The sequence below is a fragment of the Acinetobacter sp. ANC 4910 genome, assembly GCF_004331035.1.
Lineage (GTDB): Bacteria > Pseudomonadota > Gammaproteobacteria > Pseudomonadales > Moraxellaceae > Acinetobacter.
This window is the reverse complement of the sequence record NZ_SJNT01000010.1, coordinates 1-57,671: the sequence shown is the minus strand read 5'-3', so window position 1 is coordinate 57,671 and position 57,671 is coordinate 1. Positions and strand designations below refer to the sequence as shown.

At 41.3% G+C, this 57,671-nt stretch carries 40 protein-coding genes, 1 tRNA gene and 1 pseudogene; 27 read left to right on the top strand and 15 right to left on the bottom strand.

The annotated features are described in order from the left end of the window. Window positions 1-5: 5 nt before the first annotated feature. From secF to tgt, 4 genes are all read right to left on the bottom strand, one after another. The gene (gene secF, locus E0H82_RS11925; protein WP_131265002.1) at window positions 6-974 is read right to left on the bottom strand and encodes a protein translocase subunit SecF; all 969 of its coding nucleotides are present in this window, start codon (window positions 972-974) and stop codon (window positions 6-8) included. 8 nt (window positions 975-982) lie between these two features. Further along, the gene (gene secD / locus E0H82_RS11920) at window positions 983-2,884 is read right to left on the bottom strand and encodes a protein translocase subunit SecD (protein WP_131265001.1); all 1,902 of its coding nucleotides are present in this window, start codon (window positions 2,882-2,884) and stop codon (window positions 983-985) included. Between the two features lie 51 nt (window positions 2,885-2,935). Continuing rightward, window positions 2,936-3,265 carry a preprotein translocase subunit YajC gene (gene yajC / locus E0H82_RS11915; RefSeq protein WP_016166200.1) on the bottom strand — a complete coding sequence of 110 codons (330 nt, stop codon included), beginning with the start codon at window positions 3,263-3,265 and terminating at the stop codon, window positions 2,936-2,938. Window positions 3,266-3,363: 98 nt separating this feature from the next. Then, window positions 3,364-4,494, bottom strand: coding sequence for a tRNA guanosine(34) transglycosylase Tgt (gene tgt, locus E0H82_RS11910; protein WP_131265000.1), 1,131 nt, complete (start codon window positions 4,492-4,494; stop codon window positions 3,364-3,366). Window positions 4,495-4,783: 289 nt separating this feature from the next. On the opposite strand from tgt, the gene E0H82_RS11905 reads away from it, so the two are divergent. Further along, complete coding sequence (locus tag E0H82_RS11905) at window positions 4,784-5,710, top strand: sensor domain-containing diguanylate cyclase (RefSeq protein ID WP_131264999.1); 927 nt, start codon at window positions 4,784-4,786, stop codon at window positions 5,708-5,710. Between the two features lie 73 nt (window positions 5,711-5,783). On the opposite strand, the gene E0H82_RS11900 is transcribed toward E0H82_RS11905, so the two are convergent. Genes E0H82_RS11900 through queA form a run of 3 tightly spaced genes read right to left on the bottom strand, consistent with a single transcriptional unit; the run spans window position 5,784 to window position 8,479 of the window. Continuing rightward, window positions 5,784-6,350 (bottom strand): LemA family protein, encoded by a 567-nt coding sequence (locus E0H82_RS11900; protein WP_131264998.1) that lies wholly within the window; start codon window positions 6,348-6,350, stop codon window positions 5,784-5,786. 38 nt (window positions 6,351-6,388) lie between these two features. Continuing rightward, window positions 6,389-7,417, bottom strand: coding sequence for a hypothetical protein (locus tag E0H82_RS11895; protein ID WP_131264997.1), 1,029 nt, complete (start codon window positions 7,415-7,417; stop codon window positions 6,389-6,391). A gap of 24 nt (window positions 7,418-7,441) precedes the next feature. Beyond that, window positions 7,442-8,479, bottom strand: a complete 1,038-nt coding sequence (gene queA / locus E0H82_RS11890; RefSeq protein ID WP_131264996.1) for a tRNA preQ1(34) S-adenosylmethionine ribosyltransferase-isomerase QueA — start codon at window positions 8,477-8,479, stop codon at window positions 7,442-7,444. Window positions 8,480-8,647: 168 nt separating this feature from the next. On the opposite strand from queA, the gene E0H82_RS11885 reads away from it, so the two are divergent. From E0H82_RS11885 to E0H82_RS11840, 10 genes are all read left to right on the top strand, one after another. Next, window positions 8,648-8,734 (top strand) — tRNA-Leu (locus E0H82_RS11885). 164 nt (window positions 8,735-8,898) lie between these two features. Further along, entirely contained in the window at window positions 8,899-9,426 is a 528-nt protein-coding gene (locus tag E0H82_RS11880) for a DUF2939 domain-containing protein (protein ID WP_131264995.1), read from the top strand. 930 nt (window positions 9,427-10,356) lie between these two features. Then, complete coding sequence (locus E0H82_RS11875; RefSeq protein WP_131264994.1) at window positions 10,357-10,761, top strand: WYL domain-containing protein; 405 nt, start codon at window positions 10,357-10,359, stop codon at window positions 10,759-10,761. Window positions 10,762-11,184: 423 nt separating this feature from the next. Next, window positions 11,185-13,839 carry an isopeptide-forming domain-containing fimbrial protein gene (locus E0H82_RS11870; RefSeq protein ID WP_165492948.1) on the top strand — a complete coding sequence of 885 codons (2,655 nt, stop codon included), beginning with the start codon at window positions 11,185-11,187 and terminating at the stop codon, window positions 13,837-13,839. Between the two features lie 15 nt (window positions 13,840-13,854). Beyond that, window positions 13,855-16,512, top strand: a complete 2,658-nt coding sequence (locus tag E0H82_RS11865) for a DUF11 domain-containing protein (protein ID WP_131264992.1) — start codon at window positions 13,855-13,857, stop codon at window positions 16,510-16,512. Beyond that, window positions 16,499-20,401 (top strand): DUF11 domain-containing protein, encoded by a 3,903-nt coding sequence (locus E0H82_RS11860; RefSeq protein ID WP_131264991.1) that lies wholly within the window; start codon window positions 16,499-16,501, stop codon window positions 20,399-20,401. The genes E0H82_RS11865 and E0H82_RS11860 overlap by 14 nt, the downstream gene beginning before the upstream one ends. Window positions 20,402-20,880: 479 nt before the next feature. Beyond that, entirely contained in the window at window positions 20,881-21,372 is a 492-nt protein-coding gene (locus E0H82_RS11855) for a hypothetical protein (protein ID WP_131264990.1), read from the top strand. A 46-nt stretch (window positions 21,373-21,418) separates the two neighbouring features. Further along, complete coding sequence (locus E0H82_RS11850) at window positions 21,419-24,142, top strand: DUF11 domain-containing protein (protein ID WP_131264989.1); 2,724 nt, start codon at window positions 21,419-21,421, stop codon at window positions 24,140-24,142. Window positions 24,143-24,234: 92 nt separating this feature from the next. Continuing rightward, on the top strand, window positions 24,235-30,252 hold the full coding sequence (locus tag E0H82_RS11845) for an SdrD B-like domain-containing protein (RefSeq protein WP_228258654.1): 6,018 nt from the start codon (window positions 24,235-24,237) through the stop codon (window positions 30,250-30,252). Next, the gene (locus tag E0H82_RS11840; RefSeq protein ID WP_131264988.1) at window positions 30,249-30,908 is read left to right on the top strand and encodes a hypothetical protein; all 660 of its coding nucleotides are present in this window, start codon (window positions 30,249-30,251) and stop codon (window positions 30,906-30,908) included. Before E0H82_RS11845 ends, E0H82_RS11840 begins: the two co-directional genes overlap by 4 nt. A gap of 87 nt (window positions 30,909-30,995) precedes the next feature. On the opposite strand, the gene ttdB is transcribed toward E0H82_RS11840, so the two are convergent. From ttdB to E0H82_RS11825, 3 genes are read right to left on the bottom strand one after another with little or no spacing between them, the layout of a single operon-like run. Continuing rightward, window positions 30,996-31,604, bottom strand: coding sequence for a L(+)-tartrate dehydratase subunit beta (gene ttdB / locus E0H82_RS11835; RefSeq protein ID WP_131264987.1), 609 nt, complete (start codon window positions 31,602-31,604; stop codon window positions 30,996-30,998). Further along, the gene (gene ttdA, locus E0H82_RS11830) at window positions 31,601-32,500 is read right to left on the bottom strand and encodes a L(+)-tartrate dehydratase subunit alpha (protein ID WP_131264986.1); all 900 of its coding nucleotides are present in this window, start codon (window positions 32,498-32,500) and stop codon (window positions 31,601-31,603) included. Before ttdA ends, ttdB begins: the two co-directional genes overlap by 4 nt. A 52-nt stretch (window positions 32,501-32,552) precedes the next feature. Further along, on the bottom strand, window positions 32,553-33,854 hold the full coding sequence (locus tag E0H82_RS11825) for an MFS transporter (protein ID WP_131264985.1): 1,302 nt from the start codon (window positions 33,852-33,854) through the stop codon (window positions 32,553-32,555). A 244-nt stretch (window positions 33,855-34,098) separates the two neighbouring features. Here E0H82_RS11825 and E0H82_RS11820 point away from each other — a divergent pair, with 244 nt between their 5' ends. Then, a complete protein-coding gene (locus E0H82_RS11820; RefSeq protein ID WP_131264984.1) occupies window positions 34,099-35,022 on the top strand; it encodes a LysR family transcriptional regulator in 924 nt (307 codons plus the stop codon). 113 nt (window positions 35,023-35,135) lie between these two features. Here the strand turns inward: E0H82_RS11820 and E0H82_RS11815 are convergent, their stop codons facing one another. Together E0H82_RS11815 and E0H82_RS11810 are read right to left on the bottom strand one after the other, a co-directional pair. Further along, entirely contained in the window at window positions 35,136-36,350 is a 1,215-nt protein-coding gene (locus E0H82_RS11815; RefSeq protein ID WP_131264983.1) for an aromatic amino acid transaminase, read from the bottom strand. Between the two features lie 166 nt (window positions 36,351-36,516). Continuing rightward, on the bottom strand, window positions 36,517-37,914 hold the full coding sequence (locus E0H82_RS11810) for an amino acid permease (protein WP_131264982.1): 1,398 nt from the start codon (window positions 37,912-37,914) through the stop codon (window positions 36,517-36,519). 494 nt (window positions 37,915-38,408) lie between these two features. Between E0H82_RS11810 and fahA the strand changes: the two genes are divergently transcribed. The 4 genes from fahA to E0H82_RS11790 all read left to right on the top strand — a co-directional run bounded on the left by fahA (window position 38,409) and on the right by E0H82_RS11790 (window position 41,918). Continuing rightward, window positions 38,409-39,716 carry a fumarylacetoacetase gene (gene fahA, locus E0H82_RS11805; protein ID WP_131264981.1) on the top strand — a complete coding sequence of 436 codons (1,308 nt, stop codon included), beginning with the start codon at window positions 38,409-38,411 and terminating at the stop codon, window positions 39,714-39,716. Continuing rightward, window positions 39,703-40,341: a maleylacetoacetate isomerase gene (maiA, locus tag E0H82_RS11800; protein WP_131264980.1), complete on the top strand. Its 639-nt coding sequence runs from the start codon at window positions 39,703-39,705 to the stop codon at window positions 40,339-40,341. Before fahA ends, maiA begins: the two co-directional genes overlap by 14 nt. A gap of 21 nt (window positions 40,342-40,362) precedes the next feature. After that, window positions 40,363-40,911: a VOC family protein gene (locus E0H82_RS11795; protein ID WP_044739012.1), complete on the top strand. Its 549-nt coding sequence runs from the start codon at window positions 40,363-40,365 to the stop codon at window positions 40,909-40,911. Between the two features lie 227 nt (window positions 40,912-41,138). After that, window positions 41,139-41,918 (top strand): IclR family transcriptional regulator, encoded by a 780-nt coding sequence (locus E0H82_RS11790; RefSeq protein ID WP_131264979.1) that lies wholly within the window; start codon window positions 41,139-41,141, stop codon window positions 41,916-41,918. 119 nt (window positions 41,919-42,037) lie between these two features. Here the strand turns inward: E0H82_RS11790 and hppD are convergent, their stop codons facing one another. Further along, a complete protein-coding gene (gene hppD, locus E0H82_RS11785; protein ID WP_116760403.1) occupies window positions 42,038-43,090 on the bottom strand; it encodes a 4-hydroxyphenylpyruvate dioxygenase in 1,053 nt (350 codons plus the stop codon). 946 nt (window positions 43,091-44,036) lie between these two features. Here hppD and E0H82_RS11780 point away from each other — a divergent pair. From E0H82_RS11780 to E0H82_RS11740, 9 genes are all read left to right on the top strand, one after another. Next, entirely contained in the window at window positions 44,037-44,624 is a 588-nt protein-coding gene (locus tag E0H82_RS11780) for a YitT family protein (protein ID WP_131265046.1), read from the top strand. Window positions 44,625-44,749: 125 nt separating this feature from the next. Then, a complete protein-coding gene (locus tag E0H82_RS11775; protein ID WP_116760399.1) occupies window positions 44,750-45,241 on the top strand; it encodes an Lrp/AsnC family transcriptional regulator in 492 nt (163 codons plus the stop codon). 168 nt (window positions 45,242-45,409) lie between these two features. Then, entirely contained in the window at window positions 45,410-46,999 is a 1,590-nt protein-coding gene (locus tag E0H82_RS11770; RefSeq protein WP_131265045.1) for a peptide chain release factor 3, read from the top strand. A 96-nt stretch (window positions 47,000-47,095) separates the two neighbouring features. Continuing rightward, the gene (locus tag E0H82_RS11765) at window positions 47,096-47,920 is read left to right on the top strand and encodes a hypothetical protein (RefSeq protein ID WP_131265044.1); all 825 of its coding nucleotides are present in this window, start codon (window positions 47,096-47,098) and stop codon (window positions 47,918-47,920) included. Between the two features lie 67 nt (window positions 47,921-47,987). Beyond that, complete coding sequence (locus E0H82_RS11760) at window positions 47,988-48,944, top strand: RsiV family protein (protein ID WP_131264978.1); 957 nt, start codon at window positions 47,988-47,990, stop codon at window positions 48,942-48,944. An 11-nt stretch (window positions 48,945-48,955) separates the two neighbouring features. Further along, entirely contained in the window at window positions 48,956-49,771 is an 816-nt protein-coding gene (locus E0H82_RS11755; RefSeq protein WP_131264977.1) for a TatD family hydrolase, read from the top strand. A 118-nt stretch (window positions 49,772-49,889) separates the two neighbouring features. Then, the gene (acnA, locus tag E0H82_RS11750) at window positions 49,890-52,646 is read left to right on the top strand and encodes an aconitate hydratase AcnA (RefSeq protein ID WP_131264976.1); all 2,757 of its coding nucleotides are present in this window, start codon (window positions 49,890-49,892) and stop codon (window positions 52,644-52,646) included. Between the two features lie 91 nt (window positions 52,647-52,737). Continuing rightward, window positions 52,738-53,541, top strand: a complete 804-nt coding sequence (locus tag E0H82_RS11745; RefSeq protein WP_131264975.1) for a hypothetical protein — start codon at window positions 52,738-52,740, stop codon at window positions 53,539-53,541. 64 nt (window positions 53,542-53,605) lie between these two features. After that, complete coding sequence (locus tag E0H82_RS11740) at window positions 53,606-54,376, top strand: ThiF family adenylyltransferase (protein WP_131264974.1); 771 nt, start codon at window positions 53,606-53,608, stop codon at window positions 54,374-54,376. Window positions 54,377-54,799: 423 nt separating this feature from the next. Here the strand turns inward: E0H82_RS11740 and E0H82_RS16550 are convergent, their stop codons facing one another. Then, window positions 54,800-54,937 carry a hypothetical protein gene (locus E0H82_RS16550; RefSeq protein WP_165492947.1) on the bottom strand — a complete coding sequence of 46 codons (138 nt, stop codon included), beginning with the start codon at window positions 54,935-54,937 and terminating at the stop codon, window positions 54,800-54,802. Window positions 54,938-55,038: 101 nt separating this feature from the next. Here E0H82_RS16550 and E0H82_RS11735 point away from each other — a divergent pair, with 101 nt between their 5' ends. Then, on the top strand, window positions 55,039-55,929 hold the full coding sequence (locus tag E0H82_RS11735) for a LysR substrate-binding domain-containing protein (RefSeq protein WP_131264973.1): 891 nt from the start codon (window positions 55,039-55,041) through the stop codon (window positions 55,927-55,929). A gap of 75 nt (window positions 55,930-56,004) precedes the next feature. Here E0H82_RS11735 and dusA read toward each other — a convergent pair whose 3' ends face one another. Further along, window positions 56,005-57,024: a tRNA dihydrouridine(20/20a) synthase DusA gene (dusA, locus tag E0H82_RS11730; protein WP_131264972.1), complete on the bottom strand. Its 1,020-nt coding sequence runs from the start codon at window positions 57,022-57,024 to the stop codon at window positions 56,005-56,007. A 461-nt stretch (window positions 57,025-57,485) separates the two neighbouring features. Here dusA and E0H82_RS11725 point away from each other — a divergent pair. Continuing rightward, window positions 57,486-57,671 (top strand): annotated as a pseudogene (locus E0H82_RS11725) (anaerobic sulfatase maturase); the annotation flags it as partial.

Genomic DNA, 57,671 nt, shown 5'->3' with positions numbered 1-57,671 from the left:
AGGGATTAAGGAATCTCTTCCTCATCAAACTCGGGTTTAATTTGAACAATAAAGTCTTGACGATTTAAACCACGCCATAGGGCATAAGCGGTTGCAATATAAATCGAAGAGTATGTTCCTGCAAACACACCGATAAACATTGCCACTGAGAACCAACGTAGACCTTCACCGCCCATAATTAACATAGCGACGACAACCAATAATAAAGTTGCGGAAGTATGTACAGTTCGGCGTAAAGTTTCAGTGAGGGCAATATCGATCACTTCACGAGGTGATGCACCTCGAATTTTACGGAAGTTCTCACGGATACGGTCCGATACCACGATGTTATCGTTGAGTGAGAAACCAATCACGGCAAGCACTGCAGCTAAAGTAGTCAGGTCAAATGGCCATTGCATGAATGCAAATACCCCTAGAATCACTAAAATATCGTGAAAGAGGGAGAGGATTGCACCTACAGCTAATTTGAACTCAAAGCGAATGGTCACGTAGATCAACATCAAGATCAATGCAAGTGCAACTGCACCCGCAGAGCGAACATAGAGTTCATTTCCGACTTGACCACCGACAGCATCAACTTTATGTAACGTAGCTGTGTTATTCGGTACTTGCACTGCTTGAGCCAAGGTGTTATTCAAATCTTCAACACTGGCTTTTTGCACAGGCATACGAATGAGTACGTCTGTGTTACTGCCTAGGGTCTGTACCACGGCATGTTCAAAGCCTGTGGCTTGAAGTGATTTAACAATTTGATCTTGGTCAACCGGTTTTGCGTAGGTGACTTCCGCAGAAATACCCCCAGTAAAGTCCAAACCTAAGTTAAGACCATTCACGGCAATGAAGAAGATACTGGCAATGGTAATTAAAATTGACGCGAAGGCAGCAGGTTTGCTGATCTTCATGAAGCCAATTACACGCTCATTGTCAGGGCGACCATATTGTTTTGATTTAGGTTGAGTCATGTCAGTCATCATCGATCTCCTTAAATGCTCAACTTTTTCAAGTCACGCTTTTTGCCATAAATCAATTGTACGACCGCACGAGTCACCGTAATCGAGGTAAACATCGAGCAGACAATACCAATCATGTGGGTGACTGCAAAGCTTTTGATTGGACCTGAACCGATGGCAAACAAAATGAAAGCGACAATAAAGGTAGTTAAGTTCGAGTCTAGAATGGTGTTATAGGCGCGATCATAACCCGCAATAATGGCTTGTTTGGGAGAGGCTCCCCATTTTATTTCTTCTCGTATTCGCTCACAGATGAGGACGTTGGCATCGACCGCCATACCAATGGTGATGATGATACCAGCAATACCTGGAAGCGATAATGAAGCGCCAATCCAAGACATTACGGTCAGGATCATGGCAATATTGATGACGAGAGCTAAATTGGCAATTAAACCAAATAGACGGAAGAACACCACCATCCAGATCGCTACCAGTAAGAAACCGATTTGGGTGGATAAGACACCTTTATCAATGTTTTCTTGACCAAGGCTCGGACCAACCACGCGTTCTTCAACAAAGTACATTGGCGCTGCTAATGCACCCGCACGTAACATGAGGGCAAGTTCTGACGCTTCTTGTGGCGAATCTAAGCCTGTGATACGGAACTGAGAACCCAACACAGCTTGAATGGTTGCCGCATTAATGACCACAGATTCTGTATATGGTGTACGGACTTCTGTTTGAGCACCAGTTTTCGGGTCTGCGACATAGCTGATCTTTTGTTTATTTTCAATAAACAATACCGCCATACGTTTGCCCACAGAATTACGCGTAGCGTCTGCCATGAGCTTACCACCCGCGCTGTCGAGGGTAATATTAACTTCTGCACCGCCAGTGTCCTGACTAAAGCCAGAAGAAGCATTTTGAACGCGTTCACCCGTCAAAATACGGTTGCGGTTAAGTAATAACTCACGACCACTATCGAGTGACTGATACGCAAAAACTTCTGTACCCGGAGGGAGTGGTTGACCATTGTATTTACCTGTATATGGGTCAATATATTGATCATTCTGGTCGGATACCAGACGGAACTCTAAGTTTGCAGTACGACCTAAAACACGTTTTGCTTCTGCCGTATCTTGTACACCCGGTAATTCCACCACAATACGGTTATTGCCTTGGGTTTGTACCAGAGCTTCTGCTACACCTAACTCATTAATACGGTTACGGAGTGTAGTTAAGTTTTGGTTGACCGCATAAGATTGAATTTCTTGCTTACGCGCATCGGTATAGGTCAAGCGCAAGCTAGAGCCTGTATCTGAAGCAACTGCTTGCTGAGTAAATTCGGTATTTTTGCTGCGCAAGAAATCCATGACTGCATCACGATCAGTATTGTTCGCAAATTGCAAAGTAATGGTATTGCTATTCAATGAAAGACTATTGAATTTCAACTTATTGTCACGCAATTGACGACGTAAATCGGTTGCGGAGGTTTCCATACGTTGGCTGATGGCTTTGTCCATATCCACTTCAAGTAGGAAGTGAACACCACCACGCAAGTCCAAACCAAGCTTCATTGGTTTCGCACCAATTTTTTGCAACCATTCTGGTGTGGTTGGTGCAAGGTTCAGCGCAACAACGTAGTTATCTCCAAGACCACGGCGTAATGCATCTTTGGCTTTTAACTGGGCTTCAGATGAATCTAGACGGAGCAATGCAGCGTTATTGGTAAAGCTATTGTCATGCGTTGCAATATTTTCGCTTTTTAAAATTTGCTCTGCTTTTTGTATGATGCTTTGGTCAATTTGAGTACCAGCTTTGGCACCTGAAATTTGAACAGCAGGTTCATCAGGATACAAACTTGGCAGGGCATATAATGTACTGACCACGAGAACCACGAGAATCAGTAGATATTTCCATGCTGGGTAACGCATTTGTTTTCTTCTTAAAATGAAAAAGTCGTGCGGGTGCACGACTATTTTTGATTAAAGGTTATTTAATGTGCCTTCAGGAAGAACTGAAATCACACTTGCGCGTTGAATTTTTACTTCTACACCACGGTTTAATTCAACCACTGCAAAATCACCTTCAATTTTAGTAATTTTACCCATCAAACCACCAGCAAAAACAACTTCACTTCCAACACCTAAGCTTTCAACTAAAGAACGGTGTTCTTTAGCACGCTTAGATTGCGGACGCCAAATCAAGAAATAGAAAATTGCGACAAAAACCGCAATCATAAGTAAGTTCGTTACGAGGCTTGGTTGCTGTGCAGCTTCACCTGCTGCGTGAGCAGTAGAAATAAAAAGGCTCATTTCAATTTCCTAAACAATAAACTGGTATCAATTTGATAATAAATAGACTTGCTCTGCAATTTACCTTGTCTTTTTCTTCAGCGCAAATGCTGAAAGAATTAATCTTGCGGACAAGGAGGTACTTCTAAACCACGACGTTGATAAAAGTCTTCAACAAAAGCATCAAACGTCCCGTTATCGAGTGCATCGCGGATGTCTTGGGTGAAGCGCTGGTAGTAACGTAAATTATGGATGGTCCCTAACATTGATCCCAACATTTCACCGCATTTTTCTAAATGGAATAAATACGCGCGGGTAAAGTTGGTACAGGTATAGCAATCACAGTGTGGGTCAAGCGGTTGTTGGTCATGACGGTATTTACTGTTACGAATACGGACCAAACCATCCGTCACAAAGTAATGACCATTTCGTGCATTTCGGGTTGGCATTACGCAGTCAAACATATCTACGCCACGACGAATACCTTCAACAATGTCTTCTGGCTTACCCACGCCCATTAAATAACGAGGTTTATCAGCAGGCATTTTGTTTGGAAGATAATCCAAAACCTTGATCATTTCCTCTTTCGGTTCTCCGACAGAAAGACCACCAATGGCATAACCATCAAAACCAATTTCGAGTAAACCCGTTAAAGATTCTTCACGAAGGTCTTCATACATTCCCCCTTGAATAATGCCAAATAAAGCATTGCTATTGTTTAACTCATCATGGTGATGGGTTTTACAACGCTTTGCCCAGCGCAATGAAAGCTGCAATGACTTTTGCGCTTCTTCATGCGTCGCAGGATAAGGTGTGCATTCATCAAAAATCATGACAATGTCAGAATTTAAAGTTTTTTGAATTTCCATCGAAACTTCAGGAGACAAGAAAACTTTAGAACCATCAATCGGAGAGCGGAAAGTCACGCCTTCTTCTTTGATTTTACGCATTGCACCAAGACTAAAGACTTGGAAGCCGCCTGAGTCGGTTAATATCGGTTTGTCCCATTTCATGAACTGGTGTAAGCCACCATGTGCTTCAATGACATCTAAGCCTGGACGTAAGTACAGGTGAAAAGTATTACCTAAAATAATTTGTGCTTGAATGTCTTCAATATCACGTGGCAACATACCTTTAACTGTGCCATAAGTACCAACAGGCATAAATACAGGTGTTTCAACAACACCATGTTCAAGCGTTAAGCGACCACGGCGGGCACGCCCCGATTGTGCAAGTTTTTCAAACTTCATACAAATTCCAAATCAAGGCGAAAAAACAGTTCGCTGATTGTTCGAGCTAAAAAGAGAGCTATTTTCCTCGATTCTGTACTTAAACGCCAGTTTTGTGATGTATTGAACTGTTAATTCTGATTCATGAATTACAAAAAATGAGAGAAAAGCGGGTTTGGTCAAAATTTTGCTTTATTTTTGTTTGTGTAATGTTTTGTTTCTCTTTTACCTGAAAATGGTGATTATATTGTAAAGAGAATTGGTATTTACTAATTGTTTACGCTGACTGTGTGTTCTTAGGGGGGAGGTAATGAGTGAGTTAAAAGAATGGGAATTTTATAAAACTTTATTGGAAACTACGAATGCCATTCCGTGGCAAATTAATTGGGATACCAAAGAATTTAGTTATATTGGGCCACAAATTGAAAGCTTATTGGGGTGGCCGCAAGACAGTTGGAAATCTGCACAAGACTGGATTGACCGTATGCATCCTGATGATCGAGATAAGACGGTTGGGATGTGTATTCAACTCTCCGATGATGGTACGGATCATGAGGCAGATTATCGCGCGTTAACCCAAGATGGCGGATACGTCTGGATACGCGATGTTGTGCATGTGATTCGTGAAAATGATAAAACCATTGCCATTATTGGCTTCATGTTTGATATTTCTGAACGCAAAAGTATGGAATTGGAACTTGAGGAGTTGAATAAAAAGAATCAAGCATTATTACTCCAAGATCCATTGACGCAGGTGGCAAATCGTAAAGCGCTGAATGAACGGATTGAACATGAGTTTAAGCGAGCAGAGCGCAACAAACGACCATTGTCGCTACTGTTTATTGATATTGATCATTTTAAAAAATACAACGACGATTTTGGACATTTGCAAGGTGATCAGTGTTTGATTGCAGTCGCGCAGTTATTAAAAAATCAGTTTAGTCGAGCCTACGATTTTGTGGCGCGCTTTGGTGGGGAAGAGTTTGTGGTCATTTTGCCTGAAACTACACTTGAAGATGCGGTTTCATCGGCTGAACGCTTCCGTAAGGCAGTGGCTCATTTAACCATCCCGAGTCTGACAGCAAGTCAGCATGCTGATATCACGGTGAGCATTGGGGTAAATACCCATGGTGCTGGGCAAAACTACTTGAATGTGTCTAACTTTTTGCAATCGGCAGATGAGTTGTTGTATCAGGCTAAAGCTGAAGGTCGCAATCAGATTTGTTATTACTCTTAAATTGAAAAAAACAGCATGGTTCGCCATGCTGTTTTTATTTATGCTTGTATTTAGAGTTACACAATAAAAAGTCTTAGAAATTCGGACGATAATCAAAATTTTGCATAGCTGCCGTATCACGAAATGGTCGAATGGCTTTTTTGCCAATGGTCATGGTATTGATGACGTTGTTGGGAAAAATCTGAATTTGGTTGTTAAACAATTCAACATTGCGATTAAAAATCGTAATCGCAGCTCCTACATTTTCGTTTTGTTCTTCAATTTCATTCATCATTTTTAGATAAATTTCATTGGCTTTAAGCTCAGGGTAGTTTTCAACCACGACATTTAGGCTGTGCATGAGTTCTTTGTTTAAGTTCTCAATCCGTTGTAACTGAGATACATCGGCAGTGTTTGCATTCAAACTTAAAATGTTCTGACGCAATTCGGTCACTTTTTCTAAAGTGCCTTTTTCAAAACTTGAATATTGCTCTACCAAGGGTGCAAGCGCATCTAAAATTTTAATTTTTTGACGTTCGTAGCTGGTAACATCTGACCAAGCACGAATAGTGGCATTATGATGGCGTACAATATTATTACGAATGAAAATAATGGCTACAATGGCGATAATAATTAGCAATAATAAAATAAAAAGTCCCATGTTGCCCCCTGTTTAATGGTTATACAATTTTGTCGCTGTTATTTTAAAAGTTTCAATAAATCAGACTTTAAATGTTCTAGATAAGGTAGTTTAAATGTACGTAAGTGTCCACGTAAACTGGAAATATCTTGGATATTCTGAGCCTTGCTAGAAATTTTAAACAAATCATGTGGTCCTAGATAACACAGGACATCACTCTCTGGATGAAACAACAAATCTCCTGAACGGTACTCAAAAAAGTCCGATAGGCGAAGCACCATGGCGGGTGTCAGCATTTTTGCCATCTGCATTTCATCGGTGCCATAGAATTTGAGTCGCTGATTGGTCTGAATATCACTGGTATGCCATGCAAAAGAATAAGGATGACCAAACGATTTGCTCGCAGTACTGATCGCTAAGCCAGGCATGTCAACACCAAAGACAAATACGCCCCACAGATCACGATGTATTTCCTGAACCTTGACCTGATTGCCATCTTTATCAGTCATGCGGACTTCATTCACAAAGTGATATTGAAATACCAGTACTTGATGGTCCTTGTTTTCTTCATCTGTCCAAACAGTGCTTGCATATAATGGAAAATCATTAGAGACAGAGCCTTGCTCAAACACTGGAAACAGGCGTTTTAAGTGGGCAATAAATAAAACAGGATTGAGTGGAACGGAAATATGTTGTGGTTGGCGGTGGTAAGCCAACTGATATTTTTGTGCAATGGTTTGTTGTTCGAGATAATCAATTACTTCTTCAACGGGGTCGTCATCTTCATAACAAATATAGGCCCAAAATACCATCAGCCCGCCACAGAACAGGCTAGCTTGCGCCCAAATACTACTGGGTTGAATCAAAATCGCAAGCATAAAAATACTGCCTGTAATTGCAAGCAACCACGGCAGAGTATTTTCAAACTTCAAGGTGACAGGAGCATTCCAAGGATGTAGGCCATCTAAAATTTGTTGATGGCTTTGCGCCTGACGCCCGATGTCCCAAAGCCGAGCAATATTGTGGAAGACCACCTGATTCTTTTTACGACGAATATGAATCGAATGTCGCACAGTATCAATCGGCATAAGAGCAGGAGGTCCTTGTTATTGTTATCTTGTAAAACGGTCAATCAGCATGGCATCGCCATAACTAAAGAAACGATATTCTGTAGCCACTGCATGTTGGTAGGCATTGAGAATATTGTCACGATTGGATAATGCAGAAACCAACATCAACAGCGTAGATTCAGGTAAGTGGAAATTGGTAATTAAACGATCTACCACTTTAAAATCATAGCCAGGGTAAATGAAAATTTGGGTATCACCGATCCAAGCATCGAGTACACCGCCATGTGCTTGAGCAGCACTTTCCACAGCACGTGTTGCTGTTGTGCCAACCGCAATGACTTTATTCCCTCGTGCTTTGGTTTCACGAATTAATTCAACAGTATGTGCTGGTACATCGCACCATTCGCTGTGCATGACATGATTGGCAATATCATCGGTACGAACAGGCAGAAATGTTCCAGCACCTACATGTAAGGTCACGAAAGCTTTGTGAATTCTTTTAGCTTCGAGTTTCTCTAGTAAAGCTTGATCGAAGTGTAAACTTGCGGTGGGTGCCGCAACACTGGCTAATTTGCTTGGATCATTGAATACAGTTTGGTAGCGTTCAGTATCAATCGCTTCTGCTTCACGGTTGAAGTAGGGTGGAATGGGTAACTGACCACAGCGGTCTAAAACCTCCAAAATCGGTTGCGAAAATTCGACAATAAATAAATTCTCATGGCGACCCTGTACCGTCACTTTAATCTCTTCTGCGCCCACAAACAGTTCTGCACCTGCTTTAGGTGAGTTACTGGCTTTGATATGGCAATGTGCGATGTACGCGTCCTGCAAACGTTCGACCAAAACTTCAACGGCACCACCTGTTGCACGTTTGCCTTTTAATCGGGCTTTCATGACTTTAGTGTCGTTTAAAATTAAGAGGTCACCTTCATGCAGTAAATCCAGAATATCGGTAAACTGATGATCGTGATATTGACCTTGTGCATCTAAATGGAGCAAGCGTGATGAACTGCGGGTGTCTAATGGATATCGAGCAATAAGCTCATCAGGGAGATCAAAATTGAAGTCAGAAAGTTGCATGACACATTTCGCTAAAAAAACTGACGGTAGTATATGCTTTTTTTCATTTCTTAGTCGAAATTGGTTAAATAAGAGTCTAAAAAATCCATTCTGTTTCAAAATTAACCAATTGCGCTAATCTAGCGTTGACAAGGTTTTTAAACAGGTTAATATACGCATCAACACCTTCCCGAGGTGGTGAAATTGGTAGACGCGGCGGACTCAAAATCCGCTGTCAGAGATGACGTGTCGGTTCGAGTCCGACCCTCGGGACCATATATTAAAAAGCCCTCAAGCATATTAAGACTTGGGGGTTTTTTATTGCCTGAAATTTAGTGTTCTTCGAAGGAAAGTGCTTTTTAGATACATGTCTTCTGCTTTTGATTCTTTCAAGAAGACGCTATTTTATGGTTATAGATAGCTTCATTTGGAAAAGAACAATGAATAAAAAAATCATTTGGACGGTTATTGGACTTATTTTTTGTGCGTTAGCCTATTTTTATGTTTCTCCTTATATTGTGTTGAACAATATAAAAAATGCAGCGCAAGCAGGAGACAGTGAAAAAGTCTCTCAATATATTGATTATCCAAGCGTACGACAAAGCCTGAAAGATCAAATGAATGCAGATATGCTTCAAGACAAGAGGGGTGAGCAGGATCATTTCTCTGGTTGGGGACAAATGCTAGCTTCGAGTTTGTTAAATAAAATCGTTGATGTCGTGGTGACACCAGAAGGAATGACGATGATCTTGCAAGGGCGGGGCTTGAAAGCAATTGATCAAGATAAAGTCGGTCAAGAAACTGCTGATGCTAAACAACAACATAAGCCTGAATATAAGGCCGGCTATACCTCTTGGCAGGATTTTGAAGTGAAAATTCAAGCCCCAGAGTCGTCTAAAGTGTTTAAAATGATGATGGTGCGAGATGGTTTAAGTTGGAAAGTACACAAGATTATTGTTCCATTGTAATGAGCGGGTTTAGAGTAAATCGGTCAATGTAAATACAGCAGAATTGTCATCATCTTGTAGACAGAGTCTTGGCATTATTGGTGGGTCTAAGTGTATTTATTATTTAATTTTTTGCGCCAAAACTTGATTTGGATTAACCCAAATTAAGTAAAGCTAAGCAGTGTTCAACCAAAAATAATAGCAGATAGAATAGCGAAAACAGCTTTATCAAAATGGTATTAATGATGCAAATGAAGTGTATGCCAATCAACGGCTCATTCTTGTCAGTAACGTATTGAACAGAATTGGAATAATATAGAAAATTGCTTGAATAATCCGCGTGTGAAACACCTGACATTTAGAAGCAAAGCCTGCTGTCTGAACGGGTTTACAGCGGCTGAATTTCATTAGATTGTCTTTTATCTATCGCGATTGCTAACCAGTTGGAATGAATTGGGACGCAAGCAAAACGGGTCTGTGTCAGTAAAATTCAAAATGTAATGTATGCATAAAAAGCATATATAAAAATAAGTACTTGAATTTACACTTTGTTCAAATTTAAGTGTTTTTTATTTAATGGAATTAATTTGGTGAATGAATCAAATGTTGGTTATGAGGTATTTATATTTTAAATCCAGTACTTTTTCCGAGAGTTAATTTAATTTTAATGTCTATGTTTAACAGAATAGTGATTTTTTTTAAGCTTTGTATTCGAAAAGTGAAATTTACTCTAATTATTAATAATAATTCGATGAACATAATATAAATAAGCACTTATATGTGTGGATTCTTTAATTTATCTTTATGTATAAATCTATTTTTTAAATTAACTAAAAATTAATGCGAAAATTGAATCAATAAAATGACATGGATTTGCTACAATCGCGCGGTCTTTGCGGTTGTTTAAAATAGATAAAGAATTTTAAAGAGATAACGAGGTGCGGTTTGAAGATGGAAATTGCGGGCGCTGTACTGGCGGCTATCTTCTTTGGTAGTTTCATGTTGATAAGTAAAAGAATACGGAAGCAACCTTGTGGTGCGAATGAAAAAGCATGCCCACTGAACGCATTAGAACAGGATAGGCTTTCTTTAGAGCCGGAATGTATTTGTACGCCGTGTAAAACGCTAGAAATTCTTTATCAAAATCAAAAAGGTCAAATGACCATTCGGGATATTGATGTTATTCGAGTATATCAAGAAAAACAGCATTGGTATGTTGACGCATTTTGCCATTTGTTAAATGAACAATGCATTTTTGAAGTCGAAAAAATTAAATGTCTAAAATGTCCTAAACATTGTTCACGTTTAATTAATTCAGTTGAAATTCTAGAATATTTAACCAAACACCTTGAATGATGATTGGAATATTTTCCTTATTTTTTATTCATCTCTTCGCTATGAGTGGTTTATTTCAAACAAGATTTTTTCTTTATTTTGGAAAGTGAAAATAACTTTGTGTAATTTTTGGAATTAATATTTAAGAGAATGCTTGTTTTTTGAGATAGGTTTTTAGTTAGCTATTGATAAATCTTGTTTATTTCTATTTTCTTTCGTTGTATTCAGCATTTGATATGCCCCTATCATGAATAATCGCTCAACGTATCATCTCAATTTTTTTTGAGTGCTATGCCTAGGCGACAGCAGTACAAGACTTAATCATCAACGAATAATGATAAAAATTATCTAAAAGCGTGTGCAAAATAATCAACAAATGATACATTTATGTATAATATTGTGACTTATTTATCATTTATTGTAAATTTTGTGAGTGTTTGCTTTATGCCGGGGATGACAACAAGAATACATCGCGCGTTATTGGGGAGTGCATCGCTATTATTGGTCGGTGTTTGTCATGCTTTTCCTCAGCCAGGAAGCTATATTTCCAACGTTGCATCTGGGGACTATACCGATGAGATGGGCAACCTCTTATTGGTTAATTCCAATCCTGTGGCATTGGAGGTGCAAAAGACATACTCCCTAACACTGCTACAAAATCAAAACCAATATGGTGCTATAGGCGGGGTGGTGAATCTTCCACACGTGCTGACCAATACAGGTAATAGTGCTGATCGATATACCTTGGCTTTAGTGCAAAGCAGTAGCGATAACTTTGATTTAAGTAATGTAAAGGTATATGCAGACCGTGATCAAAATGGTTTACCTGATAATACCGAAGACCTATTGCTAGGTTCAATTGAGCTGAATGCAGGACAATCTTTAGCTGTTGTGATTGTGGGCAGTATTCCTAGCAATGTATCTTTTAATCAGCTTAGTAGTTTAGACCTCAAGGCTGTGAGCCAGCAAAATGCGACGCTTTCTGCACAAGTCACAGATACGATTCGCGTTGTAGACGATGCCGTAATCGCTTTGGTTAAAGCGCAAAGTGCAAGTGAAGGAAATATAGGTGATCTGATTACCTATACTTTGACCTATCGAAATACAGGTACAGCAACGCGTCGTGTGCTGTTGCAAGATGTCTTGGATGATTCCTTGGAATATGTATCAGGCTCGGCAATTTGGAATCAAAATAGCACCGCACTCACCGATGCAAATGATACTGAAGCATCAGCCAATACAGGAATTGCTTATCAACTGAAAGCTGATGGGAAGAGTTTGGAAGCCAGTATTGCCACGGTTGCACCTCTAACATCAGGCACGCTGAGCTTTAAAGCCAAAGTGAAACAAGGTGCAGCGAATAAAATTCCAAATACGGCAGGTTTTGTACAATACGACACGGATAATACCACGGTAACACTGAGCAGCTTTTCCAATACCGTGATCTATAACTTGGCCGCTGTCTATGGGGTGGTTTTAAATAATAAATCCAGTTCAGCAACGAACGCCGGGAATCCCAACAGTAGTCCCGATAACTTGGTCATTCAAGCCAGTTTAAAACCAGGGCAAGAAGTTTTCTTTAATAACTATGTTTGGAATGTTGGCAATACCACAGATACTTATAATTTAAGTTACAGCTCAAGTAATTTACCGAGCTGTGCCAAAGTTAATTTTTACACGCAGGATGGAAAAACTTTACTCACAGATACCAATGGTGACGGTAAAGTGGATACCGGTTCAATTTCAAATGCGGCGGTAAAACAAATTCAGGTCGGAGTGTCGGCTTCTACAGGGTGTAGTAGCAGTGTCAGCCATATCAACATTGATGTGGTTGCAACTTCGATTGCTTCAAGTTCAGTCTCTGATCCGATTCGTAACCAAATTACAGTTTTAACTGCAGGATCGAGCAGTAGTGATTTATATAACGCAGACCAATCGGGTTTAGGTGTGGGGACCGTGGATAACTTAGGTCAACCTTTACGTACGGTTAAAGTGGTCTCGGGTAAAGCCATTTTTCCTTTGGTTGCAAAGAATACTTCAACCCAAGCCAATAACTATAATTTGTATGCATCCTTTAGCGCGATTGATGTGGCCAATATTGTGCCGACAAGCAAAACGGGCTTTAGCGTCAAATTTTATGAGGGGGATGCAAGCTGTCAAACAGTTGGTAAGCAAATCACCAATACGGGAACTTTGGCGGCAGGGGCAAGCAAAGCATATTGTGCGGTGATTGATGTTGATGCAAGCCAACAGAATTTTACAGCTCCAATTTGGTTTGCGATTCAATCACCCATCAATCAACAGGCGGACTCCATTAAGGATCAAATTGAAAGTAATGTTGTGCGCTTACTCACCCTAACCAATGATCAGCAGGGACAGGTGGGTGTCGGTGGGACGATTGTTTATGTGCACACTTTAAAGAATTTGGGCAATATGGCGGAAGGTGAAAATGCAGGTTCTCAAGTGAACCTTAAAGTGGTTCCGCTTAAAAATGATGGCTTTGTCTATAGCCTTTATTATGATGCGAATAAAAATGGTCAAATTGATAGTGCAGACCAAATGATCAGCGCCACCACCAGTCTAAATCAACTTTTGGGTGGTACAGGTTTAGTCGCTCAGGCAGACATTCAGCTTTTACTTAAAGTTCAGGCAGCACCTTCTGCAACAGAAGGGGTGATGAGTCAGGCGGATATTTTGGTTGAGATTTCTGATTTTAATGGAATTCATTTAGACAACTTAAAAAACACAGATGTGACTACGGTAGCCACTGGGCATTTACAGTTATTGAAAACACAAGCAGTGAATAGTGGCTGTATAACCACTGATCTAGCGGCTTTGAGCTATACCACCCAGTTGGTTTCGGTTAAACCAAATCAGTGTGTGGCCTATAAACTCACGCTCAAAAATGATGGTAGCTCTGTGGTGAAGAATGTGCAGTTTAATGACGTCGTTCCTGCCTACACCAGTCTTGTAGGAACGCCTGTGATTGTTCCGACAGGGACAAATTTATCTTCAGGTGAGAAAGTTTCAGCTTTGGTGAATAGTTTAGATCCAAATCAAGAAGCCAATTTCTACTTTGTTATTCGTGTTAACCCTTAAGCGTAGGCTCGGAAAATGTTTGCAGAAAAGAAAATGATTCGACACATGCGTATTGCCATGCTGAGCTTATTGGGGGCAACGGCATCAACTTGGGTTTTTGCTGATGCTTTGGTCATCAGTAACATGGCTGTGGGCGAATACAAAGAAGAAGGCTCTACTGTGGTTCAAGTGGCGCGTTCGAATTTGGTTCAGACCACCGTGATTCCTGTGTATAACCTGAGTTTGAAAGATAACCGAACGGAATATGTGCGTCCAGGTCAGGCGGTTTATTATCATCATGTTTTAACCAATACAGGGAATGAACGCGATCTTTATAATTTGTTGGGCAGTCAAATTGCTGGCGGGAGTTTTACCCACAGTAATATTGAAATTTATTTGGATGCCGATCGCAATGGTGTGGCAGACAATAATACGCCGATTAGCCAATATAGCTTAAATGCTGGAGAGGCGGTTGCACTGATTGTTAAAGCAATGATCCCTTCATCTGCTGCTGTGAATAGCACGAGTCAGATTCAACTCACAGCAACCTCTACACAACAACCCAGCCTGACACAAAATAATATTGATACATCCCGAATCACCGATCAGGCGGTGCTAAATTTAACCAAAAGTTTTGATAAAACAAGCGTCGTAAATGGTGATATTGCAACCGTCCGTTTAACTTATTTCAACAACGGCAATAACAGCGGTGTGGTCAATATCAGTGACTTGTTGGATACCACGCAGTTGACCTATGTTACGGGTAATGAAAACTGGAATGGGCAAGCACTGAATTCTGCGACAGGCAGTAATGATCCGACAGGAATTAATTATTATCTCGATACGGATGGTAAAACCATTCGTGCACAGATCAGCAATGTGCCTGGAAATGCACAAGGCTATATTGAGTTCCGAGTTCGTGTGGTACGTACAGCACCCGGTGACATTCCCAACTTGGCAAATATGGACTACGACCATGACGGTCTTTCCACCACTGCAAATTTAACCACACAGTCGAATACTGCGGTATTAAGCATTAAGCCAATGTATGGTGTGGTGATTAATGCTGATGCAAATAGTGTCAACGGTACAGATTTACTGACTAAATCGGCGGTAAGTAGTGGTGGCACCGTTATCTTCGAAAACTATGTTTGGAATGCTGGAACGGTGGCAGATCGGTTCAATTTAACGTTTAACAGCCATAATTTACCGACAGGTAGTGTACTGGAATTCTATCGTGCAGATGGCGTCACACCACTATTTGATAGTAATAATGACGGCATTGTTGATACAGGAATGCTCGAAGCGGGAGCTAAGCTTCCGATTATTGTGAAGGTCACATTCCCCGCAGACTATGTGGATACAGCCAATACCATGTATAACATTGTGCCTAAAGCACAGTCGATTTTAGACAGTACTAAAATAGATACGGTACAAGATCGTACCTCGCTGATTCAAAGTACAGCCTCTCGTTTGGTGGACTTGGTCAATAGCCCTGAAACCACAGCAAACGGTACAGGAAATGGCAATGTATCGAATGGCAGTTCGCCTTGGAAAACCTTAGCAGGGGTAAATAACCAAACAGTAGTGTTCCCACTTACAGTGCGTCATACAGGCCAGGCGACGACTTATAACTTTAGTGCAGATGCCGATAATAATTTTGCAACGGTCGCATTGCCTCCTGAAATTAGTTCAGTCCGCTATTTTTCGACATCGACGACAAACTGTTCGGTGCTTGGCGCAGAAATTTCTTCAACTCGTTTGTTGAATAATGATGAATCGCAGCTCTATTGCGCCGTGGTCGAAATTCGGGCAGAGGCTCAAAGTACAACTCAACCGATTCCGATTTATTTTAAAGTCGCTTCTTCAAATCTCATTGCATCAGCACCAAGTAATGCGTATGACGTGATTCAAAACGCCATCACGATTAATTCAAATGCGAGTCAAGGTGGGGTGAGTTTAGAACCTGATTTACGTGGGCAAATTGCACCAGGTGGCAGTATTGTTTATAGCCATAGCTTAAAGCCGTGGGGAACTTCGGTATTGTCTGCAACGGATACTTTCAGCGTTGCTAATGATCGAACAGGCTTTACCACGACGCTTTACTATGATGCCAATAATGATGGGCAGTTAGATGCTTCTGACCCGATGATTCAGAATTTATCTGTTGTGAATAGTTCTATTTTAAGCAGCAAAGTGCCTATTCGTATTTTTAATAAAGTTGAAAATACTGCGTATAACACGGTTGGTGTAGTGAACACTTCCATCATTAGTCTAAAAAATAGTACGGGTACTTTGCTAGATACGGCGACAGACATTACGACCATTACCAGTGCACCCGTGCGTTTAACTAAATTACAAGCCAAAGATAATAACTGTGATGGCGTGGCGGATAGTGCGTATACCTCAAATGTATTGCCGATTACACGCAATGCAGATGGTTCAGGACAATGTGTTTTGTATCAATTAACGGTGAAGAATTTGGGCGCTTCGGCAATTGGTCGATTTAATTTTTATGACTATACGCCTGAAGCGATGGTGATGAGTAAAGCACCAAGTTGTACAACCTGTGAAGTGGGTTCACTTAGTGCACCTGCACTGGGACAAACAGGTGCAATTAAAGGTTCGGTTGCAGCAGTGAATAGTAATGAAAGTCATAGCTTAGAGTTTGGGGTGCAATATGTGGGGAATTAATAAACAAGCAAGGAATTGTAGTGCTACGCATTCACAGATGCTCAACTTCATGCAAACACTTCGTACTTTGTCACTATTCATTACGAGCTTACTTTTTGTCACGCTTGTAAATGCTGCAACGCCTACCCTTGAGATTATGTCTAATTCTTATACTGGAACGCCTTATGTAGGAGGGACGGTATCAGCGCAAAGAAATACCTATGTATTTAATGCGAATAACCCGAATGATAATACTGGCACCTTAAATTATTTTCCAAAAATCAATGTTGATTACACATTAACAAATCAACTCTACGATTCAAATAATGCGCCAGCTTTGGTGTTTGGTGCAGATTCTACAGCGAGTAGTTCCGCATTAGCTGTATTTACTCGATTGGCTGATCAAGGTAGTCCTCTTAGTTCTCATTTTTCGTCTACTCGAACTTTGCCCAACCAAGGGATTGATATTAATTCAAACTATGGTTTACGTATGACTGTGGACACCAGTAGATTTATTGGCAGTGCAGCAAACACCTCAGCAGTAAACAATGGGTTGGGCTATCAAGCTGGAGAGGTGACTTTAACTTGGGATAGACCTGTTAGAAATCCAATCATTAATATCTCTGGACTGGGGGGGGTGAGAACGACTACAAGTAATGGTCAGGTTGTTGATCGTTTTGGTATTTCTGCACAGTTTAAATTAACAACAACTGCGAATATCAGTGATGTGTATGCTTTATCGGGCATCAACTTTTCTGTGACTAATAATGGTGAGATTCGTAATACCTCTACATCCCTTGGCCCAACTGCTAGTGATGGGGGAGCTTCAGGAAGTATTCAGGTTTTAACTTCGGCGCCGATTACCGTTTTGAAATTTAATGTTTATGTACGTACGGATAAAACATCGGGAAATATTACGAAAGGATCGAATGACAGTACTTTACGTGATGCTTTTGTCTTTAATAGTTCTAGTGTCGACTCTATGGTGGGGGATTTAGTGGTTTCAAAAACCAATGCCACAACCCAAGTCTATTCTGGCGCTACAACTACTTATACAGTACGTGTAACCAACAATGGTCCAGATACTTATACGGGAACATTACTCAAAGATGTGGTTGGGACAGGATTAACCGCGACAACAGTTGCTTGTAGTACAGCCACGAGTAATAAATGTACTACAGCCCCAGCTTTAAGTAGTTTGGGTTCGATTGATACTGGTTCTTTAGCAGTTGGCGAATTCTATGAAATTTTAGTCACAGCACGTGTAGATGCAGCAGCAGGCAGTACAGTAACAAATACAGCGACAGTTGAACTGCCAACACTTGGTTCATCAACAGGGGTAAGTTGTACAACCTTAAATGCAAATGGTATTACACGTTCATTTAACTCAACTACAGGTGCGTGTACCACAGCAGACCAAGATACTGTACTTGCTTCTGCCGATCTGGAAGTCTCAAAAAATTCAGATAAGGCTGCCTATAATGCTGGCGATGTTGTGAAATATACGATTAAGGCTTGGAATAATGGTGGCTTGGCTGTTACGGATGCAGTTTTAACAGATCCTGTTCCGACTAATCTTTCAGGCTTGAGTTGGACTTGTACCAAATATGGTACGGCCATTTGCCCAACATCTACAAACATGGTCACTTCAGAAAGTAGTAATAGTTTAACTGCGACAGGGCTGAATCTTCCCGCAAATGGAAAAGATGTTAATTATTTAGAGTTCACTATAACAGGGTTAGCTTATAAAGCAGGTTCAGTGGCGAATACAGCATCAATTACAACGAGTGTTTTTGATCGAAACTCTACGAATAACAGTGCAACAGCCAATATGACTATTGCACAAAATACGCCAAGCACCACAGGCAGCTCCCAAAATCAGTGTTTATCTGGTCAAGCAGTAAATTTGGTGTCTGATACTACTTTTAGAAAGTATGATGCAGATAATACCTTAGCTGCTTTTGATAATAATCTAAAAACTGCAGGTTCGAGTCCAACAGTTCTTCCGAATACGGTGATGTATGGCACAGGAGCAAATGGCGCTTTACAAGTAAAAGGTCGTTTGAGTTGGTCATATGGCTCGCCACGAAGTAATACAACAGCAGTGAACATGCGAATATTGGTAGATGGCGTTGTATATGCTGTATTAACTACACCGGGAAAAAGCGCTAATTCAACGGCCTCTTTTAATGCCTTAAATGGTGCACAGGTTTCGCAGGCAGATTATACTTTAACGTCTTACCAAACTGATCCAAGCTCAATTAATTTTACCATTACTTTGCCAACGGCTGTGACTAGTATCAATATGGTACGCACAGAGTTTCAGAGTTATGCAGGTTCTGGTATCGCAGGTGATGATATTGGTATTGGCTTAAATGAAGTCAATGCCTGTTTAAAGCCAACATTTGCAATGAACAAAGTGTCTGAAAATGGCACAGACAGCTTCAACTTTAGCGCTTTTACCAACTTGAGCAATGCTAATGCTGAAACCATTACCAGTGGTGAGGTCGTCACAACGGTAGTTGGAGCTGCACAATCAGTTCGTTTAAAGAAAAGTACATCACCCGTCGAGCAAGGCTCATTATTGGCTTATGCAACACCAAATACAGCCATCAGTTTTACTGAGTCAGCATCGACTTTATATTCACTTAAAAGTATTGAATGTACAGATACCAATGCAGCCATTTCGGGAAATAGTACTGCGAATTTGGGTGGCGTAAATGGTATGACTCAAACTATACCAGCAGCGAATGTGAAATTTGCCGCTAAACTCGTTTGTCGCGTGACCAATAGTAAAAAAGCAGGTTATGTATTTTCGGGGCGGGTATTTAACGATAATAGTGGTACAACTTCGGATGTTTCTAAGGCGTATAACGCGATTGTAGATGTAGGTGAATTGGGAATTGCAGGGAGTGTGGTTGAACTGCAAGATTGTAGTAGTAAGGCAGTTTTAGCATCTACAACCAGCAATGCCAATGGGGATTTTAAAATTCAAACCTTAGATGACGTATTTGCTGGGCGCAGTAATGTTTGTCTGGTACAGCGTAATTTGACAGGGTTTGACTCGGTGAGTTCTGCAAAAGCCAGTAGCGTGACAGCGACAGCCGACACCAGTAATGACTTCTTTACGATTCCTAAAGCTGCAAATGTGACCAGTTATGATGGTTTCTTGTTTGGTGATGCCGAGTTACAGTTGGTCTTAACCCAAAATGGACAAAAAACTATTGTGGCAGGTGATGTGGTGGATTATCCACATGAGCTTAGTGCAAAAAGTGTCATGAATGCGCTGAATTTAACGGAAACCAAAGAGCAGCAACCCGCAAACAATCAGCCTTGGCAGAGTTTGGTTTACGTGGATAGCAACTGTAATGCACAGTTAGATCAAGGTGAGAATTTGTTCACCAGTCGTGTATTAAAAGCCAATGAAAAGGTTTGTTTGATTCAGCGAGTAAATTCGCCTACTACGGCACAAGGCGGAGATCGTTTTATTGCGAGCTTTAAGGTCAATGGCAAGGCGACTTATACTGCTGCAACATCCAAGGAAAGTAATAGTGTGAATGATATTACGACCATTGGTACAGCAGGTCTCAATATGAGCAAGCTGGTGCGAAAAACATCTGCATGCCCTGCACCGAGTAATGACTCAACGCCATTTACTGTAACCAACCAAGCTGCAAAAGGCGATTATTTGGAATATCAAATCACCTATACCAATAATTCAAATAAAAACTTGGTTGATATTGTGCTTAAAGATAGTGTTCCATTGGGAACAGTTTATGGAACCATGTCGTGTAGTGTTTCAGGATGCCAAACTCAAGAAAGTTCAGGACAGTTAATATGGACAATTCCAGGTGTATTGGCGCCTAAGCAAAAGGGGCAAGTCGGTTTCTGCGTGCGGATTCCAAACTAGTTCTGATTTGGGGTGAAAAAATAAGGTCGGGTCATGTTATGAAGCCGACCTTTTTTTTTCTGTGAGATTTGCAATGTAAAACATCGAATGCATTGTTTGAAGCGGTCAGATGAGTTGAAACTGCCAGAGTTGGGCCAAAATTAATTTAAAATAAACAATAAAAACAAATGCTTGGTTTTTTTTAATATGGCAATTCCCCTCTAAGAATAATTGAATCGTCACGATTAGTCTTACATTGTTTCTTTGTGTAAAGTCACTGTTTTTGTGAAAACTGATTATAAACATCCATTTATTTTCAATATTGTAAATTTATATAACTAAATTAAAAAATCAAGAGTGAACCAGTTAACATTTTTTTTATAAAATGTATGGTGAAGCGTTTGTTTTTTGTTTAATATTGCTTTGAGCTTTGCGGCATTAATTTTCTTAAATGTGATTAATGTCGCAAATATTTGCATTGGTTTGCAGTGGATAAAATCATGTTAAACAAAAGAACTACGCTGAAAAAATTGATGATTGGTTTAATACTTGTTGGGGGGGCTGCTCATGGAATGGCTGCTACGACGACATCAAATGAACCTGTATCAATTCAGTTAAAAGCATTCAAAAAAGTTGTAGACAGTAAAGGGAATGCACAGTTTCAAGCTGCAAACTCAATCAAGCCTCAAGATGTTATCGAGTATCGTGCGACTTATACCAACAACACGGCACACAGCATTAAAAGCCTAAAAGCAACCTTACCAATTCCAGCAGATACGCAATATTTAGGCAACAGCCTGCCTTCAGGTGCACTTGCGAGTACAGATGGCGTTAACTTTGCTGCGATGCCATTAAAGAAAAAAGTAGATGGAAAACTGGTCAACGTTCCGCTCAAAGAATACCGCGCTTTACAGTGGCAAATCATGGAATTACCAGCCAAGAAAACAGTAACTGTTAGTGCACAAGCCAAAGTAAATGCATCAAACGATTAATTTCTAAATTTTATACACGTCATTTTGATGGAGTCGGGGGACTCTTATGCCTATGAATTTGAAGAATACAAAGCGAAATAGCCTTTATGTGTCAATTGCGACAGTGTTGGGGGGCTTTGCTTTTTTCGCGACAGGTGCACATGCAGCCGCACCAGCCGCAGGAACAAACATTAGTAACATTGCAACAGCATCGTATGTAGATGGTACATCGACCACACGTACTGTGACGTCAAATGAAGTAAAAACCACTGTTTTACAAGTGGGGAGCTTCACACTTGAGCAAAACCGTACCGCAACGGCTAACCCAAATGGTGTCGTGACTTTATCGCACGTATTAACCAATACAGGTAATGGAACGGATGAATTTACGCTGAATTTAGCCAATGTGGCTGGGGACAATTTTGATTTCTCCAACATTGCTATTTATTTAGATGCGAATAAAGATGGTGTACCGGATAACGGTACGAATTTGGCAGGTCAAAAAGTTACCTTAAATGCTGGTGAGTCTGTAGGCTTGGTTGTGGTAGGTACAACTGCCGCAACAGCAACAGCTGGTAATTCTGGTCAATTAGCACTGTCTGCGGCAAGTACTTATATTACAGTTATTGCAGACAAAACCAAACTGAATACGGATACCGTAACGATTGTTTCAGGTGCGGTTATTCAAGTCACGAAGTCTGCCAATGTCACTGCAGTTGCACGTGGCGATACCGTAACGTATGAATTGACCTATAAAAACACGGGTAATGCCGATGCAGCCAATCTTACCATTGAAGATATTTTACCTTCAGGTGTGACCTATATTGCAGGTTCAGCACGTTGGAGTGGTCAGACCGCGGCATTGACCGATGCGACTGGTGATGAAGCGGCAGCAGCAGCGAAGTACGAATTTACCAATAATAAAGTTCAGTTAGTTCTTGCTTCTGTAGCGCGTAACAGTACCGGCAAGTTAACCTTCCAAGTGACGGTTGATAGTGCTGCTCCTGCAGGAAAAATTACCAACATCGCGACATTTGACCCAGATGGTCCGGGTACTGAGACGTCTCAACCAACCAACCCATATGATGTAACTGTACAGTCTACCTATACGGGTACGATTAACGATAACGCAAGCGATACGTATTCGGATGCACAAAAAGTTTCTGGCAATCTCGCGAAAGATGACTTGATTACCACAACTGCGGTACAAGGTTCTCCAGTTTTATTTGGTGCATCAAGCTCTACAGAAGATATTTGGATTCACAACCTTGGTAATGTCGCTGAAACCTATAACATTACGGTCAATAAATCTGCACTACCTGCAGGTTCTATTGTTGAGTTATTAAAGTCTGATGGTAATACACCGTTAACCGATACCAATGGTGATGCGAGTGTGGACAGTGGTCCATTGGCTTCAGGTGGTCACCTTGAAATCTCTGCACGTATTACGTTGCCAAATGGTTATACCGGCCCAATTACTGCACCTGGTTTGGACACAATCTTAACCATTACACCTGTACATGCGCCAGCATCTTCAGATACCGTGACTTTAAGAATTACCAATATCACAGCGTCAAAAGTTGATTTGAGCAATGGTAAAGGGAATAAAAACTACACGGAAGATGATACGGGCTTAACCGGTGAAGGGGCTTACGTTTCAAATAATGTGGTAACCACAGTAACAACTAAACCTGGTGTTGCGGCGACCTTCCCAATTGCTGTAACGAATTCTGGTTCAACATCGGACAACTATAACTTTGGTACTGAACAAGCATTACCATCGGGTTGGACTGTTGAATACTTTGTTGCTGATTCAAGTGGTGTATGTTCAGCGACTAAAGTGACCAATACGGGTGCAATTCAGCCAAATGCAACGGCGTATTTCTGTGCCAAGGTGACTCCGTCTACGGATGCAACACCTGCAAATAGTCAAGATATTGTCTTCACAATTAATTCGCCTGCAACAGGCTTAACAGACAAGATGAAAGATCACTTGACTGTAGAAGCAGTGCGTGGACTTTCATTCTTAGCGGATCAACAAGGTCAAGTCGCACCGGGTGGTACGATTGTCTATAAGCATACTTTAACCAACAACGGTAACGTTGTAGAAGGTATTGCGGATGGAACATTACCGATCAGCATTACACATGACCCTGCAACTAATGGTTTTGTGACTTCTGTTTATGTTGATAAAAACAACAATGGTATTGCAGACACGGATGAGTTGGTTACTGATATTCAGAACCTTAACAAGTGGTTAACTGCAACCAATGGTGCCGATGGTCTTTCTCCAAAAGAAAGTATCAATATCTTGGTTAAAGTTGAAGCGCCAAGTAATGCAACAGCGGGTCAAGCCGATTTGTCGATTGTGACTGTCACACCGACTGGCGCATTAAATGGTACGGTTGCTCCTGCTGCGATCACTGTGACAGATAAAACCACAGTCAACATTGGTCAAGTCCGTCTGGAAAAAATGCAAGCACTAGATGCAGCATGTGACGGAACACCAGATGGTGGCTTTGGAACATCTACACTTCAGGCGAAACCAGGTGCTTGTATCATTTACCAAATTAAAGCGGTGAATGATGGTAATCAGGCAGTAACTAAAGTTGAAATTACTGATGCTGTACCAAGTTACACCACTCTAGGTTCATCGCCTGCGGCTGCGTTAGAGCCAGTATCAAAAGGTACTGTGACCAATACAGCAAACAACTTGAAGTCATCTCAATTTGATTTGGCACCGTCTGAAACAGTGACGATGAAGTTCAGCGTTAAAGTTGATGCTCAATAATTAAGTCAAAACATTAATAACTATTTATGTGGATAGGCATCCTTTAGTGCCTATCCCTTTCACCTGCTTTTGCTCGGTATTGGGGTATTTTCGTGATTAAACGAGTTCAGCCGCTACAGAATCATAAGATCAAGCTTATTTTTTCAAGCTTAGCTACGGCTATGGCATTGGTAAATCATGCTTATGCTGTGATGCCTGCTGCTGGGCAAAATATTACCAATACGGCTTATGCAAGTTTTATACAAACTGATGGTCAAGTTGGCCAATCGGTTTCAAATACCGTTCAAGTGACCATTACACCTAAATATGTGATTAGCCTCACTTCACCAACGCGATTAGAAATTGATGCGGGTGCACGAGTGATTTGGCTGAATACGTTAACCAATCATAGTAATGCGCCAGCAGATATTGTGATTGATAAAAGCACTGTTCCCGAATTATCGAATATTAAAATTTATGTCGACAGTAATCAAAATGGTGAATTTGATCGTTCAGATTTGCTGGTTACAGGACATTTAAGTTTACAGGCTGGGCAAAAAGTTGATTTATGGGTGGTTGCAGATTCTTCCATATCATTGAATGACAGCCAGCAAGTAGATTTACCACTCCAAGCCTATGTTGTACAAGACCCGACGGCTATTGCAGATGCAGTTAATGCTTTAATTAGTTTCTTACCACAACTCACAGCGACTAAATCGGTCGATAAAACCAGTTTTGAACCACAAGCGGGTCAATCTTATGATTTAACCTATAGCTTGAGCGTTAAAAATAATTCAAAGCGCAATTCTGGTCTTCAAACCATTGACGTTGATGGTGAGGCCATGAAAGCTGTGGTTCTGTTGGATGAGATACCTGCCAACACCATCTTTAAATCGGCTAAACCGACCAATTCTAAAGCGTTGGTTTTATATCCATTGGGGCAAGATAAGTTTACCCGCCAGATTCCAACAGATAAATCTTTAATCAATACACTGGTGGTGGCATACCCTCAAGCCTTGGCTGCGAATAGCACCGAAGCGGTTGAGTTGGTTGTAACCATGAATTCAAATGTGAGTCATGCCTCAATTTCAAACGTGTTCAGTGTTGAGCATGGTTTGCTTTCTAATTTGAAAAAAACAGTTTCTAATGAAGTGACAACAAGCGTTGGTGGTAGTGCATCAATTAGCAATAACAGTAAAAATTATTCCAATATTTTAGCCACAGGCAGTTTAAGTCAACCATTGTACATTGCTGCAAATAGTGCCATGTGTAATGCCTCACGCAGCAATCTCGATAAAGTCAAAATTAAAGTTCAGTCAACGCTGACTGGAGACGTTGAATATGTACAGGGTGTTGAGACTGGAGCGAATACAGGTGTATTCCGTTTCACTTTAGCAACACAAGAATCCAGTATCATTCATGTGAATGACCAGATTTTACAAACCGTCAAGCGTGATCAAGTGATTGTTTCTTTGACAGATTGTTTAGATGAGGGCGGCAATCCGACCAACAGTATTACAGATATTCATACCACGGTATTGATTGATCCTTATGGTGTTGTTTTTGATGCCAAGACCAATTTGCCTGTCGCTGGTGCGAAGGTTACATTGTTGGATGAGAAGGGCAATCCTGCTGAAAATGTGGCGTACAAATTGGATGAAACCACGGGCGAAAAAGTGGCGATTCCAGCGCAACAGCTGACCAATAGCAAAGGTGAATTTGTATATCCATTTGTCGAAAATGGAACCTATCGACTTGATATTGATACTTCAACCATTGCAGGTTCGACCAATTATAAATTTACCAGTGACAAGACCATTTATAACAATTTTGCTAATCGTATCGTTGATAGCTCTTGGTCATATGGTGGCAACTTTACGTTAAAAACGGGTGATGCTGCACTCAATATTGATATTCCAATTGATCCTGTGGATATTTCTGTTCCCAGCAATGACAAATTAGTGATTAAAAAAGAAGTGGTAGGTAGTAATACTGCTGAAATTGGTGATTTTAAAGATTACCAAATTACGGTGGCAAATATGGGGGATTCCACCCTCTATAATGTCAACATGAAAGATACTTTGCCTCGCGGTTTTATTTATGTTTCAGGCAGTACCCGTGTTAATGGGCAAAAAAATGCAGATCCTGAAGGTGGAAAGGGACCTTATTTGACGCTCGGTTTGGGAACACTGACACCAAAGCAAGAAGCCAAAGTTCAATATCGTGTCTATGTCGGTCCTAATGCACTGAGTGGAGACGGTATTAACCGTGTTTACGCGCAGGACAATAAAAATACCGTTTCTAATGAAGCACAGGCCGCAGTAAAAGTCACACCAGGTGTATTCAGCCCAGATGGCTTTATTGTCGGTAAAGTCTTTAGCGATTGTAACCATAATGGCGTTCAAGATGCGGGAGAGCGGGGCGTACCTGGGGTCCGTATTTATATGGAAGATGGTAGCTTTGTGGTGACGGATCGGGAAGGTAAATACAACTTCTACGGCATTCGACCAATTACCCATGTGCTTAAAGTCGATAATACGACTTTACCGAATAATGCAGAATTGGTGCTGATTAATAACCGTCAAGCAGGGGATCCGGCTAGCCGCTTCGTAGATTTAAAACGTGGCGAGTTACATCGTGCAGACTTCGCGATTACCGATTCTTCAGGTGAATGCACTCAAGCCTTGGCAGAACAAATTGAAGACCGCCGGAGTAAAATTGATGCACAACTGGATGCATTAGAGCAAACCTTACGTCAAGATTTAACCGTCGATCCACTGAGCAATTCAGTGTCAGATGTGCAAGGTCAACCTGCAAGTGGATGTATTAGTGCAGCAGGTGCTTCAGCCAATTGTAATATTGAATATAAAAAAGATCAGATTAAAGAGGTTCAAACAGTTCAAATTGAACCAGTAAAAGCTCCTGTTGTTTTAGATTTAGAGCAAGAGCTTGAGCGTTCTGAATCGAACCAACTGGCGATTTTAAATCTGAAAGAGCAACAGATTTTACCTACACCCCAAGCCACGATTCAGGTCAAAGGCAGTTTAGGTACGGACATTCGTTTATTTGTGAACGATGAACAAATTTCAGAAAAGCGAATTGGTAAAAAAGCAGTCTATCAAGAGCGTAGTGCTACAGGCTTAGACTTTATTGGTGTACCGTTGGCGGCTGGCAAAAATAGCATTGCAGTTCGTCAGTACGATAGCTTCGGTAATTTACGTGATCAGCAACAAGTCACAGTGATTGCACCAGATGCGATGAGCCAATTGACGACGCAGCCTGTTGAACAAACCGTTTATGCCAATGGTAAAGATATTTATCAGGTGGTGGTTAAAGTATTGGATCAACATGGGACTCCTGTTGCGACACGTACGCCAATCACACTGGAATCTTCTATTGGCATGATTCAACTCAAAGATCTAGATCCAGATAAACCCGGCGTACAAGTTTTTGCAGAAGGTGGATCTTTGGTGGTGCCCGTGTTGGCACCTTTGGAGGCTGGCTCTGGCGTCTTGCGTGTTCGTAGTGGCATATACGAACAAAGCGTGCCTGTGCGCTTTTTGGCAGAACTTCGTCCAATGTTGGTTGCGGGGATTATCGAAGGTTCTTTTGCGCTAAATAAGTTCGACCCAAAAAATTTATCGCAAAGCTCGACTCAAGATGGCTTTGAAGAAGAACTGAATGATTTGTCCAGTTCAGCCGATGGTGAAACTGCCATTCGTGGTCGTGCGGCTTTATTTTTAAAAGGCAAAGTACGCGGTGATTATTTACTGACTTTGGCATATGACTCAAGCAAAGAAAATAATCAGCGCCTATTCCGTGATATTCGTCCAGATGAATATTACCCAGTGTATGGCGATGCATCTGCCAAAGGTTTTGACGCACAATCGACCAGTAAACTTTATGTACGTGTCGATAAAGGTCGTTCTTATGCCATGTATGGCGACTATGTTACGCGCACCGAAAATGATGAAGGGCTTTCATTAGGTCAATATAGCCGTTCATTAACGGGTTTAAAATCGGTGGTTGAAGGTGATCGCTTTCAAGTCGCGAGCTTTGCTGCACGCACCAATACCACGCAAGTCGTAAATGAACTCCGTGCAATGGGTGTTTCAGGTCCTTATGCCTTAGGCATGGACAGCAATGACATGCTTCAAAATAGTGAAAAAGTTGAAGTGATTGTGCGTGACCGTAACAACCCTGGTTTAATTATTTCACAACGCACCTTAACCCGTTTTAGCGACTATGAAATTGATACCTATACCAACAGTATTTATTTAACTTCACCGTTAAGTAGCATTGATGAAAATCTAAATCCAGTCTACTTAAGAATCACCATTGAAACCGATCAAGGTGGCAAAGAATATACCGTGGCGGGAGTCAATGGTCGTTACAAATTGAATGATAAAGTGACCGTCGGTGGTTCTTATATTCAAAATGATGATCCGATTGATCAGGAAAAAATTGCCAGTGCCAATACGGTGATTCGCTGGAATGATCAAACTAAACTGATTGCCGAATATGCGTATTCTGATCATGATTTAATGACTTTGGATCAGTTAACCGATGTTAATGCTTCGACGGCTGCAAATACCTCGGGTAATGGTTCCGCAGCACGTGTAGAACTGGACTATAAAAAAGACAATGTCGATGTGCGTGCTTATCATCAGCAGGCGGATGTTGGCTTCCGCAATGCAGCATCTTCGATCAGTTCGGGACGTAAAGAAACGGCTGTAAAACTGAATGCACGTTTAGATGAATTGGGTGTATTACGTATTGAAGCCGTGCGTACAGAAGATATTGCCAATGCAGGGGTGCGTAACGGGATCAGTGCTTCAATTGAAAAAGCCATTAACCGTATTGTGAGCTTGGAACTGGGTGTTCGTTATTACAATGAGTCATTGAATGCCGCTAGTTCATCCACGCAAAGCGTTGAAACACCTTATGATGGCACCACGGTTCGTGCCAAATTGAAAACGGCATTACCTTTTGATGGTTCAAGTGCGTTTATTGAATATGAGCAAGATGTTGCGGATAGTAATCGCCGTGTATTTGCCGTTGGTGGTGATGCTCAGGTCTATAAAAATATTCATGCTTATGCACGTCATGAATTTATCTCAAGTATTGGCGGTTTATACGAACTCAATGACACGCAAAAACGTAACACCACGGTATTTGGTTTAGACAGTCAATATATGCGAGATGGTTCGGTATTTAGTGAATATCGTGTGCGCGATGGTTTAAGTGCGCGTGAAGCAGAAGCGGCAATGGGTGTGCGTAATCGTTGGCAATTAAAAGAAGGTTTATTCTTTAATACCAGCTTTGAGAAAGTGAAGGTTTTTGAAGGTGAAAACAAAGATTCATTAGAATCTACCGCTGCAACTCTAGGCTTTGAGCATTTATCTAACCCTCGTTGGAAGAATGTAGCGCGTATTGAAGGGCGTTGGTCAAATCAAAGTGATAGCTATTTAAATACGTTGGGAACAGCCTATAAATATTCAGATGAAGTTACGTTCTTGGCTAAAAACGTTTTAAATTTAACCGATAATAAAGCTGCTGATTCAGGTGATCGTTTAATTAACCGATTCCAGATTGGTGCAGCTTATCGTGATTTAGAAACCAACAAATTTGATTCACTCAGTAAAATTGAGTATCGCTACGAAAAGAATGAGACCACTTTAAGTGATCCGTACGAGCGTAATGCTTACATTATGTCGCATCATTTAAATTATCATCCGACGCGCGATGTGCATGTGTCGGGTCAGTATGCCGTGAAATATTTAGAAGAAACCTACGACCTATTGCAAAGCAGTGGTATGACGCAAATGCTGAATACGCGTTTCATGTATGACATTAATGAACGTTGGGATGCTGGGGTAAATGCTGGCGTCATGTGGAACAGTGTTTCAGATGGCACCAAGCTGATGGCAGGGGTTGAAGTGGGTTATCTTTTGGCGGCCAACCTTTGGGTTTCTGGTGGATATAACTTTGTTGGTTATGAAGATAAAGATTTAACCGATGGCGATACCACAATGGATGGCGCTTATTTCCGTTTCCGCTTTAAATTTGATGAGAACCTGTTCAATAAGAACAAGGCAAGCGTGAATAAAGCTTTGGAGCCTAAATTATGAAATTTTTAGGATTAAAAGCATTCCTGTTGGCTGGGTTGTTTAGCCCAGTGCTTTATGCCAACCCAGAGACCCATCAATTCACATATATATCGTCGCATCAACAGATTCAGTCGAAAATACGTGAGGCACTTGGGCAAAGTACTGATGTAAAAGAAAAATACCAACTGGAAAAAGCGCAAACATGGCTCAGTTATGCAGACCAGTTATATAGTGAAAAGAGTAAGCCAAAAAACTTAGGAATGGTTTATCAGCAGGCGCTGAATATCACCAATACCGACAACAGAGTGCAGCTTGCGACTCAAACGCCAATTTTACCTTTTGCTCAGGTCATGCGTCGAGATTTGTGGGCTCGTATAGAAAGCATTAAAGTTCATGCGGGTTTTCAGTGTGCTTATAAAGAGCTTGCTCAGGCAGAGGTTAAATTGGTTTGGGCCGCAGCTGAATATTGCCAATTAGGGTGGCATCATTCACGTGAGATTTTTGCTTCGGCAGAGCGCTTGGTTGATCAGGCGGGGTATTTGGCACAGCATTGTGAAAATGACCGCTATCTCGATCGGGCTTTTAGTCCTGTAAAAATTGCTACAGTGGAACAATTAAATGGTTCAACAGGCTGTCAGGGAGTCAATCTAGCGTATTGGCCTTTTACTCCGAATTAATAGACTGAGCAGCATTTGCTTTTATTTAGATTTAAAAAATAACCCTGAACGTGAATATTTCAGGGTTATTTTTTTGCAAATTTAAGTTTATTTAATAAAGCTTAATTCCTTACTAATCCGATCCAAAACTGGTTTCTTCTTGGCTTGGAATTGCGTTTTATTTTGCTGAATTAAATTGTTGCCGTGAGTATCAATCGAGATGATCAAAGGGCCAAACACTTTGACGCGGTTAATCCACAAGGTTTCAGGCATACCTAAATCTTGCCATTCAGCCCCTTCAATTTCTTCCACTTGAGTGGCTGCCAGTACCGCACAGCCCCCCGGGAAAATCGCATGGACGGCTTTATGTTCCTGACAGCCTGCAACGGTTTCAGGCCCCATACCGCCTTTACCGACAATCAGTTTTACCCCCGTTTGTTTAATAAATTCACGCTCGAATTTTTCCATACGCATACTGGTGGTGGGGCCAATGGAGACCATTTCAAAACGGCCATCATCCTTTTTACGTACGATTGGGCCTGCATGGAAAATCGCACCGCCTTCTAAATTCACTGGAAGTTGTCGACCTTGCTCAATCAAGCGGCGATGCGCTACATCGCGGCAAGTGACCAAACGACCCGTCAGATACACCACATCACCAATTTTAAGATCGGCTAAGTCTTCATCACGCAGTGGGGTAGTGAGAATTTTTTTCATAGCACAACTCCTTCGTGCGACAGGATTTCATAAGACATGTCCGCATTAATTTTGATTTTTCCACGACGGTGTGCCCAACAGCCCGTATTCACAGCCACACCAATCGTCGATGGATGGCGGGCTGAAGATTCAATGTTCACTCCCATGACACTGTTATTGCCTGTTAAGCCTTGTGGACCAATCCCAATTTCATTTAGACCTTGTTCTAGTAAATCCTCCATTAATGCGGCACGTGGGTTATCACTTCTTGAGTCGACAGGGCGCATAATGGCCAGTTTGGACAAGCGCGCAGCGGTTTCAACTGAGGTTGATACCCCGACACCGACCAATAACGGTGGGCAAGCATTCACACCGCGTTCGGTAATCACGTCCATCACAAACTCAGCCACACCTTCGTAGCCTTGACCTGGCATCAGTACTTTAGCGGCACCCGGTAAGGTACATCCACCACCTGCCATATAAACATCAATGGTACAGCTGTCTTGTTCAGGGACGATACGCCAGTCTAGCCACGGAATTTGGGTGCCGGTATTGGTGCCGGTATTTTTTTCATCAAAGGTTTCAACCGCATTGTGACGTAAGGGCCCTGTACGGGTGGCCTCTTCGGTTGCTTCACGTAAAATTTCCTGTAATTCACCCAACAGTGGGAAATGTGCACCCGCTTCAACAAAATATTGAATCACGCCAGTGTCTTGGCAGCTGGGACGATTGAGTCGATCCGCCGCTTCTTGGTTTTCATCCATGGAGTCGTAAATCGACTTCGCCAATGGATTGGTTTCTAAAGTTTTCAATTCAATCAGTTTACTTTTCACATCTTTAGGTAAACGTTTACCAATGTAGGCCGTAAATTTGGCCATGGTGTCCGTGAGGGACTGTACGGCAAGTTCTTTGTCCATGGGAGGCTCCTTGTAAAGCGTTAAATTCAGTCAAGCAATATAAAAATGAAGATCAGGAGTTACTCAATTCAGCCGAGCTGACTTTGTTTTTTTGAGTAAAACTTAAAACGAGAGTGAGTACGGTAGAGAGAATCAGTAGACCTGCGACGAAATACAGACCACCTGCAAAGCTTCCAGTTTGATCTTTGACCCAACCAATCATGGCTGGACCCGCAAAGCCGCCTAAGTTGCCAATCGAGTTAATGGTTGCGATACCTGTGGCTGCCGCAGCACCTGACAAGAACATGGTCGGCATACTCCACAGAGGTGGCTTAGAACAACTAATTCCGACGTTAACAATGGTGAGTGCTGCAATTAGACCAAACATACTGCCAGTACCAGCTGCAATCGCGAGCCCTACGGCTGCGGTTAAGCAAGCCAATGCCACATGCCATGTGCGTTCATTGGTTTTGTCGGAGTGACGTGACCAAAGAATCATGGCAACGACAGAGATAATTGGAGGGATGGCATTCAATAAACCAACGGTCATGGAGCTGACACCCAGTTCTTTAATGATTTGCGGTGCCCAAATGCCGAGGGTGTACAAGCCTGCTGAGGTGCCAAAATAAATCAGTGCCAGAGCCAGTACACGTGGGTTGGCTAAACCGCGTAAAATACTGTGATGTTGTTGATCACCTTTATTGGCATCTTCAGCTTGCATGGTTTTAACCAACCATTCGCGCTCATCGGGTTTTAACCAAGCGGCTTTTTCAGGACGATCCGTCATATAGAAGAATACGACTACACCTAAGATCACCGCAGGAACTGCTTCTATCAGGAACATCCATTGCCAACCTGCTAGCCCCATGATGCCGTGCATTTCTAGCAGCGCAGCAGAAATTGGGGAGCCAATCGCCGTAGCAATTGGTGCGGCTGCCATAAATAAGGCAATCACACCTGCGCGGTTACGGGCTGGAAACCAGTAGCTAAGATAGAGAATAATGCCCGGGAAAAAGCCCGCTTCAGCGACACCGAGTAAAAAGCGCATCACATAAAAACTGGTAGAGCTTTCAATAAAAGCCATACCCCCTGCAATAATGCCCCAAGTGACCATGACCCGTGCAATCCAAATACGGGCACCGACTTTGTGCAGAATAATATTGGAGGGAACTTCAAAGAGAAAATAACCCAGAAAGAAAATCCCTGCGCCAAAACCAAGAATTGAAGCAGTAAAGCCTAAATCTTCCTTCATGGTGATGGCGGCAAAACCGATATTGACGCGGTCAATATAAGCAATTAAATACAAAATCATGATAAACGGGACAATACGCCACGTGATTTTCCGTAAGGTCCGTTTTTCGATATCCATGTCCATGGCTTATCTCCATATAAGTAGCGATTACCACCCGATCTGGTATAAATACCGCAATCGAGTCTGGCGAAAAGGCTCCCCGTTGTGACACCGTAATCCTTAAACGGTGGACTTTATGATTCACTCAAGTTTCCTTGCTTGGGTGAAATATGTTGTTTGGGGGGTAACGTGATATGGATGATAGAGACTTTGCAAAAGGGATGGATCGATATAAAGTTAAATCACTATTGCAAAAAACTGAATAATCATGAACTCAGATACGGAATTAGCATTTTTTTGTTTACTAATAAAACAAGGAAGTTTGGTTGCTACCGCGCGAGAGTTAAATTTAACCCCGCCTGCGGTATCTCGACGTTTGACGCAAATGGAAGATCGGCTTGGGGTGCGCTTGCTGAATCGAACCACAAGACGCATTAGTCTGACGCATGAGGGAGAAATTTATTATGAAAATGCGCTGCGGATTTTAAAAGAAATTGAAGACATGGAACGCCGCGTGTCGAGTACGCGATTTGCACCCAAAGGTTTACTTCGCGTCAATGCACCCTTAGGCTTTGGACGTTCATATATTGCGCCTGCGATTTCAGATTTTGCGAAAATATTCCCTGAAGTGGAGGTGCAATTGCAGCTGAGTGATCGTCCAGTGAATTTGCCTGATGAAGCGACGGATGTGGTGATTCGCTTTGGTGAAATTCCAGACTCGCGTTTAATTGCACAAAAACTGGCAGCCAATCGACGTTTATTGTGTGCTTCGCCCTTATATTTAAAAAGTGTTGGTATCCCAGAAACGCCACATGATTTAACCGTCCATCAATGCATTGTGATTCGACAGAATGAAGCGGCTTATGGCAACTGGCGTTTAAGTCTGGGTGAGCAGGTCGAAACCATTAAGGTGCATGGCAATTTAAGTACCAATGATGGTGAGGTTGCCTTAAATTGGGCCTTGGATGGGCAGGGGATTTTGATGCGGGCTGAATGGGATGTGGCGAAGTATTTACGCAGTGGACGTTTAATCCAAGTCTTGGAACAGTACAGTACCCCACCTGCGGATGTATATGCCGTGTATTTAGCCCGCTTGCAAGATTCGCCTCGTGTGGCCTATTTTTTAAATCACTTAAAAGAATATTTGGCGCAGCATGTCGATAATTTGGTACAACATCGAACCTTGCATTAAGCCATGCTAGTCCATGCTTTTACAGCAGGAAAATAGGCTTCAATATATAGCTACTCAGACATAAAAAAACCAAGACTGTTCATTTGAACAATCTTGGTTTTTGAAACTAAAGATTAAGCTTGAGCAGTTGCTTTTGCTAAAACTTCAGCCATTGCTTTGGCAACGATATAAACATTGTTCATGTTTAAGCCCGCAACACAAATACGACCACTACGTACCAAGTAAATTGCATACTCTTCACGTAAGGTATCGACTTGTTCACCGGTTAAGCCTGTGTAGCTAAACATGCCTTTTTGTTCAACTAAGTAGTTGAAGTCACGGTCTGGAAGTGCTTTGGTCAATTCATCTTTCAAAATATGACGCATTTTAATAATACGTTCACGCATTTCTTTAACTTCATTTTGCCACTGTTGATTTAACGCTTGGTCATTCAAGACTTGGTCAACCAACCATGCACCTGTTGTAGGAGGGCTAGAGTAGATACGACGTACTGTTGCTTTCAACTGACCGAAAGTGCATTGTGCAGTTGCAGCATCGTCACACACGAATGTCAAACCACCGACACGTTCGCCGTAGAGTGAGAAAATTTTAGAGAATGAATTGCTGACAATAAAGTTTAAACCCGCTTGGTCAAGTGCGCGAATTGCATAAGCGTCTTGTTCCATGCCTTCACCAAAACCTTGGTACGCAATGTCCAAGAATGGAATAAGTTGACCTGCCTTTAATACGGCAATCACTTGATCCCATTGCGCAGGAGTTAAATCTGCACCTGTCGGGTTGTGGCAGCAAGGGTGAAGCAATACCACGCTTTGTTCTGGTAATTGTTGTAAGCAAGACAACATACCGTCAAAGTCTACACCACGTGTTTCTGCATCAAAGTATGGGTAGAAATGAGTCTTTAAGCCTGCACCATTAAAGATGGCAACATGGTTGTCCCAAGTTGGTTGGCTTACCCAAACTTCAGAATTTGGGAAGTAATTTTTTAAAAAGTCTGCACCAACTTTCAGCGCACCAGAACCACCTAAAGTTTGAATCGTTACGGCACGACCACTTTGCACTGCTGGGCTATTTTCACCAAATAACAAAGCTTGAATTGCATCGCGGTAAGGTTTGAAACCTTCCATTGGCAAATAAAGTTTGGTCTTGTTTTGTTTTGGCTCAAGACGCTTCTGCGCTTCCATGATTGTTTCAAGCTGAGGCACAATACTGTCTTCGTTATAGTAAAGACCAATACTTAAATTGACTTTACCTTCACGTGGATCTGTATTGAACTGTTCCATAAGCGACAAAATTGGGTCGCCGGCATAAGGAGGGATATGTTGAAACATTAAAAAATCCTTGTTTGTTGCAGCTAGGGTCAAACTGTTCGCGCTTCGCATCGTCCAGTTAAAGTTGGTGATAACTTAAGCCGATTCACATCAGATTTGCAAGACCAGTTTCTTCCAATCTGATTCCGGTCTTACATGGGGGAGGAACAGCTTTTATTCAATAGACTTATTTAAAAGAACTATCGGGGGTTAGTAATAAGGTTGTATCAGCAAGTTTGCTTTTACGTTGCTTCATCCAATAAGCCAAACTTAAACAGCCGATCCAAGCAGGAATCATATACACCGCGATACGCATATCAGGGGTTAGGCTCATAATCACTAAAATACCCAACATAAATACAATGCACAGATAATTGGTAAATGGATAAGCCAAGCTAGGGAATAAACTGGTTTCTTGCTGTTGTTGTAGGCTCTGACGGAATTTTAAATGGGTGATTGAAATGACCACCCAATTAATCACAATAGCAGCCACAACTAACATCATCAGCAAACCAAAGGCTTTTTCAGGGAAGATGTAATTCAGTAAAACGCAGAGTGCAGTAACTAATGCTGAAATAAGTACGGCATTGACAGGAATCCCACGAGAATTAATTTTTTTAAAGAATTCTGGTGCATTGCCTTGTTCTGCCAAGCCAAGCAACATGCGGCTACTACAGTAACTGGTGCCGTTATAGACAGAAACCGCAGCAGTTAAAATCACGAAGTTTAATGCGGTGGCAACGCCTTGGCTGTCGAGCGACGCAAATACCATAACAAATGGGCTGCCGCCTTGTGCCATTTGGTTCCAAGGGAACAAGGCTAAAAGTACAATCAAAGTTAAGATATAGAAAATCAAAATGCGGTAAATAATTTGATTGACCGCTTTAGGTAAGATTTTTTGCGGATCATGTGCTTCTGCCGCGGTAATACCAAACAGTTCAATACCACCAAAAGCAAACACAATCGCAGCCATTGCCATGACTAAACCGCTAACACCATTTGGAAAGAAACCACCGAGTGCCCAAAGGTTGCTAATTGAAGCTTGTGAGCCTGCACTCCCTGTTGCCAGTAAGTAGGAACCAAAACCAATCATGGCGACAATGGCGAGAATTTTGATAATCGAAAACCAGAACTCCATTTCGCCAAACAGTTTCACGTGGAGCAAGTTAATGACATTAATTAAAATAAAAAAGCCAAGTGCCGACATCCAGGTTGGAATTTCTGGCCACCAGTATTGGACATAAAGTCCTACTGCACTCAGTTCTGCCATACAGACCAAAACATTCAGCACCCAATAGTTCCAGCCCGACATAAAGCCTGCAAAACGGCCCCAATATTTATTGGCAAAATAGCTGAAAGAGCCACTTACAGGCTCTTGTACTACCATTTCACCCAGTTGTCGCATCATAAAAAATGCAATGAGTCCAGCAATGGCATAACCCAGAATAACCGAAGGGCCTGCAAGTTTAATAGATTGAGAAATTCCAAGGAATAGACCTGTACCGATTGCACCGCCTAGGGCAATCAGCTGGATATGACGGTTGGATAAACCGTGCTTGAGCTGACCGTGATCATTGTGTGACATATGATTATTCTCATCCTTGTCGTGTAATTATTTCCTAATAAATTACGTATATCATAAATTGATTAAAAAATAATATACAAGTGGAACATCTAATTATTTTTTATTTAGCTTAAAAATAAAAAACTTAGAGGTAAATTTGTACCTGATGATCTCTATCCCACATCCGTGTTTGTATAGTAACGCACCAAATATGGGCATTTATTGTAGCGAGTTCACTGGGGTTTTCTAGCCAATAGTGTTGTTTAAAACAGCAGTTGAATACAGTGTTGACTTGAACGAGACACAACCTGAAAGTGTTAAAATTATGAATAAAGTAATTAAATTATATATTGCGTAATTTTATAAATTCAGTATGATGAAATGAAGTTGAAGCAATTGTCGCATTGCATGGAATTTTTGTTTTTATATAATTTATTGATTTTTATAAAAATAATTAAACTGTATCAGTGCGGATAAGCGAAGAGTATTGAGAAAATAACAAGGATGGCATCATCATGAACTCACAATTGAGCTGTTTTATTCCTGTTCCAGCCTATTCAGATTTCACCATTCATAATTTGCCTTATGGTATTTTTAGTCGTTGCAAGGAAGGCGAACGATGTGTTGGTGTTGCGATTGGCGAGTGGATTTTAGATTTAGCTGCGTTGGAGCAGGCAGGTCTTCTGCGCCTGAGCGAGCATGAATGCTATTTTAATCAGCCAAATTTGAATAAATTTATCGAATCAGGTTCAAGCAACTGGCATAAAGTACGACGTGAATTACAGGCTTTATTGGCTCTGGATAATCCACGCTTACAGCATGATGCAGCATTGCAGCAACAGGTACTCTATAAACAGCAAGATGCCATCATGCATTTGCCTGTACAAATTTCAGGTTATACCGATTTTTATTCTTCTAAAGAACATGCCACCAATGTGGGCTGCATGTTCCGCGATCCTAAAAATGCCTTATTACCCAACTGGAGTGAATTGCCTGTTGGTTATAATGGACGTGCCAGTTCGGTGGTAGTCAGTGGAACGGAGATTGTTCGTCCATCGGGGCAAATCAAATTACCTGAACAAGAACGTCCAGTTTTTTCAGCGACACGTAAGCTGGATTTTGAATTAGAAACAGCTTTTATTGTGGGTAAACCGAGTCGTTTAGGTCAGCCGATTCATATTGAAGATGCTGAAGCTCATATCTTTGGTATGGTGCTCCTCAATGACTGGTCGGCACGGGATATTCAACAATGGGAATATGTCCCTTTAGGTCCGTTTAATGCCAAGACCTTTGCCAGTGCCATTTCGCCGTGGGTTGTGACCATGCAAGCTTTACAGCCCTTTAAAATGCAAGGTCCTGTACAAGAGCCACGTCCATTGGCCTATTTACAAGAGCGTGTTGAAAGCAGTTATGACATTCAGCTTTCTGTAGAAATCCAAACACCTCAAAGTGACAGTGCGGATGTAATTTGCCAAACCAACTTTAAATATATGTACTGGTCAATGGCTCAGCAGTTAACGCATCACACCATTTCAGGCTGTAATGTCAATGTCGGTGATTTGATGGGCTCGGGCACGATTTCGGGTTTAACCAAAGACTCATACGGCAGTTTGTTGGAACTGACCTGGAACTCAACAGCACCCTTAAATTTAGCCAATGGTGAACAGCGTGGTTTCTTACAGGATGGCGATACGGTCATCATGAAAGGTCATGCAGAAAAAGATGGCATACGCGTGGGCTTTGGTGAGGTACGCAATACCATTTTACCAGCGTTAAGTTTTGACTTTAGCGAAGCAACGCAGGTACAGCATGAAACTGTATAGCTATTTTCGCAGCTCAGCAGCCTTTCGTGTGCGGATTGCCTTAAATTTAAAAGGCTTGAGTTATGACACGCAAGCGGTGCATTTGCTAAAACAGGGTGGTGAACAACATTCGGCAGACTATGCGGCAATCAATCCGAGTGAGTTGGTGCCGACGCTGCTGGATCAGCAATATGTATTGACGCAATCACTGAGCATTCTTGAGTATCTGGAAGAAGCCTATCCAAAGACGGCTTTGCTGCCTCAGAATTTACAACAGCGCGCGCAGATTCGTGCTTTTGCCCAGCACATTGCTTGTGAAATTCATCCCCTGAATAACTTAAGAGTGTTGCAGTACTTAGAGCAGACGCTTGCAGTGAGTAATACTGAAAAGACTGCATGGTATCAACACTGGATTAAGCTCGGTTTTCATAGCCTAGAGCAACAATTACAGCAATCGAATGGTGAATACTGTTTTGGCGAACAGGCGAGTTTTGCAGATTGCTGCCTAATTCCACAAGTCTATAACGCCAAACGCTTCCAAATTGATTTAACGGAATATCCAAAAATCCAGTCGATTTATACGCATTGTATGCAGTTGGCAGCTTTTCATCAGGCTGCACCAGAACAACAAGCCGATTGGGAATAAAACAGAAAAAGGAGTTTGATTATGAGTTTTGCAATTAAAAAAATTCATCACGTTGCCTACCGTTGTAAAGATGCCAAAGAAACGGTGCAATGGTACAAAACCATGTTGAACATGGATTTTATTTTGGCCTTTGCGGAAGATCATGTGCCATCGACCAAAGCCTTTGATCCTTATATGCACTTATTTTTAGATGCGGGTCAGGGCAATGTGTTGGCATTCTTTGAATTACCGACTCAGCCCGAGATGGGACGTGATGAAAACACCCCAGCTTGGGTGCAGCATATTGCCTTTGAAGTTGAAGACTTAAATGCATTATTGGCAGCCAAAGAACATTTAGAACAACAGGGTGTGAAAGTGCTTGGCATTACCAATCACGGTATTTTCCATTCGATTTATTTCTTTGATCCGAATGGTCACCGTTTAGAGCTGACTTATAACGATGTACATGCTGATGAGAAAATCGCGCGGATCACTGAAGAAATGAAACTGGAAATGCTGGATGAATGGAGCAAGACGAAACGCGCACCGCATCATACCCACTTTTTACACGAAGAAGAATTAGGTGCTTAAACCAATCTTTTGATTTTTAGTTTTACCCTTTACTGCATTTTTGACCGAGTGCAGTTTTTTTTTTGCTGTGAATTATTGTCTGATGAGTTGGGAGACTAAATGTCATTTAAAAAGATGATTTCAGTTTTTTGTAAATCTCAGGCATGATGTCACGGACCAATGTGTCCTTGTGTAGTCACACAAAACTAAATAAATGATTGAAAAAATGACCTTTAAAGAGTGCGTCAATGGTTGAAGAAAAGTTATCGGGTGGCGTGCAATCGCTTGAAGTGGGTTTGGCAGTGTTAAATGCACTGGTCGAGCATAATCAACCGATTATTCTCAAAGATCTATCGCACAAGCTAAGTATGCATCCAGCCAAAGTTCACCGTTATTTGGTGAGTTTGATTCGCATGAATTACGCCAAACAACTGGAAGATGGTCAATACGCACTGGGTGATCAGGCTTGGCGTTTGGGTTTGAACTGTATTCAACATACCGATGCTTTACAACAAGTCCAGTCGATGATTTATGCTTTACAAGCCAAGATTGGCTGTAGCATCCAAATTAGCAAATGGTCACCGCGAGGGCCTTTGGTGGTGCAATCGATTGAATCTAATCATCCGATTGCAATTGTGACCAAAGTCGGTTCAGTTATGCCGCTGGTTAACTCAGCTTCGGGGCGTGTCTTTGCTTCGTATTTACCTGAAAGTGTTGTTCGTACTTTAATGCAGGAAGAGTGGGACAAAGCAGCCGCTTTAGGTTTGGCACTTAAACCTGCCAATTGGGATGAATTTACCCAACTAAAACAACAGATTCGCACTGAACAGATGGCTTTGGCGAAAGGCGACTTGTTGGTCGGCATTAATGCGGTGGGTTTACCTGTATTTAATGCACAAGGCCAGATTGAGTTTAGCGTTGTCGCAATTGACAGTGAAACATTCCTACCATTGCACATAGGCAGTGAAAAAGTTCAGTTATTGCAGCAAGAAGTGGCTGCAATTAATCAGTTTATTCAAGCCCGCTAAGATGACTTGTGCTACATGCTAAAAAAGGCGACTGAATTCAGTCGCCTTTTTTGTGAGCGAAACATGCTTAAATGGGTTCGCATGTTTCACTCGCCTGTATTGAGGTTTAAATACGTTGTTTAAACTTGGAGTACCCCACGACGGATTTGATCACGTTCAATTGATTCAAATAGCGCTTTAAAGTTTCCTTCACCAAAGCCATCATCGGCTTTACGCTGAATAAACTCAAAGAATACAGGTCCAAGCATATTTTCAGAGAAAATTTGCAAGAGCAGTTTCTTCTCGCCATTTTGAGTTGAACCATCCAATAAAATACCACGTTGCTGTAGCTCATCTGTTGGTTCACCATGATTGGGCAAACGCTCAGGTAGCATCTCATAATAAGTATTTGGTGGCGGGGTCATGAATTTCATACCGAGGGCTTTCAGTTTGTCCCAAGTACCAATTAAATCATCGGTAATAAACGCAATGTGTTGAATGCCTTCACCATTAAAGTCGGCAAGAAACTCAGCAATTTGACCATTGCCTTTATCTGAATCTTCATTCAATGGAATACGAATTTTGCCATCAGGTGCGGTGAGTGCTTTAGAGGTTAAACCTGTGTATTCACCTTTAATGTCGAAGTAGCGAATTTCTTGGAAATTGAAAATCTTTTCATAAAAGTTTGCCCAATATTCCATGCGACCTTTGTAGACGTTATGGGTTAAATGATCAATTTCATTGAGACCTGTACCCACTGGGTGCGGGTTAACACCTTCAATAAACTCAAAGTCATTTTCATAAATGTCACGGTCAATCAGGAAAATGGGCATACCGCCAATGCCTTTAATGGCAGGAATATTGAGTTCCATTGGACCTGCTTGGCTATAAATAGGTTCTGCACCTAATTCCAATGCTTTTTGAAAGGCTTTGGCTGCATCGCGTGTTTTAAACCCCATGGCACAAGCTGAAGGACCATGCTCTTTATAAAAATAAGAGGCATAAGATTCAGGTTGATAGTTCAAAATAATATTGATATTTCCTTGACGCCATAAGTACGCATTTTTGGATTTATGCTTTGCGACTTTGCTAAAACCAATGGTTTCAAAAATTGGATCGAGATCATTTTCCTTTGATACAAATTCAATAAATGCAAATCCACATAATTCTAATGGGTTTTCTAAAATATCCATCTTATTTCCCTCTTGTCATGCAAGGACGAGTCCAATGTTCAGGCTGTTTGGGATGTGAGGAACGGCATGGAAAAACCCGTAGGTTTGTCAATATGAAGCAGGGTGCATGCAGTGGCATGCCCAAGTTCAAACGTTCAATGACACATCCTATGTGACTTTTATGATGGTGCTGTGGAATACCGCATCTTCATTCACTGTAGGGCTATTTTAGTTTTACAGTGGTTTTCTCTGATGGCTGTGATATTCCGTTCACCGATCATCTGTTTAACTGTGCTATTTGTGCATCAAAAAGGTGCACATTGGCTACTTTATGTTGAGAACAGCTTACTAAATCCAATTTAATTATGCAATACATAATTAAATTATGTTATTTGTAATTTTATTATGCAATATCTACGCTAAGCTCTTGCAGCATTCTAGATTTGGAAAAAACCTGTTATTGCACATAACAACAATTGAATTTGAATAAAATTTTTAAAAATCAAAAAACTACAAATTCATCTGTGTAATAAGCTACTCAAAAAGACGGTTGGCGCATTGGGTTTCTTTCAAATCCTGAGTCGCACAACTGTCATTTCACCCTTTCATTAAAGCAAGTTTACAGTATCTGTATAATCTATAATCATTAAAAAATGCAACAAAATTGTGCATAAATGAATTAAATGCACCACAATGTGTATTAATAATCAAATAATGCATGATTTGTGCTTGTTGTATTTTACTCAAAACGTACGGATTTACTGCTAAATTTCAAAAAAATGTTTCAATATGCGTATGTAAATAGCTGGATTTAATGAAATAAAAAATCTTATAAAGTTGAAATGTGCATATTTATTTTATTTTGGTACATAAATTGCATTAATTTTGCATATTGTATGTCTTGGATTTTCTTGTGGACAACCAACCTTTATCAAATTCTGCCGTTTTGGCACCTCTCCCAGCAGCCATGTCACATTCAAAAGTAGAAGATGTCGTGGCACTCTTTATTGGCACCTTCTTGTTGTCTTTTGCAATTAATATCATCCAACAGGGTGGCATTATGACAGGTGGTACGGCAGGTTTAGCCTTGTTGCTACATTACATCTTTAATGTGTCTTTCGGGACCTTATTCTTCTGTATTAATATCCCATTTTTTTATTTAGCCTATCAAAAAATGGGGCTGCAAGTGGTGCTTAGAACCATGGCGGCCATTGCTTTAGTGTCATGCTTTGCTGAAATTAATCCGACTTTTTTCAGCCTCGAAAATATTAATCCCATCTATGCTTCCTTAATTGCCAACATTATTTTGGGGGTTAGTTTCCTCATTTTGTTCCGCCATAAGTCGAGTATGGGAGGCATCAATTTATTGGCGATGTTCCTGAACGAGAAATACAATATTTCTGTGGGTAAATTCCAAATGTTTGTGGATATCAGTATTTTGATTGCATCGGCATTTTTTGTTGATTTTAATTTACTTATGATCTCGATTATGGGCGCGGTGGTCTTGAATTTGATCATTGCAATGAACCATCGTAAAGATCGTTATGTTGCTTAATTAAAGTACTTAACAGGGGGAGTAGAGCAAATCGAATTTGTTTTTCTCGCCCTGTTTCTATAAAGTAGTTTGCAGACAAAAACGCGCTTTTTCAGCAGTTTGATAACAAAATTCTAGGATAGATGATGGGCGATGAACTGGACGATTACGATCGTAAAATTATTCAGCAATTACAGCAAAACGGTCGTTTAACCAATCAAGAGCTAGCAGAGTTGATTGGTCTTTCGGCGTCACAATGTTCGCGTCGTCGTGCAACACTGGAACAAAAAAAGATCATTACTGGCTATTATGCACAAATTGCGCTGAAAGCCGATCCATCACCAATTACAGGCATGATCGAGGTCAGCATTCGGAATCATTATGATGATGGTTTTGAAAAGTTTTTAGAATTTATTTTAGATGAGCCGCGCATTCGTGATGCCTATAAATTGACAGGTACTTCAGACTTCCTGCTTAAAGTTGCAGTCAAGAATTTGGATGAGATGTCACAATTGATCAGTAAAATTTCATCACATCAATTTCAGATCAATGATATTACGACCTCCATTGTGCTGGAAAAACTCAAAGAAAACTCCATTGTTTTATCTAATCCTGCATCCAATACCGAAGCGCTTTAAATAACTGGCAGGGTTTTGTCTGTTGAACGGCAAAACCTTTCAGCATGAAATGAATAGAAGAAAAACGATTCTTACGCTACAATTGAGCCTATTTTTGTCTCACCTGACAGTGGTATGCGGCGCGTAATTTGCGTGAGCATCGCTGTGTACAAATTGCAGATTTCCCCAATGTTCAAAGATCAATTATTGAAAGAAGTACAGGCGCGCCGAACCTTCGCGATTATTTCCCACCCCGATGCGGGTAAAACCACCATGACAGAAAAACTGCTGTTATGGGGTAAGGCCATTCAGGTCGCGGGTATGGTAAAAAGCCGTAAATCGGACCGTGCTGCAACCTCGGACTGGATGGAAATGGAAAAAGAACGTGGTATCTCCATTACCACGTCCGTAATGCAGTTCCCCTTTAAAGATAAGATGATCAATCTTCTGGACACCCCAGGACATGAAGATTTCTCGGAAGATACCTATCGTACTTTGACAGCGGTTGACTCAGCACTCATGGTGATTGACGGTGCAAAAGGGGTCGAGGACCGAACCATCAAATTGATGGAAGTCTGTCGTATGCGCGACACACCGATCATTTCATTTGTGAACAAAATGGACCGTGAAATCCGTGAGCCTTTAGAGCTGTTGGATGAAATTGAAAACGTTTTAAAAATTAAATGTGTGCCTATTACTTGGCCATTGGGTACGGGGCGTGACTTCGCTGGGGTGTTTAACCTGATCGAAGAAAAATTTTATGTGTATAAAGCGGGTTTTGGTTCAACTATTACCGAGATTGAAATCCGAGATGGCTATGACTATGCAGATCTCCGTGAAAAAGTCGGTGAGCTGGCTTGGGCGGCATTTGAAGAGTCTTTAGAACTGGTGCAAATGGCGAATGAACCATTGGACCGTGAAGCATTTTTGGCGGGCCGTCAAACTCCTGTATTGTTTGGTACGGCATTGGGTAACTTTGGTGTAGACCATGTGTTAGATGCATTTAGCAACTATGCGCCTGAACCGAAAGCACACCCGACTCAAGACCGTAAAGTTGAAGCGACTGAAGAAGGTTTCACTGGTTTTGTCTTTAAAATTCAGGCCAATATGGACCCGAAACACCGTGACCGTATTGCTTTTATGCGTATTTGTTCAGGCAAATACGAAAAAGGCTTGAAAATGAAGCATGTACGTTTAGATAAAGATGTGCGTATTAGCGATGCTTTGACCTTCTTGGCAGGGGATCGTCAGCACCTAGAAGAAGCGTGGCCAGGTGACATTATTGGTTTACATAACCATGGCACCATCCAAATTGGCGATACCTTTACTTCGGGTGAAAAACTGCAATTTACAGGTATTCCACACTTTGCACCTGAAATGTTCCGCCGTGTACGTTTGAAAGATCCTTTAAAGTCGAAGCAACTACAAAAAGGCTTAAAAGAGCTTTCAGAAGAAGGTGCTACGCAAGTCTTCATGCCGCAAAACAGCAATGACTTGATTGTGGGCGCTGTGGGTGTGCTTCAGTTTGAAGTGGTTGCATACCGTTTGAAAGAAGAATACAAAGTTGACTGTGTATATGAGCCAGTAAGTATTAATACGGTTCGTTGGGTGTCATGTGATGATGACAAAAAATTCAATGAATTTAAGAAAAAGGCACATGATCAACTCTCTGTTGATGGCGGCGGGCATTTAACGTATTTAGCACCAAGTCGTGTCAATTTACAGTTAATGCAAGAGCGTTATCCAGATATCGTGTTCCGTAATACACGCGAACACTAAACTAAATAAAACAGCCTCTTTTCGGAGGCTGTTTTTACATGGTATTTCTTTTTTATTGGTGACGTTGCCGTTGAGGTAGCCTAGCGTGTGGTCGAAATGAAGAACAACAACATCATTCAAATTGCTCTTTTGCTATGTGCAGGACTTTCTTTGTCCGCGTGTGATTCATCGAAGCAACCACAAGATGAACAACAAAAATCAGCAGCATCCATTTTTAAGCAGGATCAAGCGGAAGTACTGCCTTATCTGCATATTAAACAGCAGCCTGCTAAAATTGCGTTGCCCTTCTGTGAAACTAAAAATTGCATTGATATTGATATTCAAACCCTTGAAACCCAAGACCAATGGTTGAATAGTTGGATGGCAAAAACCCAAGCCATGGTGATTCAAGATCAAATAGGCTTAAAGCAAAATATGAGTTTGCAACAAGCCATCAATGCTTATGTGAAAAAATCGGATGATTGGCAGGCGAAATACTCGAAGAATCCTGCTTATCAATTGGCACTGTATACCCGTATTGCCTATCAACGAAATGAATATGTGTTGTTACAAGTGGGCGTCAACAGTAAACAAGAAGACGTCAAGGTTGATGAGCGTTACTACTTTGCTGTTGCAGATCGAAAATTGCAGAAAGGTCTGTCCTTACTTGACATTGTTGAACCAAAGCAGCAAGTTTATATGAACGAGATTGTGCAAAAAGCCTATCAGGATTGGTTAAAACAACAAACGGCCGAAGCAAGACAGAAGGCGCCAAAAAAATTGTATTGGGGGCAAGCCGATTGGTTCTTTGACAGTGAAGGTATTGGCGTACATTACCGTAGCCAGCAAATTGCCCAAGAGGGTAAGCAATTAGACATTTACTTAAGCAAAGCACAAACGCAACAGGTTTTAAAAGCGGATATTTATCGGAATATGTTTTAGACGGCGGGATTGAAGCCTGAATAGGTGTGATATGTCGAGTGAAAAAATGAAAATAGGGTTGAGTCAAATGACAACAAAGAAAGTGATTTGGGCGGCAAGTGTATTGACGACAGCCATACTGATGACAGCGTGTCAGCCTAAAAAAGTTGAATCTGAACAGCCAGAGACTGCGGCATCATCGACATTGGCGCAAGAACAAGCGAGTCAATTGATTGGCGATTCGGAAAAACTACAACTCAATTTACCTGCGTGTGACGACAATAATTGCCCAGAAATGACCATTGAGCGACTCAGCAGTAATCAGCCATTTATAGATGCCTATATGGATGCTGAAATTCTGAAACAGGTCGAGCAGATTTTGGCGGTTTCTCCTGAGTTGGCTGCAGATGAAGCGGCATCGACCGCGAAAGCATCGGAAGTGGCAGCATCACAAGCTGTGGTTCAGGCAGCCACAGTGAAACAACAGCTCGAACAGCAATTACAGCCGTATACCCAAGCTTTTTTAAAATTAGATCAAGAGATTAAAGCGCTAAGTTCAAGTCATAAAATTAGTGTGATGATTAAGCCGACTATTCTCAATGCCAAAGGTCCATTGGTTACGGTGGTATTAAACAGCAGTAGTTACTTGGGGGGCGCGCATGGTTCATCTTCACAACAATATTATAATTTTGATTTAGAAAAGAAAAAACTGGTCAAGCTGAATGAAATCTTGGCACCGAATCAGTTGGCAGCATTAGAAAATCAAGCGCATGAAGCTTTTAAAACTTGGGTAATTGAGTCCAAACTGGCCAATGATGTGTCTGAATATGAACAGGCGTGGAAGTTTAAACTGAGTGATAATTATTATTTGAGTAAGCAAGGTTTAATTTTACAGTATGGTGAATATGAAATTGGACCATATGTGGTGGGGTTGCCGCGCTTAACCATTCCCTATGAGCAATTGCAGACGATTATAAAAAAACCGTACCTACCTGAGTTGGCCACTGAAGCAGTTGCGAGTGCTGCTAGCGAGCCAAGTAAGTAATAGGTTTGAACATGCCGCTACGTTTATTTGATACCCATACTCATTTTGATGTTCCTGATTTTGATTCAGATCGGGAACATCTGGCATCTCAAGCCAAAGCGGCAGGGGTAGAGGCTTTGGTCTTAATCGGCTTTGTCGCTTCACGATTTCCTGATTTGCTAAAAACGCAACAGGTTATAAATCATTTGTCAGAAGCACCGCAGGCTTATTTAGCACCAGGTTTACATCCTTTTTATATTGAACAACATCGACCAGAGCATTTACAGCAACTCGAATTACTCTTACAACAGCGTGACTGTATTGCTGTTGGGGAAATTGGTTTAGATACTTTTTTAGCCGAGCATAAACAATCTGAATTATTTGCCAAACAACAGGATTATTTTCAACAGCAATTAGAATTTGCGCTGCATTACCAAAAACCAGTGTTGTTACATATCCGTAAAGCGCATGCAGAAACACTAACCTTACTGAAAAAGCAAAAATTTAAATTCGGTGGTATTGCCCATGCCTTTAGTGGCGGTGTCGAAGAAGCCAAAGCATTTATTAAATTGGGGTTTAAAATTGGTGTGACAGGGCAAATCACCAATCCGAACGCGAAAAAACTGCATCGGGTGGTACAGGAAATTGGGGCCGAACATTTGGTGTTGGAAACCGATTGCCCAGATATGACACCACTGTGCTGTCAAGTTTCAACTCAACAACGAACCCGCAATACTCCAGCCAATTTACCGTATGTATTACACGGTTTGGCACAATCTTTACAAACCGATGAAAAGCGCTTGGCAGAGCAGCTTTGGCAAAATACGCAGCAGTGTTTGCGGCTGTAAAATTCAAATAAAGTGGCTGGGAAATTACTAATCCACAACATTAAAGCCAACGATTTGACCTACATTATAAAAAGAACAATGAAATAAAAATTAGCCATGCACGCCGGAGGATTCACCTATGGCAAAGTATAGTCAAATCAATAGTTTTAATGCCTTACAATCCTTTACAGTCGGTTCCAAAACTTATCAGATCTTTAGTTTGACACAAGCCCAGCCACAATTGGGTGATCTATCCAAATTGCCAAAATCACTTAAAGTTTTGTTGGAAAATTTACTGCGCTTTGAAGATGAGGTAACTGTCAAATCCAATGATATTTTGGCGATTGTAGAATGGCAGCAAACCCGAAGCTCGGAACAAGAAATTCAGTATCGCCCTGCACGTGTCCTGATGCAGGATTTTACAGGTGTACCTGCTGTGGTCGATCTAGCCGCCATGCGTGCAGCAGTGGCACAAGCTGGACGAGATCCGAATATCATCAATCCTTTATCTCCCGTTGATTTGGTCATTGACCATTCGGTGATGGTTGATCATTTTGCCAGTGGCCGTGCCTTTGCTGAAAATGTCGAAATTGAAATGCAGCGTAATGGTGAGCGTTATCAGTTCCTGCGTTGGGGACAATCGGCGTTTAATAACTTTAGTGTGGTTCCACCGGGAACAGGAATTTGCCATCAGGTGAATCTGGAATATTTAGCGCAAGCGGTATGGCTCGGTGAATCGGATGGGCAAACCTATGCCTTCCCAGATACCTTGGTGGGTACAGATTCACATACCACCATGATTAATGGTTTAGGGGTCTTAGGTTGGGGCGTAGGCGGGATTGAAGCCGAAGCGGCCATGTTAGGACAACCTATTTCCATGCTGATTCCTGAAGTGATTGGTTTTAAACTCACTGGGAAATTACGTGAGGGCATAACGGCAACGGATTTAGTTCTTACCATCACACAAATGCTGCGTCAAAAAGGTGTGGTAGGCAAATTTGTTGAATTTTATGGTGATGGACTGGCCGATTTACCTTTGGCTGACCGTGCCACCATTGCCAATATGGCACCTGAATATGGAGCAACCTGTGGCTTTTTCCCTGTTGATGACATAACGCTGGCCTATATGCGCTTAACAGGACGTACTGATGAACGCATCGCTTTGGTTGAAGCATATTGTAAAGAACAAGGCTTATGGCGAAATGCAGGGGATGAACCTGTATTTACCGATACTTTAAGTCTAGATATGTCGACTGTGGCTGCAAGTGTGGCGGGTCCAAAACGCCCACAAGATCGAGTATTACTGGCAGATGTCCCACAAACTTTTGATGCTTTAATGGAGCTGAGTTTAAAACCTGCAAAAGAAGATAAGGCACGTTTGGAAAATGAAGGGGGGGGCGGTACAGCGGTCGATGCACAAAAATCCAATGTCACGCATGAAAGTGCATTCTGTGAAATCGATGGTAAGCAGTATCCATTGGTACATGGTGATGTGGTGATTTCCGCTATTACCTCCTGTACCAATACGTCTAATCCGAGTGTGATGTTGGCGGCAGGTCTATTGGCAAAAAAAGCCATTGAAAAAGGACTACAACGCAAACCTTGGGTCAAAAGCTCCTTGGCACCTGGTTCTAAAGTGGTGACAGATTATTTGAATGCCGCAGGTTTAACGCCTTATCTTGATCAGTTGGGTTATAACTTGGTTGGTTATGGTTGTACCACCTGTATTGGTAATTCGGGACCTTTACCTGAAGCAATTGAAGAAGCAATCAATTGTTATGATTTAAATGTTGCTTCGGTGTTATCGGGCAATCGTAATTTTGAAGGACGAGTACATCCTTTGGTGAAAACCAACTGGTTGGCTTCACCGCCTTTGGTGATTGCTTTTGGTTTGGCAGGCAACATTCGTCTAGATTTAACCACACAACCGATTGGACTGGGTATAAATGGCGAAGCGGTCTATTTAAAAGACATTTGGCCAAGTCAGGCAGAAATAGACGAAGTCTTGCAGAACGTGAATACCGACATGTTCCATAAAGAATATGCCGCGGTATTTGAAGGCGATGCTAGTTGGAAGGCGATTCAAATTCCACAAAGTCAGACTTATGCATGGGACGAGCATTCTACCTATATTCGGCATCCGCCATTTTTTGCGGATATTGGGCAACCCCTGAATTCATTACATAATATTGAGCATGCGCGAATACTGGCAGTGCTTGGAGATTCGGTCACCACCGATCATATTTCCCCTGCAGGAAATATTAAAAAAGACAGCCCTGCTGGCCGCTATCTGCAAGAGCATGGCGTAGAGCCGAACGATTTTAACTCCTATGGTTCACGTCGCGGTAATCATGAAGTTATGATGCGCGGCACATTTGCCAATATCCGTATTAAAAATGAAATGTTAGGTGGCGAAGAAGGCGGCAATACGTTGCATATTCCAAGCGGTGAAAAACTGGCCATTTATGATGCTGCCATGTTGTATCAACAGCAAGGCACGCCGTTGGTGATTATTGCAGGTAAAGAATATGGCACAGGCTCTTCCCGTGATTGGGCTGCGAAGGGCACCAATTTACTGGGGGTAAAAGCCGTCATTGCTGAAAGTTTTGAGCGGATTCACCGTTCCAATTTGGTTGGCATGGGCGTGTTGCCATTGCAGTTTATGTCTGATCAGAACCGACAGAGTTTAAATCTGACAGGGCATGAAAGTATTTCGATTCTAGGCTTGTCGGATGATTTGGCGCCACATCAGACCTTTGAAGTGGAAGTCACTCGAACCGATGGCTCTCGTGATTCATTCCCTGTTTTATGTCGTATTGATACTCTCAACGAAGTTGAATATTTCAAAGCAGGCGGAATCTTGCATTATGTATTGCGCCATTTAATTGCGAGTTGATATAGCCAACGCGATCCCTTACAAGGAGCCTTATGATGCGAAGTCTAAGGCTCCTTTTGTATAGATTAAACAACTAAACAAGATAGCATGTATGTTGAAATTTTTATTGGCAGGGTGTGTATGCCTATTTCCTGTTTGGGGCCATGCAAAACCGCAAGCCCAGATATTAAAACCACAAAAAATTACGCAGGCACAGCGCGAAAGTATTTGTTCTCAGCTCAAGATTTCCTGTGAGACTGATACCACATGGCAACTTTATCAGGTTCCGAATCAGCCTAAACAGCACTATGTAATTGAAAAATTGAAACTCTTTGAGCTTGAAAAAAATACACAAAGTTATCAATTGCGTAATGATTGGGATTTTTCAGATTACCGACCGCTTACTCAGAATCCACACTGGACTGTGGATGGTACAGCAGCAGTCGAAGATTTGCTGGATGAGCAAGGCCATTTTGTTCGAGCCGATGCCTTACACCTGTATCCCGTGTTATTTCCAGTCAACGATACAGATTACAGCATTGCCCTGATTCAGCGTTGGGAAGAGATGTATTCAGGTGGGGGCATGACGGAAGAAGTGGCGGACTTTCTACAGCTCAATCCTCAGGGCAAATACCAACAGATTTTTCAGAATATTCCATTTTCTGTCTCAAGAATGATTCGAGCCTGTTTCTCGGAACAAGATTATGCTCAGTCGAATGGAAACTGCCATGATCAAGAAACATTACTGTTGAATATTGAATATCTACAAGCGAATACGTGGCGCATGAAATATCACTATATTCGCACTTTGTCGCCATCATCTGATCAGCAGCCTGTGAATCAAAGCAAGCGCTATATTTTAAAAAGCAATAATCCACAAGCGATTCAAATTCCTGCGGCATGGACATCATATTAGGATTCGATTCAGCCCATGAGTTTGCTAAAATGGCGACGATTCCGTTTTTAGATTTGATCTCCTCATGACTGACTTACTTCAAGATGATGAATATGACCGCCGTTTTGCAGGTGTAGCCAAAATTTATGGTGAGGATACATTCAGTCATTATGAGAAAAGCCATGTCATGGTGATTGGAATTGGCGGTGTAGGTTCATGGGCAGTAGAAGCCTTGGCGCGCACGGGTGTGGGAGAGCTGACTTTGGTGGATATGGATGTGGTTGCTGCATCGAATATTAATCGTCAATTACCTGCAATGACCTCGACTTTAGGCTGTGAAAAAATTGAAGTCATGGCGGAACGTTGTCGTTCAATTAATCCGAAAATTAAAATTAACCTGATCGATGATTATTTAACCCCAGACAATGTCAAAGAGTTGCTCAGCAATGCCCCTGATTTAATTCTGGACTGCATTGATGATGTGAAAGCCAAGTTGGCGCTGATGTTACATTGCCGTTTTAATAAAATTCCGCTAATTGTTTCGGGAGGAGCTGGCGGTAAATTAGATCCACTGAAAATTCGAGTCGCAGATTTATCTAAAACCGAACAAGACCCGATGTTGGCAAAATTACGCACTCAACTACGTTCGAAAGGCATTTGTAAAAAACCAAAAGAAAAGTTTGGCATTACCTGTGTGTACTCGATTGATAATCCATTTTCCAGCGCCGATGTTTGCCCAAGTGCGGGTTTGCGTTGTGGGGGCTATGGTTCGGCAGTTGTGGTGACTTCGAGTTTTGCCATGATTGCGGTTGCAGAAGTACTGAAAAAATTAGATCAAATCAAAGCGAAGCAATAAGACTGTTTTAGGTTTAATTGGGCGATATAAATCAATTTATTTATGTCGCCCATAGATGATAAAAAATTTAAATGAATAGAAAAAAGAGAAAAGCAAAATGAGCTTTTTTAAAATGATAGGGTTCTCAAAAAAATGCCTGTGAATGAATTGAAAAACGTGGTGCAAGAGAACGTCTTTTTAAAAAGATGCTGTTTTGAGTGACAACCTTGTTGGGAAATATATGCAGTATCAGTATGATTTTAAACTTAGAAAAACCACGTGTGTCACTCATATAAAAAAAGCGTGCTTCAGTGAAACTGGGCATAAGCCTGCTAAAACAAATTTTTTGAAACATTATAGATTCTGATTGACCCCGTGGAGATCTGAGTCGCTGAGATTTTCCCTCTACCAAGCTTCATGAAAATGAGCTAAGCCTTGATATCATTAGTCTTGTAAATAAATTAATTCAAGTGGTTGCGTACTTTTCCCTGTTCGTTTCGCGATAAAACCATCATAAAGATGGAGTAAAACCAAAGCGCTGATAATGCAAACTAACACCAGTATTTGTTTGGATAAACGCATGCTTTTTCTCTTCTCGAAGCCTCTTTAAGTCAAGTGTAGTTAAATTAATTGATCTCATCTAATATAGAAAAAATAAGGTTTGATCTAATTTTGAGATGATGATGGCAACACTCAAGCAATTTAATTATTTGATTAAAATAGTCGAGGAGGGCGGCTTTATCGCGGCTTCTGAAAAGTTATTTATTGCCCAATCGGCGTTGAGTCGACAGATTAAGCTTTTGGAAGAAGAAGTTGGATTTGAAATTTTTGATCGGGGCGATAAAAAAATAAAGTTGACCAAAGCGGGGCAGTTTTTTTATGCTCAGCTGAAAAATAATGTGCTGAACTTAGAACATATTATTGAAAATTCTAAAGATATCGCAAATGGGAAAAATCGACTCATTAAAATTGCACACTCAAGTACCGTTACAATGAGCTTGGAAAAAGTCAAAGTATTTGATCAAGCCTCAAGGGATCTCGAGGTTCATTTTGAACTCAATACGTTATCTTCAGAAGATCAGGTTCTAGCACTCAAGACGGGTCGTATTGATGTCGGTTTTATTCGCCCACCTGTTTTAAATCACCTTGATGAGTTACATGTGGTAAAGCTCTACCATGAGCCTTTATATGTCGCGTTACATCTAAACCATATGTTAGCCATAGAAAAAAGCATCAAAATTCAGCAGTTAAGGCATGAAAATTTTGTCTCAACACCACATGCTGAACGGGGTGGGCTGAGTTATTTAGTCTCGAATCTTTGCCTCAGTGCGGGTTTTACCCCAAAGAAAGCACCCATTCAGTCGCGTAAAGTATCCCAACTTCAATTGGTTGCTGCTGAAATTGGGGTTTGTATCGTCCCTGAAGAATTTGCAGAGATTTTGCCAGAACAGGTGAGGCTCATTCCTTTGGAGGCTGCAAATAGCTTGTCCGATGTGGTGATGGTATGGAGTCAAAATGCCGATGAGGTGATACAGAAAAGTACTGAGTATTTGCTGCATCATTTACAACGATGATCTCTACAGATCATCGTTGTATTCAAAAGATTGGCATAATGCAGAATTTTTGATGGGTTAAATATTTAATGGCGATTAAACCGACTGTTCTTTTAAGTAATCCTCAGTGCGTTGCATCGCTTCTTTGATGTTGATAATTGCATTTTCTACATCGGAAAACGTCTTGGCATTACCACCACTTAAAGCTTGACGCCACTTTCGAGCACCTGGAAGGTTTTGAAATAATCCCAGAATATGACGGGTGATAATCGATAAAGGAGCACCCTCAGCCATACGCTGAGCAATATAAGGCAGCATTTGATCGATGATATCAAAACGATCAGGCAGGTCTAAATTCCACAATTGACCCAGTTCAGCCAAAAGGTACGGATTGTGATAGGCCTCACGACCAATCATCACACCATCCACATGCTTGAGATGTTCCTGTGTTTCAGCAAAGGTTTTAATCCCGCCATTAATTTCAATCAGTAGATTTGGGCGTTCTTGTTTGAGTCGATAGACATCTTCATAACGCAGCGGTGGAACTTCACGGTTTTCTTTTGGAGATAAACCCTGCAATAACGCAATACGCGCATGCACGATAAAATTATCACAACCTGTTTTAGCGACGGTATCGACAAAATGCAGCATTTCTTCATAAGAGTGCATATCATCAATGCCGATACGATGTTTCACGGTGACAGGAATATCCACTGCATTACGCATTTCAGCGATACATTCTGCAACGAGGTCAGGTTCTGCCATGAGACAGGCACCGATTTTATTGTTTTGTACACGGTCACTAGGGCAGCCAACGTTTAAATTGACTTCATCGTAGCCCCAGTCTTGTGCCATCTTTGTGCAAGTGGCTAAGTCTTTGGGATTGGAGCCACCAAGTTGTAAAACAATTGGATGTTCTTGATTGTTAAAGTCTAAATGGCGTTTGGCATCGCCAAAAAGAATGGCACCTGTGGTGACCATTTCGGTATATAAAATGACGTTCGGATTAAATAAACGGGCAAAGAATCGATAGTCTTTGGTGGTCCAATCCATCATCGGGGCAACAGATATACGCGGAAGCTGTGCTATATCAGCATTCGGTTTTAAATCAGACATGAAAGAACCTATCGAATTGGCTGCCTACACTTTTAAGAACAAAGTGAGAACAAGCAAAACAGAATTTAACTATATGAAGGGTCGCTATAGTGCAAAAAATAGGACAAAAAGGCAAGATATAGCAGCCAAGATTTTGTTAACTGCCTCGCAATTCTATTCTTGGCTTATATTGTTCATTCTCTCATCTGTTGCACGTATTAAATATTGGCAAGATTATTTTTGTGCTGAACCATTGTCCGTATCGTAAATTATCAATCGATAAAAAAAATTGTATAAATAAGCAATGAAAAAACAGATTCTATTTTTATAACTAGTTAATAATATTTGATTTTTTAAAAGGCTTTAATTTTTTAGGGTTTATACAAATAAGTCCTTGCTCACACTTTTTTGTTTGTTTAGTATGAAACATGATAACAACGATTTACCTATAAGATGATAACAACTCGGGGAATTTAAAAAATATGCACAAGATACCGATACAGGCAGCTTCCCCGCCACTCAGAACCATGCAATTACCAGGTCAAACCTATCGTTATCACGTGATGGTCAAACCCTCAGGTGCACAGTGTAACTTAGACTGTAGCTACTGTTTCTATTTGCACAAACAAGACATGCTGCACCAACCGAAAACCCCGCGTATGGCGGAG

What these genes read in the sequence shown, in the direction of transcription:
- secF (WP_131265002.1), bottom strand. Translation starts at nt 974, where the DNA reads ATGATGACTGACATGACTCAACCTAAATCAAAACAATATGGTCGCCCT.
- secD (WP_131265001.1), bottom strand. Translation starts at nt 2,884, where the DNA reads ATGCGTTACCCAGCATGGAAATATCTACTGATTCTCGTGGTTCTCGTG.
- yajC (WP_016166200.1), bottom strand. Translation starts at nt 3,265, where the DNA reads ATGAGCCTTTTTATTTCTACTGCTCACGCAGCAGGTGAAGCTGCACAG.
- tgt (WP_131265000.1), bottom strand. Translation starts at nt 4,494, where the DNA reads ATGAAGTTTGAAAAACTTGCACAATCGGGGCGTGCCCGCCGTGGTCGC.
- E0H82_RS11905 (WP_131264999.1), top strand. Translation starts at nt 4,784, where the DNA reads ATGAGTGAGTTAAAAGAATGGGAATTTTATAAAACTTTATTGGAAACT.
- E0H82_RS11900 (WP_131264998.1), bottom strand. Translation starts at nt 6,350, where the DNA reads ATGGGACTTTTTATTTTATTATTGCTAATTATTATCGCCATTGTAGCC.
- E0H82_RS11895 (WP_131264997.1), bottom strand. Translation starts at nt 7,417, where the DNA reads ATGCCGATTGATACTGTGCGACATTCGATTCATATTCGTCGTAAAAAG.
- queA (WP_131264996.1), bottom strand. Translation starts at nt 8,479, where the DNA reads ATGCAACTTTCTGACTTCAATTTTGATCTCCCTGATGAGCTTATTGCT.
- E0H82_RS11880 (WP_131264995.1), top strand. Translation starts at nt 8,899, where the DNA reads ATGAATAAAAAAATCATTTGGACGGTTATTGGACTTATTTTTTGTGCG.
- E0H82_RS11875 (WP_131264994.1), top strand. Translation starts at nt 10,357, where the DNA reads ATGGAAATTGCGGGCGCTGTACTGGCGGCTATCTTCTTTGGTAGTTTC.
- E0H82_RS11870 (WP_165492948.1), top strand. Translation starts at nt 11,185, where the DNA reads ATGCCGGGGATGACAACAAGAATACATCGCGCGTTATTGGGGAGTGCA.
- E0H82_RS11865 (WP_131264992.1), top strand. Translation starts at nt 13,855, where the DNA reads ATGTTTGCAGAAAAGAAAATGATTCGACACATGCGTATTGCCATGCTG.
- E0H82_RS11860 (WP_131264991.1), top strand. Translation starts at nt 16,499, where the DNA reads ATGTGGGGAATTAATAAACAAGCAAGGAATTGTAGTGCTACGCATTCA.
- E0H82_RS11855 (WP_131264990.1), top strand. Translation starts at nt 20,881, where the DNA reads ATGTTAAACAAAAGAACTACGCTGAAAAAATTGATGATTGGTTTAATA.
- E0H82_RS11850 (WP_131264989.1), top strand. Translation starts at nt 21,419, where the DNA reads ATGCCTATGAATTTGAAGAATACAAAGCGAAATAGCCTTTATGTGTCA.
- E0H82_RS11840 (WP_131264988.1), top strand. Translation starts at nt 30,249, where the DNA reads ATGAAATTTTTAGGATTAAAAGCATTCCTGTTGGCTGGGTTGTTTAGC.
- ttdB (WP_131264987.1), bottom strand. Translation starts at nt 31,604, where the DNA reads ATGAAAAAAATTCTCACTACCCCACTGCGTGATGAAGACTTAGCCGAT.
- ttdA (WP_131264986.1), bottom strand. Translation starts at nt 32,500, where the DNA reads ATGGACAAAGAACTTGCCGTACAGTCCCTCACGGACACCATGGCCAAA.
- E0H82_RS11825 (WP_131264985.1), bottom strand. Translation starts at nt 33,854, where the DNA reads ATGGACATGGATATCGAAAAACGGACCTTACGGAAAATCACGTGGCGT.
- E0H82_RS11820 (WP_131264984.1), top strand. Translation starts at nt 34,099, where the DNA reads ATGAACTCAGATACGGAATTAGCATTTTTTTGTTTACTAATAAAACAA.
- E0H82_RS11815 (WP_131264983.1), bottom strand. Translation starts at nt 36,350, where the DNA reads ATGTTTCAACATATCCCTCCTTATGCCGGCGACCCAATTTTGTCGCTT.
- E0H82_RS11810 (WP_131264982.1), bottom strand. Translation starts at nt 37,914, where the DNA reads ATGTCACACAATGATCACGGTCAGCTCAAGCACGGTTTATCCAACCGT.
- fahA (WP_131264981.1), top strand. Translation starts at nt 38,409, where the DNA reads ATGAACTCACAATTGAGCTGTTTTATTCCTGTTCCAGCCTATTCAGAT.
- maiA (WP_131264980.1), top strand. Translation starts at nt 39,703, where the DNA reads ATGAAACTGTATAGCTATTTTCGCAGCTCAGCAGCCTTTCGTGTGCGG.
- E0H82_RS11795 (WP_044739012.1), top strand. Translation starts at nt 40,363, where the DNA reads ATGAGTTTTGCAATTAAAAAAATTCATCACGTTGCCTACCGTTGTAAA.
- E0H82_RS11790 (WP_131264979.1), top strand. Translation starts at nt 41,139, where the DNA reads ATGGTTGAAGAAAAGTTATCGGGTGGCGTGCAATCGCTTGAAGTGGGT.
- hppD (WP_116760403.1), bottom strand. Translation starts at nt 43,090, where the DNA reads ATGGATATTTTAGAAAACCCATTAGAATTATGTGGATTTGCATTTATT.
- E0H82_RS11780 (WP_131265046.1), top strand. Translation starts at nt 44,037, where the DNA reads ATGTCACATTCAAAAGTAGAAGATGTCGTGGCACTCTTTATTGGCACC.
- E0H82_RS11775 (WP_116760399.1), top strand. Translation starts at nt 44,750, where the DNA reads ATGGGCGATGAACTGGACGATTACGATCGTAAAATTATTCAGCAATTA.
- E0H82_RS11770 (WP_131265045.1), top strand. Translation starts at nt 45,410, where the DNA reads ATGTTCAAAGATCAATTATTGAAAGAAGTACAGGCGCGCCGAACCTTC.
- E0H82_RS11765 (WP_131265044.1), top strand. Translation starts at nt 47,096, where the DNA reads ATGAAGAACAACAACATCATTCAAATTGCTCTTTTGCTATGTGCAGGA.
- E0H82_RS11760 (WP_131264978.1), top strand. Translation starts at nt 47,988, where the DNA reads ATGACAACAAAGAAAGTGATTTGGGCGGCAAGTGTATTGACGACAGCC.
- E0H82_RS11755 (WP_131264977.1), top strand. Translation starts at nt 48,956, where the DNA reads ATGCCGCTACGTTTATTTGATACCCATACTCATTTTGATGTTCCTGAT.
- acnA (WP_131264976.1), top strand. Translation starts at nt 49,890, where the DNA reads ATGGCAAAGTATAGTCAAATCAATAGTTTTAATGCCTTACAATCCTTT.
- E0H82_RS11745 (WP_131264975.1), top strand. Translation starts at nt 52,738, where the DNA reads ATGTTGAAATTTTTATTGGCAGGGTGTGTATGCCTATTTCCTGTTTGG.
- E0H82_RS11740 (WP_131264974.1), top strand. Translation starts at nt 53,606, where the DNA reads ATGACTGACTTACTTCAAGATGATGAATATGACCGCCGTTTTGCAGGT.
- E0H82_RS16550 (WP_165492947.1), bottom strand. Translation starts at nt 54,937, where the DNA reads ATGCGTTTATCCAAACAAATACTGGTGTTAGTTTGCATTATCAGCGCT.
- E0H82_RS11735 (WP_131264973.1), top strand. Translation starts at nt 55,039, where the DNA reads ATGGCAACACTCAAGCAATTTAATTATTTGATTAAAATAGTCGAGGAG.
- dusA (WP_131264972.1), bottom strand. Translation starts at nt 57,024, where the DNA reads ATGTCTGATTTAAAACCGAATGCTGATATAGCACAGCTTCCGCGTATA.